We start from the raw sequence: 55,407 nt of genomic DNA on the forward strand, positions 1-55,407 counted from the left end.
AATATTCGAGCGTGCGCAGCTCGTCGACGACGCTGGGGGAGACGTGGCTGTCGGTGCCGATGCCGAACCGCCCGCTCTGGGCGCGATAGGCGACCGCGTCGAAGATGCCGTCGCCGAGATTGGCTTCCGTCGCCGGGCAGAGGCCCGCAATGGCGCCGCTCGCCGCCATGCGCTGGAGCTCGGATGGGTCGGCATGGGTGGCGTGGATCAGGCACCAGCGTTCGTCGACAGGCATATGGTCGAACAGCCATTGCATCGGGCGCTTGCCACTCCAGGCCAGGCTGTCGTCGACTTCCTTCTGCTGCTCGGCAATGTGGATGTGCAGCGGCCCTGTCTTGAGCAGGCTCGCCATCAGCGTGTTCATCTCCTCCGGCGTCGCCGCGCGCAGCGAATGGAAGGCGTAGCCGAGCGTTGCACCCTGTGCGGCACAGGCCGGGGCGAGCTCCGCCATCAGGCGCTGGAAGCCGTCGATATCGTGGATGAAGCGGCGCTGGCCTTCATGGGGAGCAACGCCGCCGAAATTGGCATGGGCGTAGAAGACGGGCAGCAGCGTCATGCCGATGCCGCTGGTCCTGGCCGCGGCCAGGATGCGCTTGGCCATCTCGGCGCGGTCGGCGAAGAGGGCGCCGTCCTTGTCGTGATGCAGATAGTGGAATTCGGCGATCGAGCCGAAGCCGGCCTTGAGCAGATCGACATAGAGCCGGGTGGCGATCGCCTCGGCGTCCTCGGGCGTGATCTGGCCGACGGTGCGGTACATTTCCTCGCGCCAGGTCCAGAAGCTGTCGCTGCCCGCGCCGGACACTTCCGCAAGGCCGGACATGGCACGCTGGAAGGCGTGGGAATGCAGGTTGGGCATGGCAGGTAGCACCGGGCCGGCGGCGATCTCGGCGCCATCTGGGGCGACATCGGGGGTTACGGCGCCGATCCGGCCTGAAGCATCGATCTCGATGCGCACATTCCGGGCCCAGCCATCGGGCAGCAGGGCCTGGCTGGCGTACAGGCTGTGGTTGCTCTGGAGTTGTGGGCGGAAATCGGGCATGTTTGTGTACCGACGAGTTCGCAACTTGTATGTATAAGTTTTATACATAATTTTGCGATCGTGGCAAGTGCCGTATGAAGCGGTGAGTCGATTTTTGAGGAATGACGTCGTCATGAGCATGCCGCCGGACAGGAAGCCGGAGCCCGCCATACCCGCCACGCCGCTCTATGCCGAGGTAAAGCAGCACATCCTCGCGCGGGTGCGCAGCGGCGAGTGGCCGCCGGATCATCGCATCCCTTCCGAAAGCGAATTGGTCGAGCAACTCGGGGTCAGTCGCATGACGGTGAACCGGGCCTTGCGCGAGCTCAGCCTCGAAGGCGTGCTGGTGCGCATGCAGGGCAGGGGCTCCTTCGTCGCGGGCGGCAACAGCCATTCGGACGTGTTCGCCGTCACCAATATCGCCGAGGAGATCCGCGGTCGCGGCCACGACTACAGCGCGCAGGTGCTGCTGCTCGATACGTTGAAGGCGACGCCGGATATCGCCGATTTGCTCGAATTGCCGATCGGAAGCCCGGTTTTTCACTCGATTATCGTGCATTGCGACAATGAAGTGCCGATCCAGCTCGAGGATCGTTTCGTCAATCCCACGGTGGCGCCGGATTATCTCGATCACGATTTCTCCAAGGTGACGCCCAATGAAGTGCTCAGTGCGGTGGTGCCGTGGAGCGAGGCGGAGCATCGCATCGAGGCGGTGCTGCCGCAGGCCTGGGAATGCAAGCTGCTGGCGATCTCGCGGGCCGATCCCTGCCTACTGATCCGTCGCCGCACCTTCGCGACCGGATGGGTGGGGGCGCCTGCCCCGGAGGCGGGCGGTGACGGGGAGGCCGTGCAGCATGTCGTCACCGCGGTGCGCCTGCTGTTGCCGGGCGGGCGCTATCGCATCGAGAACAGGCGGCATTCCAACCGCGTGGGGTAAATGTTCTGAACGGCTCAGCGGTCCTTGACAGTGGGGCCAATTTGCTGCTAACTTGTATATACAAGCAACAAGAGGTCATGTACATGCTCAGCAATGCCCGTTTCCGCGATGTCGAGATCCGCGCCCCGCGTGGCACCCAGCTCAATGCCAAGAGCTGGTTGACCGAAGCGCCGCTGCGCATGCTCATGAACAATCTCGATCCCGACGTCGCCGAGAACCCCAAGGAACTGGTGGTCTATGGCGGCATCGGCCGCGCCGCGCGCGACTGGGAGTGCTTCGACACCATCGTGCGCGAGTTGAAGAACCTCAACAATGACGAGACGCTGCTGGTGCAGTCCGGCAAGCCGGTCGGCGTGTTCAAGACCCATGCCGACGCCCCGCGCGTCCTCATCGCCAACTCCAACCTGGTGCCGCATTGGGCGACCTGGGAGAAGTTCAACCAGCTCGATGCCGAAGGCCTGATGATGTATGGCCAGATGACGGCCGGCTCCTGGATCTATATCGGCTCGCAGGGCATCGTGCAGGGCACCTATGAGACCTTCGTCGAAGCCGGCCGCCAGCATTATGGCGGCGACCTCGCCGGTCGCTGGGTGCTCACCGCCGGTCTCGGCGGCATGGGCGGCGCCCAGCCGCTGGCCGCGACCCTCGCCGGCGCCGTCTCGCTCAACATCGAATGCCAGCAGCAGAGCATCGATTTCCGCCTGCGCACCCGCTATGTCGACAAGCAGGCCAAGGATCTCGACGACGCGCTTGCGCTGATCAAGCATCATTGCGACCGCAAGGAAGCCGTCTCGATCGCCCTGCTCGGCAATGCCGCCGAGATCCTGCCCGAACTGGTGCGCCGCGGCGTCCGCCCGGACATGGTCACCGACCAGACCTCCGCCCATGACCCGCTGAACGGCTATCTGCCGATCGGCTGGACCTGGGAAGAATACAAGGAGCGCGCCCGCACCGAGCCGGCCCATGTCGTCGCCGAGGCCAAGAAGTCGATGGCGGTGCATGTGCGGGCCATGCTCGACTTCCAGAAGATGGGCGTGCCCACCTTCGACTACGGCAACAATATCCGCCAGATGGCCAAGGAAGTCGGCGTCGACAACGCCTTCGACTTCCCGGGCTTTGTGCCGGCCTATATCCGCCCGCTGTTCTGCCGCGGCATCGGCCCCTTCCGCTGGGCGGCCCTGTCGGGTGATCCGGCCGACATCGCCAAGACCGACGCCAAGGTCAAGGAACTGATCCCGGACGACAAGCACCTGCACAACTGGCTCGACATGGCCGCCGAGCGCATCGCCTTCCAGGGGCTGCCCGCCCGCATCTGCTGGGTCGGCCTCGGCCAGCGCCACCGCCTCGGCCTCGCCTTCAACGAGATGGTGCGCACCGGCGAACTCTCCGCTCCCGTCGTCATCGGCCGCGACCATCTCGATAGCGGCTCGGTCGCCTCGCCCAACCGCGAGACGGAATCCATGCGCGACGGCTCGGACGCCGTGTCCGACTGGCCACTGCTCAACGCCCTGCTCAACTGCGCCTCGGGCGCGACCTGGGTGTCGCTGCATCATGGCGGCGGCGTCGGCATGGGCTATTCGCAGCATTCGGGCATGGTCATCGTCTGCGACGGCAGCGAAGACGCCGACCGCCGCCTGGCCCGCGTGCTGGTCAACGATCCCGGCACCGGCGTGATGCGCCATGCCGACGCCGGCTACGACATTGCCATCGACTGGGCCAAGCAGCAGGGCATGAACCTGCCGATGCTGAACAAGTAAGGCAGCGTGCCGGCATCGTGCCGGAAAAGCGACCATGGCCAGCCGGTATCGGTTGGCTGCAAGGCGGGTCCTCGGGCCCGCCTTTTTCGTGCCCGGAAGGGTGTCTTCCTTCGTTGCGCGGAGACTTCGGTTTACCGTCTGGTGCAAGGCGAGGTTGCATCATGCCGCTGCTGCATTGTGACTTTTCAGTAACAAGGAGGCTAAAAAGAGGCATATTTCGGACGCGTGGCAAGAATTTCTATTGTCGATCTGGCCTGGTTGGTTCAGATTCGAACCGTAAATTTTTTAATTTCGTACTTTTGCTTCTGTTGCCGATACGATTTTAATCCGAAGACCTTCTGTCTTTTGTCGAGCGGCAGATGTTTTCTTGGAGGAAATCATGGTGAAAAAATCATTTATTTTAGGGACTGTGGCCGCTCTTACCAGTTTTGCGGCCGCCCACGCGGCGGATCTTCCCATGACCAAGGGCGAGGCCGTCGAATATGTGAAGGTCTGCACGGCCTTTGGACCTGGCTTCTTCTATATTCCCGGCAGCGACACCTGCCTGCGCATCGGCAGCGAGTTCCGCATAGACTATCGCGTCTATGGTGGCGGCAAGTTCAATCGCGACGACAACCGCACCGCCTTCAATGCCCAGGCCCGTGTCTGGTTCGATGCCCGCACCGAGACCGAATATGGCTTGCTGCGCTCCTATTTCCAGATCAACGCGGACAGCAACACCGCCACGCGGGTCAACGGCACGGAGCAGCGCAACCGCTTCACCATCGACAAGGCCTTCATCCAGTTCGGCGGCCTGACGGCCGGTTATGCGCATTCCTTCTTCGGCTTCTACGACAACGACTATGGCAACACCATCTTCGGCCCCTATTACGCCCAGTCGAACACGGTGAACCTCATCGCCTACACGGCACAGTTCGGCGGCGGCTTCTCGGCCACCCTGTCGGTCGAAGATGGCCGCGATCACCGCCAGAACGACGTGTTCGCCTATCAGGGCGGCCAGCAGGTGCCGGATGTCGTCGGCGTCCTCAGGCTCGACCAGGAATGGGGTACGGTGGCGCTCCAGGCGGCGGCCCACCAGTTCCGCAGTGCCTCGCGCTACGACAATGGTACGCCGGACGATCCCACCGATGATGTCGCGCTGCGGCACCAGAACAAATGGGGCTATGCGATCGGCGGCGATGTGCTGATCAAGATCCCGCAGCTCCAGGATGGGCATCTGGTGATCGAAGGCCAATATGCCGATGGCGCGCTGGACTATCTCGGCGCCGACAACCTCTATGCCCTCCGCTCGCAGGACTTCTACTACCGCAATGGCTTTTCGAGGCTCGAAGCCGGCAAGGGCTGGTCTGTTACGGCCGAACTGGGCGGCAATTTCACGCCGCAATGGGGCTTCAACATCGTACCGAGCTATATCGACACACGCTATGACGGTGCCGGCAGCAATGGCCAGGACCTGAAGGCCAAGGAATATGCCATCACCGGCAACCTGACCTACATGATCGTCAAGGGCCTGTCGGTGACGGGCGAGGTCTCCTACATCCGCTCGGAGTTCGATCGCGAGCTCGGCAACGAGACCTTTGCCGACAACCGGCCGAAGGAGAAGCTCAACTCGGTGGTCGGCGGCATCCGTATCAAGCGAATGTTCTGAGGGCGCTGCTGCAAATCGACACCAGCTCGGTTCGGTATCTGAGAAAAGGGGGCTTTGCGGCCCCCCTTTCGTTGTTCGCAAGGTCATTTGTCGGTGTGAGGCTTCAGCCGTTCGCCGAGACGCAGACCGTCTCTGTCGTGACATCGTCGCGAGGCGTTTCTCGGCGCCCGAGGAAGACGAAGACCACGATGGCGGTGACCACGGTGATGGCGGCGAGCAGCAGGAGCAGCGTGGCGAACGCATCGCCATAGGCCTGGATCAGGGCGGGACGGGCAAGCTGCGGCAGCGCGCCGGCAGCGCCGGCTACGTCGCCCGTCACCAGCTTCTGGGCGCCCTCCCGGACATGCTCGCCGGCAAGATGGCCTGATATCAGGGCCGAGAGCAGGGCGCTGACGACGGCAAGCGCCACGCCTTCGCCAGCGACGCGGACCGTGGAGAAGATACCGGTCGCCATGCCGGCCCGTTCGCTCGGCACCACGGAGACGGCGAGGCCGTCCATCAGACCCCAGGGCAGGCTGATGCCGATGCCGATCACCGCCATGGGCGCGAGCATGGCGTTGACGTCGCCACCGACCGGCATGAAGCTCAGCCAGGCAAGCCCGGAAGCGCAGACCAGCAGGCCGAGGCTCGAGATCACGGCCGGTGCAATCCAGCGCGAGAGCCAGCCGGCCAGGAGCGGCAGAACCAGCAGCGGGGCGGACAGGGCCATCATCATCAGGCCCGCGGCCACCCCGCCGACGCCCTCGATACCGACAAAACGGATCGGCAGCAGGATCAGCAGCACCACGAAGGCATAGGCCGGCGCGGCCGCCAGCAATTGCACGCCGACGAAGCGACCATAGCGGAACAGGCTGAGGTCGAGCATCGGGCGGGGCGAATTGAGCTCGATGCGCACGAACAGCACTATCAGGGCGAGGGCGCCGACGAGCAGGGCGACGACGAGCGGGTCGCTCCAGCCGCTTTCGGGGGCCTGCAGCACGCCATAGGTGAACAGGGTCAAGGCGAGGGTGAAGCTGGTCGCGCCCGGCCAATCCAGTCCGCGGGCCTGAGGATCGCGGGATTCCCTCAGCACGACGACGCCGATGACGAAGGAGGCCGATGTCAGCGCGACGACGGCCAGAAAGATGCTGGGCCAGCCGAAGGTCTCGCTCATCAGGCCCGAACTGATCGGGCCGAAGGAAAGGCCGGCACCGAAGCTGGCACCGACCACGCTGAAGGCGCGCATGCGCGCGCTGCCGGAGAATTCCTGCGCCAGGGCGGCCATGCCGCCCGCAAAGGCAGCGGCAGCGGCAAGTCCCTGGAGCGCACGCAGGAGATCGAAGACCAGGATGGAGTGCGCTCCCACCAAAGCCAGCGAGGCCAGGGCGAAGCCGGCGACGCCGGTGAGGAAAACGCGCTTGCGGCCGAAGCTGTCCGACAGGGCGCCGGCGGCCATCAAGGTGCTGCCGAAGGTCAGCATGAAGGCATTGGTCACCCAGTTCAGGGCAACCGGGCTGCCGCCCAATGTCTCGGCGATGGCGGTCAGCGCCACCGCCGGTCCGGTGAAGGTGAGGGGCATGGCGATGGCGGCGAGGCAGACGGATAGCAGGATGAGCGCCTTGTGGGCCGCGCTCGGAGCCAAGGTTCGGTCTGTCATGAAATCGATGCTCAAAATATGGGTGGCAGGTCGCCGGCCAGAGCGGGATGCTCGGTAGGGCGGTTTGCCCTGGCGAAATGGCTTGACCTGTTGCGAGCAATCTATTCTTGCCGCATTATTAGAGAAATAGGGGCTTTGTTCCGAAGATAACGGAATAAAATTCCGTAATGGCGGAGAGCCTATGGACAGGAGCGGCAATCTCACCGCCTTCGTGCGCACGGCGGATCTCGGCAGTTTCGCCGCCGCCGGGCGGGTGCTCGGCCTTTCGGCCTCGGCCGTCGGCAAGGCTGTCGCCAAGCTGGAGCAGGATCTCGGCGTCCGCTTGTTCCAGCGCACCACCCGCACCATCCGCCTCACCGAGGAAGGGCGCCTGTTCCACGAACGCTGTCGCCGCATCCTCGACGATCTCGACGACGCCTGGGCCATCGTGGCGGGTTCGCGCGACGCTCCGCGGGGGCGGCTGCGGGTGTCGACGCCGGTCGTCACCTACCACATCCTCATGCCCCTGATGCCGGAGTTCACAGCGCTCTATCCGGAGATCGAGCTCGACTTCGATTTCAACGACCGGTTGGTCGACCTGGTGGAGGAAGGGGTCGATGTCGCCATCCGCAGCGGCGATCTGCCGGATTCACGGCTGATGTCGCGAGTGTTCTGCTCTTTCCGCCAGATGTTGTTCGCTTCGCCCGCTTATCTCGAGCGTCACGGCACGCCGCAGAAGCTGCGCGATCTCGATGGCCATCTCGCCATCCGCTACCGCTTCCTCAACAGCGGTCGGATGCTGGAATGGCCCTTGGTCCTGCCGCCGGACGAACCGGAGCCGCGTACGCGCATCATCTTCACCTGCAACAACATGGAAGCCATGCGCGGCGCCACGCTCGGCGGGCTCGGCATCGGCGTCATGCCGGACTTCCTGGTGCGCGATGCCGTCGAGGCCGGAACATTGCGGACCGTGCTGCCGGATCACGTCGGCGGGCCGCGAAACTTCAACATGATCTGGCCGTCCAACCGGCATCTCTCGCCGAAGGTTCGCGTCTTCGTGGACTTCATGCAGGCCCGGCTCAGCGGGGTGTGAGCAAAAGTTCGCGGTAAAAAATAACGGTCTTGTCGGATCGGCAGGTCTTCCTTCGTCCTTGGGGCATCAGGCCGCGAAGAGGCCTCGGAGGAGAACGTCATGTCCAAGATTTCGCCGTGCCTGTGGTTTGCGGGAGAGGCCGAGGAGGCCGCCAATTTCTATGTGTCGCTCTTGCCGGATTCGCGCATCGACCATGTGCAGCGCAACGTCGCCGATGGTCCGGGCGGCAAGGCCGGCACGGTGCTGATGGTCCGCTTCACCTTGGCGGGCGAGAGCTATCTCGCCCTCAATGGCGGCGAAAAATGCGACTATAATCACGCCGTCTCCTTCCACATCGACTGCGCCGACCAGGCCGAGATCGACCGGCTGTGGGCGACGCTGGGCGAGAAGGGCGAACTGATCCATTGCGGCTGGCTCAAGGACCGCTATGGCGTGCACTGGCAGATCGTGCCCTCGATCCTGCCCACGCTGCTGGCCGATCCCGACCAGGCCAAGGCGCAGCGCGTCATGGCCGCCGTGCTCGGGGCGATCAAGTTCGACATCGCGGCGCTGCAGAAGGCCTATGAAGGGGTGTGAGACCGGGTGCATAACCCAGGTTGCATGACGGTAACGTTTCCTGGGACCGCCAGCATCTTGCTGGCTCTTGGAGGGGCGGCCTGTGCAGGCGAAAAAGCCAGCAGGATGCTGGCGGTCCCAGGGGTAGTCCTGAACTCGCCGTGCCGGTCAGCGCCTTGGAGATCTGGTGTTAGCGGGCGGCGATTGCGGTTCCCCGCATGGGCTGGTGCGAAGGTGTTCGGCACGCGGCCGCCTTGCCTGGATTGGAGGCTGCAACACCCGCAACATGGCTGGGTGCTGGTGGCGGTTCCAGCGGCAAATCGGCCAGTTCCCGTAGGGACATGGCCTGCAGGCTGGGATGGTCGAGCGGCTCCAGGCTGCGGGCTGGCGTCAGCGGTTTGTGTGTCCAGTGCTGCTTAAGGGTCTTGAGTATCCTGGCGGTCAGCATGTTGACGATATCCTTGAATTCCTGCTGCCGAATCTCCGATAAAGGGGGCGGAAAAGAAATGGAGTTTTGCGCGGGCATGCTATAGAAAAACTATATGGATAGTCTGCTGCGATATCAGCTCGGCGCTCTCAGGGCGGTCGAGGCTGCCGGACGCCTGGGCTCGATGGCGAAGGCCGCCGAAGAGCTTGGCGTCACCGTGGGCGCCGTCAGCCAGCAGGTGCTCAAGGCCGAGCAGCGATTGGGCCGGCCGATCTTCACGCGCGGGCCGAAGGGGCTCGTGCCGACACCGCTCGGTCAATCCTTGCTCGCGGGCCTCACCCGCGGTTTCCGGGAGATCTCGCAGGCATTGACCACGGCCGAGGCGCGGGCCGAGCATGTGCTGACGGTGACGGTCGCGCCGGTTCTCGCCGCCAAATGGCTGGTGCCGCGCCTGCATCGCTTCCATGAGGCGCATCCGGGCCTGCAGCTGCGCATCGATGCCTCGGTCGAGCGGGTGGATTTCGATACCTCGGACGTCGATGTCGGCGTGCGCGTCGGCGCCGGGCCCTGGCCGGGCGTGCGGGCCGATTACCTCATGGATCAGAGCCTGTTCCCGCTCTGCTCGCCCGCACTTGCGGCTGGTATTCGGGACATCGAGGACCTGGTCAGGTTGCCGGCCATCATCGACTACAATTCGCCCGAGAGCTGGCCGATCTGGTTGGCCGCCTATGGCAAGTCGGACCTGTCGCTCGCGGCCGGTCCGGCCTTTTCGGATGCGGCGCTCTGCCTGGATGCAGCGATCGCCGGCCAGGGCGTCTCGATCGGTTGGCAGACCCTGGCCCAGGATGCGCTGCGCGACGGGCGCCTGGTCGCGCCTTTCCCGCGCCCGGTTCAAACCGGCTTGGCCTATTGGCTGGTGAGTTCGGCGCGGCGCAAGCCTTCAGCCAAGGTAAAGGCTTTCGAGACCTGGCTGCGAGCGGAGCTGGCCGATGTCGGGGCCGGGCCTCCTGGAGCAAAGCGTGTTCAGGACTGAACGCTTTTTTGCTCTTGCCCTTTGTTTCGACGCGTCTTTGCGATTCCAGACGACTCCGTCAAATCGCAAAACGCTATAGCGAGGCGGCGAGATAGGCCAGCGTCGCCGCTGCGCCGAGAGCGGTGCGGACGGCGTGCAGCCAGCCCCAGCGCAGGATGAGTCGGCGCGTCTGCGCGCCCGCCTCATCGTTCGGCGTTGCCTCCAGGAGCCGGTTGGTCGGCATGATGCCCAAGAGCGTATAGGGCCAGTTCGCCAGCATCAGCACCGCCCCTACCAGCCAGAGCCAACTGCCGGAGAGCCAGGCGGCGGCGATGCCGGCAAGACCGGAGGCAACGGCGAGGCTGGCCTGCATGGCAAGGCCGCGCGCATAGCTCGGCTTCCATTGCGCCAGCAGGGAGGCGTCGTCGAGGGCGAGCCGAGCCGGCTGCTCGGCGATGTTGATATAGAAGGCTGCGCCGGCGAAGAGGGCTGCGAGGATGAGGGCAATCTGATCGATCAGCATGGATCTGCTCCAATTTGACAATATGTTGTCGAATTGGATATATATTGTCAATGAATGAATCGGATCCCGCCCTGGTCGGCGAAGGCGTCACGGCCCTCATCCTCGAAGTCTTCCGCCTGAACGGACGCCTGCTCGCGGCCGGCGACCGGCTGGTGGCCGGGCTGGGCCTGAGCAGTGCGCGCTGGCAGGTGCTAGGCGCCATTGCGCTGGCCGGTACCCCGCAGCCCGTGGCCCATCTTGCCCGTTCCATGGGGCTCAACCGACAGGGCGTGCAGCGTATCGTCAACGAACTGGCGGACGAGGACATTCTCGCCTTCCGCGACAATCCCCATCATCGCCGGGCCAAATTGGTGGTGATGACGGCAAAGGGGAGGGCTGCCTATGAAGCCGCAAACCAACTGCAGAAGCCCTGGGTGGACGCCCTTTCGCGGGGATTGGCAGTTGAAGACGTGATGGCTTGCCTGCGCCTGATCGAAACCCTGCGTGTTCGGTTGGAAGCAGAGGCCGATCCGGAGTAGCGGAGGGGCCACGGGATGGCGACGAGAAGTGGCAGGCATCCGATGTCCGTTTCCGGACGATCCCCGACTTTTCAGGCCGGTGGCTCGCGCCTAATCATGATGAAAGCCCTGCCGGCATTCGCCGGAATGAAAACTGGAACGCTGCGGCGACAAGGATGACGAAACATATGCTCTACCATTGAGCTACGGGCCCAAAGGGCGTGTCGTCGGTTATGGTTTCGGGTTTGACGGGAGCGATTTTGACCGAGGAGAAGGAGGGTGAGGACGCAAGCCTTTCGGCTTGCTACGATACCCGACGTGCTCATCGGTCAAAAGCGCCCCGCCGCTGAAGGCGGTGAGGTGAAAAATGGCCATCTGCAGCGTCGCTTCGCTTGCCAAGACGCAAGTCTTGGCAGCGCTAGCTCCTCCCATCTAGCCATTTTTGACCTCATCAGACTCCAAACCATAACCGACGACACGCCCTTTTGGTGGACCCGACGGGACTCGAACCCGCATCACGTGGGGAATAGCCATGTAGTTCCGCCGGCATTCGCCGCAACGTTCCAAATCAGGCCGGGCAGGCGCGGCGACGAAAGGTGATGAAACTTCTACACCCGCGCGGGACCTTTCGGCCTGGCGCAAGGCTCTGGGTTCGAACCAGGAGGACCATGTAGTTCCATCGGCATTCGCCGCTCTGCTCGGTGTCGTCAAAGGGCCACGGCGACGAGGGTGATGAGAACGGGCTCCCGATAACGGTGAGTCGGGTGCAGTTCGCCGCTGCAGCGCCCCGGTGTTGCTGTATTCCCTTCGGCATTCGCCGTGACGTGTCGAAATTCCTTTCAGTGGAGTGCGGCGACGAGGTTCGAGGGGGACGATTGCTGAGCTACCGCTTGCGCGGGGCGCCATCGAAAACGCCGACCTCCCCTTCGGATGAAAGGGCGCTCTAACCTGTAGTCCCGCCGGCATTCGCCGCTGATTGCAAAGAGCCATGATCGAGCCACGGCGACGAGAGTGATGAAACATCCTGCTCTATCCACTGAGCTACAGGCCTTGCGGCCTGGCGGGAATTGAACCCGCGACCTGGAGCGTGAAGGCTGTAGTTCCATCGGCATTCGCCGTGTCCGTATGAAATCTCCTGATGATAAGCGCCACGGCAACAAGAATGACGAAACGTTACCGCCTTGCGGCGGTCCGTGCTCTAACCATCTGAGCTATGCAGCTTGCGCCGCAGCGGGATTTGAACCCGCAACCCCGGGATTCGCAGTCTGTAGTTCCGTCGGCATTTGCCGTGGCGTCTGAAAAACCTTCAATGAATAGGCCGCAGCGACAAGGCTGTGGGAAATGACGGCCGCCTTGCCCGCCTAAGCGGTCGAGACGGCATCGCGCCTGTTCCGGTCACCTCTGGTCTTGCGGCGAGAGGGCCGGGGGCCAACGATCACCTGAAGCTGTAATTCCCCAGGCATTCGCTGCGGCTTTGGTTCCGGCCGGCAGCATGAAGCCGCCGGCTGGAAATCGTGTCGTATCAGAGCTCGATCTTCTCGATCTCGTCGACCCAATGCTCGGCGCCCATCTCGCCCTTGGTGAAGGCCGCGATGGTGTCGAACACCGCATCCGAGAAGCCGCCGATGTTCATCACATCGGCACGCTCCTGCGCCTGGGTGGTCGTGTAGGGCTGGATGTCCAGGCAGACGAGCTTGGCACCGGGATTGCTGGTCTTCACCCGCTCCCACTGCTTCATCATCTGCGTGGCCTCGCCGCCCCGGCGCGCATCGATCCAGGACTGGTTGTCCGAGACGAAGATCACCAGATCCACCTTGGCCTTCTCGTTCGCCAGCTTCTCCAGCGGCGCCGAGCAGTTGGTGCCGCCACCACCGATGGAGGCGAGCTTGCGGGCATTGGTCATCACCGTGTCGCGCGGCTCGAGGTCGACGCGGACCACGGTCTGCTCGAACGGGATCACCCGGGCCGACGGATTGGCCCGGAGCACCGAAGCCGCCACCAGGCCGGCCACGTCGATGCAGCGCACCTGCGTGGTCGCGCCCTTGCGATAGCCGGTGACCGGCGAGGACATCGAACCCGACACGTCCGGGCAGACGACCACGCGGCCCTCGATCGCGGGCACGTTGGCGACCGCGGTTTCCATCGCGTCATGCAGCGCCTCGCGCACGACGGGCGGGATGTCCTGCCCGGCCTGCGCATAGGCCATCATCAGCTGATACGGGAACACCCGTGCCCGCTTGATGGCCTCGCGGTCGGCAAGCCGGGCGGCAAGCTTCTCGGCGAAACCCTCCACCTCGAACACGCCGTGGCGCGCGAAGGTGGCGAGATTCATCCGCAGCATCTGCCAGCCGGCCTTGTCGGCGATGGCTGCCCAGTGCTGCCGGGTGAGCGGCAGCGCCGTCAGCATCTGGAACGGCACCGCCGGTACCGGCAGCGTCGGATCCTGCTTGAAGGCCTCGAACGCCCGGGCGATGTCAGGCAGCGCCTCCACATCGTAGGGTCGCCCGATCAACCAGGCATAGAGCGCCTCGCGCGCCTTGTCGGCGGGCTTGGGGTGGACCATCTTGATCACATCCGCGAGCGAGGGCGCGTTGCCGACGCTGGCGCGCATGATTTCGATGTCCGAGGCGGTCTCGAGCCAGGCCTGGACCAGCTTCTTCGGCCGGGTCCCCAGGGACTTACGGCCGACAGCGCCCGAACGCATGACCTGCACGAAATTGCGCAGCATCTTGCCATTATCGACCACGCGCGGGAACGCCTTGGCGAAATCGCCCGTCTGCAGCATGGAGAGATAGGCGAGCAGCAAGGCCGGCATATCCTTCATGTGGCCGCGCTGGCGGGCATAGATCGCCGCCTTGGCGATGAACGCGCTCTCCACCTCGCAGACCACCTTGAGCGTCTCGTCGAGCTGCGCCGTGGCGCTCGCATAGAAGGTGCGGTTCAGCGTGCCGGTGACGGCGAGCTGGGCCAGCGCGTGGCGCGGGGTGAACTCATAGGCCGGGGCACCGTGCTTGTTGGCGGTATTGGTCTTCGGCAGCATCTTCCCCACAAAGGAGGCAAACAGCGACTTATTTGCCATGGCAATCATCCTCGTTTGTTACGGGGATCTGATTGCAGGGAGCGTGCCAGGTTGAGGGTGTGTGTGAAATTATTTTATAAGGTATTGATTTTGAACGACAAAAAAACTCCAACGAGCCTGGTGGGAATTTCTTGAACGGAAGGCTTGAGTTCAAAATTTATATTTTTCGATAATAAAATATCCCATGATATAGGTTACGGGGCGATGGGTCGTTCCTGGGATCGCAGGCTTCCAGCCTGCTCTTTCCTGAAAACACTGCGTTTCCAAGAGCAGGCTGGAAGCCTGCAATCCCAGGGGAGTCTCTATGAAAAAGCGTGTTGCCATCGGGTTTCTCGGCGTCAGCCTCGACAGCGGCAAGCGCGACAAGCGTTGGGAGCGCTGGCGGCCGACCGTGGCGCTCTGCCAGCAGGGCGATCTGCCGATCGACCGCCTCGAACTGATCCACGACATCAGGGCGACGTCGCTGGCCGAGCGGATCGTGGGCGACATCGCGGTGATCTCGCCGGGCACGCAAGTGGTCAGGCACATCATGAATCTCGCCGATGCCTGGGATTTCCAGGAGGTCTATGGCGCCCTCTACGATTTCGCCAGGGCCTATCCCTTCGATGTCGAGGAAGAGGATTATCTCGTCAACATCACGACCGGCACCCATGTCGCCCAGATCTGCTGGTTCCTCTTGACCGAGGCCCATTACGTGCCCGGCAAACTGATTCAGCTTTCGCCGCCTAAGCGCCAGGGCGAAGGCGTTGCCGGTTCCTATTCGATCGTGGATCTCGATCTCTCGCGCTACGATGCCATCGCCAGCCGTTTCAGGGCGGAGACGCATGAGGCGACCTCCTTCCTCAAATCCGGCATTCCGACCCGCAACACCGCCTTCAATGCCATGATCGACCAGATCGAGCGAGTGGCGATGCGCTCCCGCGCGCCGGTGCTGCTGACCGGGCCGACCGGGGCCGGCAAGTCGCTGCTGGCCCGCCGCATTTTCGAGCTCAAGCAGGCGCGGCGCCAGCTCACGGGCGATTTCGTCGAGGTCAACTGCGCGACCTTGCGCGGCGACCATACGATGTCGGCCCTGTTCGGCCATGTCCGCGGTGCCTTCACCGGCGCTCAGACCGACAGGGCCGGGCTCCTGCGGGCAGCCGATGGCGGATTGCTGTTCATGGACGAGATCGGCGAGCTCGGCCTCGACGAGCAGGCCATGATCCTCCGGGCCATCGAGGAGAAGCGCTTTCTGCCGGTCGGCGCCGACAAGGAGGCGGCCAGCGATTTCCAGCTGATCGCCGGCACCAATCGCGACCTGTCGGTGGATGTGCGTTCGGGCAAGTTCCGCGAGGACCTGCTGGCGCGCCTCAACCTGTGGACCTTCGAATTGCCGGGCCTGGCCGCGCGCCGCGAGGACATCGAGCCCAATCTCGACTTCGAGCTCACCCGCTATGCCGAGCGCGAGGGGGAAAACATCGCCTTCAACCGCGAAGCCCGCACCCGCTACCTCAGTTTCGCCACTGCGCCGGAAGCGCGCTGGACCGCCAACTTCCGCGATCTCTCCGCTTCAGTCACCCGCATGGCGACCCTGGCACCCGGCGGGCGCATCACCGAGGATGGGGTTGCCGAGGAAATCGCCCGCCTCGTCAGGCACTGGCGAGCCGGCGACGTCGAGGGCGCGGACCGGCTGCTGGCCGATTTCCTCGGCGAGGAGCGTGTTGCCGGCATCGACCGTTTCGACCAGGTGCAGCTGGCCGAGGTGATCCGTGTTTGCCGCGCCAGTTCGTCCCTCAGTGCGGCCGGACGGGTGCTGTTCGCGGCATCGCGCCAAGCCAAGGCCAGCTCGAACGATGCCGATCGCCTGCGCAAATATCTGGCGCGCTTCGAGCTGGATTGGGAGGCGGTGAGGCAGGGCTGAGTGCCGCTGCCATCCACCAAGCAATGTACTTATTTGCTGGCTATTTAAATCCAGGGCAAATGCCCAGGTGTGAACGCTTATTTGCTCCAACTCTTTGGCGGGACGCGTCTTTGCGATTCTTGGTGATTCCGGGAAATACCAAAACGCCATGGGACTGCAGTTGCATAGAGGAACGCTGGATAGGCTGACACTCCAAATCCCTTCGTGCGAAAAACGCGACTGTCGTGCTAGGCCGCTGGGCGCGCGCGCCGGGTTCTGCTTGCGAGAGCGGCGGTGATCAGCGTGGCGGCCGCCTTGCCGGCAGCCTCCATATAGTCGGGGTCGCGATGCAGCAGGACGACGGCAAAGCTGCCGTCGAGCAGCAGCACGACCTGCCGAGCCAGCAGGGCCGCGTCGCCGAGCCCTCCATTTTCCAGTTCGAGCCGCAGCCAGGCTTCGAAGCTCTTCTTATGGGCAGCTCCGATCTTGATGGCGGGGTGCCCCGGCAGGTCGGCAAGTTCGGCGGCGGTGCGCAGGAAGCCACAACCCTTCCAGCGCGGATGACGGGCTGCCACGGCGAGGTTGCGGAAGATCGCCTCGATCTTGGCCGCGATATCCCCCTGCGCCTCCCCGAACCAGCGCCGGAACAGGGCGAGGTTGGGCTGGTCGCGGGCCGCCAGATAGGCGGCGATCAGGTCGTCCTTGCTGGTGAAATGATAATAGAGCGTACGCTTGGTGACACCGGCCTTGGCGGCAACCGCGTCGACGCCGACATTGCGGATGCCCTTGTCGTAGAACAGGCGCGCTGCCGCCGAAACGATACGCTCGCGCGTGGTGGTCGCAGGCTCGGACATGGCTTGCCCTCAATGTATACTGACAAGTGAGTATAGTTGTTGCCGCGGGGCATGCTATCCCTTCATGCGGAGTGAGGACTGTCGATGGCGATGGACATGACACCGGCCGCGCCGGTCGAGATCACCTGCGGGGATGGAGTCGTTCTCGCCGGCCATCTCTGGCCGGCGGAAGGCGGAGGGGGAGCGGGCACGGTCGTCATCAATGCTGCGACAGGTGTGCTTGCCCGCTATTATCACCGCTATGCCCGTTTCCTCGCCGAGCAGGGCTTCGATGCCATTACCTATGACTATCGCGGCATCGGCCTGTCGCGCCCCGCGGATCTGAGGCGCTGCGGCTATCGCTGGAGCGAGTGGGGAACGCGCGATTTCGAGGCCGTGCTGGGCTTTGCCCGGCAGCGCCGGCCCGACGGGCCCCTCTTCGTGGTCGGTCATAGCATCGGCGGTTTCCTGCCGGGACTTGCCGGCAACGCCCGCTGGATCGACCGCATGCTGACCATCGGCGCCCAATATGCCTACTGGCCCGATTATGCGCGCAGTCGTCGCCTCGGGCTGGTCTGGCGCTGGCATGTGCTCATGCCCCTGTTTACGGCGATATTCGGCTATTTTCCGGGCCGGCGGCTGGGCTGGCTGGAGGACCTGCCGGCCGGTGTCGCCCTGGAATGGAGTTTCCGCGGCAGGCATGCCGAGAGCAGCCATCCGCGCCGGGAGCGGGCGGAGATCCTCGCGCGTTTTGCCGCCGTCTCCGCACCGATCCTGGCGGTGACCATGTCCGACGACGAGTTCGGCACGGTGCCAGCCATCCGGCGTGCGCTGGCCTATTACCGGTCGAGCTCGGCGACCGCGGTGCGCCTGAAGCCGCAGGACTACGACTTGGCCGAGATCGGTCATTTCAGCCTGTTCCATGACCGGCACCGGGCCGGTTTCTGGCAGGATACGCTCGCCTGGCTGAGGGACGGGGTGAACCCCTGGCCGCACCGCCGTTTCGAGACGGCGGAATGAGTCGGGATCTGTCAGTGTCGCCCCAGCGGCAGAAACCGGCGCCTATTGCGGCGAGGCGGCGCCCTCGCAGGCCAGGCCGATCTGGTCCTTCAGCTCCTGGGCCTCGCGCGGGTCCTCCTTGGCCAGCAGGACGCAGGTGGTGAAATTGCCCTGCAGCTTGCCGTCGCGATAATAGCCCCAGTCCCGGATCCGGCTCCTGAGGAAGGTGAGCTGCTGGCCGAACGTCACATTGCCCACCAGTTCCGGGCGGTTGTTGACCTTGCCGGTAAAGCGGTCACCCCGATGGCTGACCTCGTTGAGCCAGAAATATTCGGTTTGTGTGCCCTGTACGATCGGCACCTTTACGACAAAGCCGCTGGCGCCGCTGACCTTGCCGTCCAGGGCGTCGATGAAATCGGGCAGACTGTCCTGGGCCTTGGCGAAGGCGGCCTTCATGGCAGGATCGTCGTCCCTGGCCTTGAAGGTCGCGTCGCGGCCGGCCTTCTGGGTCACGGTTTCGGCACTGGCCGCGGACAGGCCCAGAAAGGCCAGGCTCGTCAGGGCGAGGAGGAGGGCTCTCGTCATCGGCGGCTCCGATTGCTAGAGCAAAACGCGTTCAGGCATGAACGCCTATTTTCTCTAGCTCTTCGTTCCGACGCGTCTTTGCGATTCGAGGCGATTCCGTCAAATCGCAAAACGCTTTAGCGCCATCGTAGCGGCAGGACTGGCCGGATCGCAACGGGGGTGAACTTCCCGGGATCGCAGGCGTCCTCGCCTGCATCTTGAGCCGCGTCGTTTCCAACAGCAGGCGAGGACACCTGCGATCCCGGGAAACCAGGCCTTAGTGACGCAGTATCTTTGAAACTTGGCCTCAGAAGGCCGCCAGCATTGCTGTGAAACGGCCCAAGGCCGGGGCATCGAAATTGCCCACGCCGGTGAGTTGGAGATCGATGGCGTGGGGCCGCAGCGCGGCGGCGGCCGGCAGGAGCGCCGGCTCCGTCAGCCCGAGAAAGCAGGGCAGGCCAGCCAGTTCGATCAGGCGCCGGCAGGCGCTCAGATCATCCCCGCTGCCGACATGCAGATGCAGGGCATCGGCGAGGGAGGCATAGGCCTCCACCAGGACCTCGGCATCCGTGCCTCCAGGATCGATGGACTGGATGATCTTGCGGCCACGGATGATGCGCTTGAGGCCGGGATATTCGCCGGCGGCGATGGGCCTGGCCAGGCGAACGGCGAGCGCCGCCGAGGCGTCGACCTGCTGTGCCACGGTGCCGGCCGTCAGCGCGGGCGTGATCAGGACCGGCGTGACCGCCGGCGGCAGGCCGAGCGCGATCGCCGCCAGCATTTCGCTGCCTTCCGGGCCCGCCTGCGGAAAGGCGGTGGGGTCGAGCCCGATGGCATCGACACCCGCCTCGACCGCCATGCCGGCTTGCTCGCGGGAGGCGATCCCGCTGATCATCAGGCGAAGGCGGGGCACAGGCTCCGTCTCAGTCGATCGCTTCGCCGGGATAGGCGCCCCACAGATTGCTTTCCTGGATCCAGCCGTCGAAGCCCTCGCCCTGGATACGGCACCAGTTCGAGGCGCAATTCTTGATCGAGGCTTGCACGCCGGGCTGCAGCATGGCGACAGCCGTCGCCTTGGCGTCGGCGGTGGCATGGAGCGGCAGCGTCTGCTGCTTGGACCAGGGCGCGATCAGCGCCGTGCGCTTGCCCGAGAGCAGGTTCTGCAGCACCCAGCCTTCGGAGCCGTCGGCGTCGCGGATGCGCCGCCAGTTCTCGAATTCGGCGATCACTTCCACAGGCAGGTTGGACTTCTGGTAGATGAAGGACACGGTCTGGTCGCGCGAGGGGCCCTGGCGCACATTCACCCTGTCGGGCTTCAGGCTGACGAAGCGAGGCATCGGCAGGCCGGAGACCGGGCCGAGCTGGTCCTTGCCGGCCTTGGGGTCCGGCAGCGAACCGGTGACGTCATCGGCAGGCTTGTCCGGGATGGCGGCCTTGCCTGCGCCGGCGATGAAGGCGGCCACGGTGGGATCGGCCAGCGTATCGGCGCTGATGCCATCGCTCGCCGCACCCGTCGGCTGCTTCAGCCGCTTGTGGTGAAGATAGTAGACCCCGCCGGCGACGATGAGGGCGCAGAAGGCACCGGCAAAACCGATCTTGGCAATGGGACTCAAACGGGGCGCTTCTTCTTCGTAATGGGACATGCCGGACCTCGACGCACACACTCGCCCGCAACCTCTCTCTGTTGCTGCGCCTGCCTGTCTGTTAGAGGAAGGACAGTGATGGGCTGCGGGCTTATCGGCGCAGTTTGTCTGAGGGCGGTGAACGCCGTCTTAAAGTTTGCGGGAGGTCGGCATGTCGTTACGAAAAAAACCGCGGGTCGTGGTCACGCGCCGCCTGCCGGACAGCGTGGAAACCCGCATGCGCGAACTGTTCGACGCGCAACTGAACCTGACCGACGAGAAGATGTCGCAGGAGGCCCTGATCGAAGCGGTGAAGACGGCCGACGTGCTGGTGCCCACCATCAATGATCGCGTCGACAAGGCCTTGATCGAGGCGGCCGGCAGCAACCTCAAGCTGATCGCCAATTTCGGCAATGGCGTCGACAATATCGACGTCGAGGCGGCGGTCGCCCGCAAGATCACCGTGACCAACACGCCCCGTGTCCTCACCGAGGACACCGCCGACATGACCATGGCGCTGATTCTCGCCGTGGCCCGGCGCGTGACCGAGGGGGCCAGGGTGATTCCCGAAGGTGACAATGCCTGGCCCGGCTGGTCGCCGACCTGGATGCTCGGGCGCCGCATCACCGGCAAGCGCCTCGGCATCATCGGCATGGGCCGCATCGGCCAGGCCCTGGCGCGCCGGGCCAAGGCCTTCGGCCTGCAGGTGCATTACCACAATCGCCATCATGTCGACCCCGCCGTCGAGGCCGAGCTGGAGGCGACCTATTGGGATTCACTCGACCAGATGCTGGCCCGCATGGACATCATCTCGGTCAATTGTCCGCACACGCCGGCGACCTATCACCTGCTCTCGGCCCGGCGGCTGAAGCTGCTCAAGCGCGAGGCCCTGGTGATCAACACGGCGCGCGGCGAGGTGATCGACGAAACCACGCTTGCCAAGATGCTCGATGCCGGCGAGATCGCCGGCGCCGGGCTCGATGTGTTCGAGCATGAACCGGCGGTCAATCCCCGCCTGGTCAAGCTCGCCAAGAGCGGGCGCGTGGTGCTGCTGCCGCATATGGGCTCGGCCACCATCGAAGGCCGAACCGACATGGGCGAGAAGGTCATCGTCAATATCCGTGCCTTCATGGATGGCCATAGTCCGCCGGACAAGGTCCTGCCGGAGATGCTGTGAAACCAGGTGGGTCGATCTCCAGATCGACCCATGCATGCGAGTTGGGGCGCTGTCATTCCCGGCGCTGCCGAAGGCAGCGGGAAGGGAATCCAGGGGCACGAATGCGTCCCGCCGCTCCTGGATTCCCTTCCCCTCGCTGCGCTCGGCCGGGAATGACAGGTCGGACTTATGTAGATCGGTAAAAAGGGCACCCCCCAATGCGCGTTTATCTGGCCGGCCCCGAAGTCTTCCTGCCCAACGCCCGCGAGGTGCTCGACGCCAAGATCGAGCTCACCCGGCGCCATGGCTTTATCCCGGTCTCTCCGGGTGACCTGGAAATCCCGGCGCAGCCGACCAAGCGCGATTTCGGCCTCGCCATCAGCGCCGTCAATGAAAGGCTGATGCTGAGTGCCGATGCGATCATCGCCAATCTCACGCCCTTCCGCGGCATCGCCGCCGATACCGGCACGGTCTATGAGCTTGGCTTCATGTGCGCCCGCGGCTGTCCTGCCTTCGCCTTCTCCAATGTGGCCCAATCGCATTTCGAGCGGCTGCAGATCTATTACGACGGCCGGATCGCCGATGATGCGCAGGGCCGGCCGCGCGGCTCGGATGGCCTGGCGGTCGAGGATTTCGACATGGCCGAGAACCTGATGCTCGACGGTGGCATCGAGGCACGCGGCGGGGTTTTCGTCACGCGCGCGGCGGCGGCGGGCAAGCTCTTCGAAGACCTCGGCGCCTTCGAGGAATGCCTGCGGATCGCGACTGGACGGCTGTTGAGCATTTGAAAGGGCCCATACGATGCCGTCGCGTTACGAACTCGTTCTTTGCGATGTTTCGGGGAAGCACAAGCCGGTGGCGATCTTCGCCTCGTCCAGCCCCTTCATGCCGCTGAGCGTGGGGAACGCTTCGATGATCAGGGTTGGGATCGGCTTAATGGGGTAGGCAGCTGAGAACTCGGTAATTCCTTCCCTTTGCGGAGAAGGTGACTGCAGGCGGATGAACGGGCAGCGCGCCCAGTTTGGATCAAAGTGTAATGGTCTTCTAACTATACGTATACTTCAAAGCTATCGATGCACATGAAAACTTCCGAAATGTCGATCGAGTCGTTTCTATTTCTAAGATATTTCAATTCTGGCAAAACATATGCGCTGAATCCGTACGCCGTATGATCGCGGCTCTGCCTTGGATGTCTATCCCAGGAGCGGCAAATCAAATATTCATCCTTCTCGATCCACGGATCATAAGCGCAATCTTTTCCAAGCGGCGAATTGTTTCTAAGTATATCTTTCACGATCCTGCCAGCCAAGGAGGGAAGGTGCAGAGAAATGGCAGTTTCGCCATCGCCTCTATAGCTAAGGCCTCGAAAAACATAGATATAAGAATTGGGGCATTCAGAATGGAAGTAAGTCATTGATTCTTTTGAATTTATCTCTCCATGTGCTCGCTTCCAATTTTTAGGTGCTGCATCTTCATGGCGTTTTCGTTCTTCGATCTCGCGGCGAATCGTACGAGGATCGAGATTCAGCCACTGTGTGTCTTCGGTTCCTCGTGAATTGAATGCCATGTGATTCATATATTTCATAAAATGGAAATCGTTCTTTATTCTCTCGGGAAATGGTTTCGTTAGAGGCGTCCAGTTATTTTTGTATAGAACGGCTTCATAGCCGTTCCTGAGGTGCAGGGACGACAGTATTCTTCGAAGTATATCTATCTGAGTTTGCATGACGCGAATTCTGCCTTGAGGGTACCCATTCTACGCGAAACGCGAAAGCATTCCATCGACCTGTTTAGGCCGCGCCACCTCACGGTCATCCTCGGCAATGGCGCGCGTTTGCCTTGGCTTTCGCCGGCCTGGGATTGAAGCTGGCTTTCTCGCGGTTGTGATGTCGGAAATACGCCGGCGCCGACGTCCTTGTTGCAGAGGATGCGATGTGCCGGAGGACCTGCCGATGACCGATAAGACCCGAATTGAACTGCTGAACATCAATCACCCCGGCAAGGCCTGGGCGGCGGATGCGGCCATGTACGCGGCGATGAAGGCCGCCATTCTGGCCTTGCTGCCGGATGGCAAGCCGGGCCTGACCGTGGCGCAGATCCAGGCCCGGGTGCCGGCCCTACTGCCGGAGAATCTCTATCCCGGCGGTGCCAAGGCGGGCTGGTGGGTCAAGGCCGTGCAGCTCGACCTCGAGGCGCGGAGTATCATCCGGCGCGAGAAGGTCTCGCCGCTACGTCTTCACAAGGCCTGACTCGTTTGAGAAAGGCCTCCTGGCCCTTCTCAAAAAAATACTTCGGCTCTTGTCAGAGCAGTCCGTTTTCCTGGGCCAACACGCGCAGATTGGTCTGCGGGCGGGCTCCGACATGCTGGATCACCTCGGCGGCGGCCAGCGCGCCGAGCTTGAGCGAGGCCAGATGCGGCAGGCCGCGGGCAAGGCCGAACAGGAAGCCTGAGGCGAAGAGGTCGCCGGCGCCGGTGGTATCGACCAGCTTGTCGATCGGGAAGGCCGGCACGGAGACGCGCGTGCCGCCCTCGATCGCCAGCGCCCCGTCTTCCGAGCGGGTCACGATGGCGAGGCGGCAGTCCTTCTCGACCTGGGCGAGCGCCGTCTCGAAATCAGAGGTCTCGTAGAGCGACTTGATCTCCTGGGTGTTGGCGAACACGGTGTCGACCACGCCCGAGCGCATGAGGTGGAGGAACTCGCCGCGGAAACGGTCGACGCAGAAGGAGTCGGACAGGGTGATCGCCACGCGCCGTCCGGCCTTGTGGGCGATATCGGCGGCTTTCAGGAAGGCGTCCTTGGCATCCTGGGGATCCCACAGATAGCCTTCCATATAGGTGATGGCGGCGCCTCGCACGACATCCTCTTCGATGTCGGCCGGGCCGAGCAGATGGCAGGCGCCGAGATAGGTGTTCATCGTGCGCTCGCCATCGGGCGTGATGAAGATGAAGCTCTTGGCGGTGGAGGGACCCTCCGTCAGCGGCACCGTCTCGAAATGGGTGCCCTGGGCGCGCAGGTCGTGGGTGAAGACCTTGCCGGCTTCGTCCCGCTTTACCTTGCCGAAATAGGCGGTCTTTCCACCCAGAGAGGCGACGCCGACTGCCGTATTGGCGGCCGACCCGCCCGAGATCTCGATGCTCTGGCCCATGGCGGCGTAAAGGTGGTCGGCCCGTTCCTCGCTGGTGAGGATCATGGCGCCCTTGGCGAGGCCTTCGCGGACCAGGAAATCGTCTTCGGTCTGGGCAAAGACATCGACAATGGCGTTGCCGATGGTGAGAACGTCGAAACGAGGTTTCGCGCTGGAAGGGGATTTGGGCATGCAGTATCTCTGTTTTGCGCGCGCGGACTATAGCGATGTGCTGCGTTGCGGCAAGGAAGAGTTGCGACGCAACCAGTGCCGTCGCTGTCGTTCGGAGTTCTGATGGCCTTCCTGCGTAACGCTGCCTCGGTCGGATTCGCGACTCTCGCCTCCCGCATTCTCGGTTTCATCCGTGACACCATGGTGGCGGCGGCGCTGGGGGCCGGGCCTGTGGCCGATGCCTTCGTGGTCGCCTTCCGCCTGCCGAGCCTGATGCGCCGGCTGTTTGCCGAAGGTGCCGTCAACACGGCTTTCGTACCTCTTCATGCCGAGGCCGAACGACGCGGCGAGGGCGAGGCCTTTTCCGACCAGGTCTTCACGCAGGTCGCCCTGGCGTTCTTCCTGGCCTCGGCCCTGGCCCTCGTGGCGATGCCGCTGCTGATCGAGCTGATTGCACCCGGGTTCGGCAAAGGCGGCGGCCGTGTCGATCTTGCGGTTGCCCTGTCGCGTATCACTTTCACCTATTGCCTGGCGACGGCCGTGATGGTGGTGGCTTCGGCCGTGCTCAACGTGCATGGCCGTTTCACGGTGGCGGCCTATGCACCGGCGCTCGTCAATGTCGTTACCATCGCCGCCCTGCTCGGCGCCCCCTTGCTGGCCCGGCTCGACCAGGAGGCTTTGGCGCGCCTGCTGGCCTGGTCGATCTTCGTCGGAGGCCTCGCCCAGGGTGGACTGGTTTTCTGGGCCCTCCATCGGGCCCGCCTGCGGCTGCGGCTGGTCAAGCCGCGTTGGACACCTGCAGTCCGGCGTTTCTTCCTGCTCGCATTGCCGGGGGTGCTGACGGCGGGGGCGACGCAGGTCAACGCCTTCATCGGCCTGATCGTGGCCTCCGCCGATCCCGGTGCCGTGACTTGGCTCTATTATGCCGATCGCCTCTACCAGCTGCCGCTGGGCATCATCGCGGTGGCGCTCGGCAACGCCCTGCTGCCGGAACTCGCCCGGGCCAGCAGCCAGGAAGACCGGCAGGCCGAGAGTGGTACTCTCAGCCGCGCGGTCGAATTCGCGGCCTTTCTCAGCTTACCGGCAGCGCTGGCCCTGATCGTGCTGGCCGGGCCCATTGTCTCCGTCCTGTTTGAGCGTGGCGCCTTCTCCGCCAATGACAGCGCCGCCACGGCGCTGGCGCTGGCGGGGTTTGCCGCTGGCCTGCCGGCCTTTGCCGGGGCCAAGGTGCTGCAGCCTCTCTTTTTCGCGCGCGCCCGCATGCGGCTGCCCTTCATCATCGCGCTGATCGGCGCCGTGGCCGACGTGGCCCTGTCGCTCGCGCTCTTTCCGGTCTGGCGCCAGGTCGGCATTGCCGCCGCCGCGGCGGCCTCCGGCTGGATCAATCTCGTCGTGCTGGCCCTGTTGGCCTGGCAAAGCGGGCTGTTGCAACTCGACAGGCCCGCCTGCCGCCGACTGCCCCGGATCGCTGGCGCCGCCGTCCTGATGCTGGCTGCCCTTTATGGAGCGGTGGGGGCCGTGGAGAGCTGGCTGATCGCAGGGCAGCCCCTGGCGGTGCGCGTAGTGACCCTTGCACTCCTCTGCGGCGGGGGGCTGATTTTCTACCTGGGTGCTTGCCTGCTGCTGGGAGCCATCGATCGCAAGGCCGGACTGCGGGCGCTACTGGCAGGCCGTGCGCCGGAGGCCGGCGGATAACCATCGGCCTTCATTGCGAATTCGGCCGTCGAAGCGCCCCATCCTGTCACGGCTTGAAGCCGGTGCGGTCGGCCGCAGTGATGGTCCTGATGACCTGGGCTGGAACGCCGGCGGCAATCACGTTCGGCGGGATGTCGCGCGTGACCACGCTGCCCGATCCGACGATGGCATTGTCGCCGATACTCACGCCCGGATTGATATGGACGCCGGCACCAACCCAGACCCGATTGCCGATTCGTACCGGCCTGGCCTGGCAGGCGCCGGCAGCACGCTCGATCGGATCGATGGCATGGTTGGCGGTGTAGATGCCGACCCGCGGCCCGAGCAGCACGTAATCCCCGATCTCGACGCTGGCGCCATCCAGGATTACGCAGTCGAAATTGGCGTAGAAGGAGCGTCCGATGCTGATGTTGAAGCCGAACTCGCAGCGAAAGCTTGGCTCGAACAGGGCGCCGGGGCCGACCGATTTCAACAGGCTGCGCAGGATGGCCTCGCGCACTTCGGCCGTCTCGCCGATGCTGCGATGATAGGCGCTGGTGAATTCGACCGCCCTGGCACGTGCCGCGATCAGTTCGGAAGTGAGGTCGTTATAGACGGCGCCGCTGAGCATCAGGGCGCGCTGGGCTTCCAGATCCACCGGGACCTCCTGTCTTCGAGAAGTGCGGCTCAGCCGAACACCGGGCGCATGAAGCTGCGTTCATAGCGCACGATGCTGCGAACCTGCTTTTCCTCAGCCAGGATGGCCTGGCATTCCGGATCGACGGCCAGGCGCTGGCGATAATCCTCATAGGCGGCAAGGCTGGGGAAGCTGAACAGCGCATAAGCAAGGTCGCTGGCGCCCTCATGCGGCAGGAAATAGCCGTGATGCGTGCCGCCCATGCGGTTGACCACGGGAATCCAGGCCTTGGCATAGGCTTCGAAGGCATCGAGCTTCCAGGGATCGACGACATATTTCAGATAGCAGGTAATCACGGATGGCCTCGCAGCTATGGCGTTTCGCGATTTGACGGAGTCACCTCGAATCGCAAAGACGCGTCGAACCGAAGAGTTGGAGCAGCAAGCGTTCAGTCGTGAACGCACGTTGCTCTGGAGCATGGTGCCGGAAAGAGGGCGCCCGTTTCCTACAACATCGGATCCGATTCTGGATCAGGCCCGCCGCTGCCGCGCAGGCAGATCAATAGTCGACGCCGGTGAGGTAGAGCCCGTGCGGCGGCGCCAGCGCGGCGCAGCGGGTGCGGTCGCGGGCTTCCAGCACATCGACCAGATCCGCCTTGCTCCAGTCGCCGGAGCCGACCCGGCGCAGCGATCCCACCATGGAGCGGACCTGGTTGTGCAGGAAGGAGCGGGCCGTGGCGATGACATGGATCTCGTCGCCCACGCGCATCACGTCGAGGCGGTCGAGCGTCTTCATCGGGCTCTGGGCCTGGCAATCGGCCGAGCGGAAAGTGGTGAAGTCGTGGTGGCCGATGAGACCCTGCGCCGCATGATGCATGGCTTCGGCGTCTAGGGACTTGCGGATATGCCAGGCGCGATGGCGCTCCAGCGCCAAGGGCGGGCGGCGGTCGATCAGCCGATAGAGATAGCGCCGGCCCCTGGCGGAGAAGCGCGCGTCGAAACTGTCGGGCATCTTCTCGACGCCGAGGATGGTGACATAGTCGTCCTGCAGGGTCAGGTGAGCGTTGAGCGCGTCGCGTACCCTGTCGGTGGTCCAGTCCTTGGCCAGCATCACCGAGGCGACCTGCCCTGTAGCATGCACGCCGGCGTCGGTCCGGCCGGCACCCTGGATGCGCAGGGTCTGGCCGGTGAAGGCGAGGATGGCCTCCTCGATCGCCTGCTGCGCAGACCGACCATTGGCCTGCGCCTGCCAGCCGACATAGGGCGTGCCGTCATATTCGATCAGGAGCTTGTAACGCGGCATTCGGGTACTTCGTTGCTGAAGTCAGGCCTCTACGCCATCAGGGCGCGGGAGTCACGCAAGCCGCGCGCCCTGCACCAGCGGCGCGCCCTTGAGGAATTCGGCGGCACCCATCGGAGTCTTGCCGGCGCGCTGGACCTGGACGAGGCGGATGGCGCCACTGCCGCAGGCGACCGTCAATTCGTCGTCGAGCAACGTGCCTGCGACGCCATAGCCATCGGCAAGCTGTGCGTGCAACACCTTCACCCGCTGCGAGCCCTGGCCCCAATCGGCTTCGAACCAGGCACCCGGGAAGGGAGATAGACCACAAATGTGGTTATGGATTTCCTGGGCCGGGCGCGACCAGTCGATACGGGCCTCTGCCTTGTCGATCTTGCGGGCATAGGTCACGCCCTCTTCTCTCTGGGCCGTGAAGGTGAGTGTGCCGCGCGAAAGGGCGCCGAGCGCCCGGGCCATCAGGTCGGCGCCGAGGAGGGAAAGGCGGTCATGCAGCTCGCCCGCCGTCATGTCCGGCTCGATTTCGATGCTGTCGGCCAGCGCGACCGGGCCGGTATCGAGGCCTTCCTCCATGCGCATCACCATCACGCCGGTCTTGGTGTCGCCGGCCATGATGGCGCGCTGGATCGGGGCGGCGCCGCGCCAGCGCGGCAGCAGCGAGGCATGCAGATTGAGGCAGCCTTCCGCCGGGGCCTCCAGGGCCGCCTTGGGCAGGATCAGGCCATAGGCGACCACCACGGCGACATCGGCGCCGAGGCCGGCGAAGGTGGCGATGGTTTCCTCGTCGCGGAAGCTCTTGGGCGTGAACACGGGAATGCCGAAGCCTTCGGCCAGTTTGTGCACCGGTGAAGGCGCCAGAGCCATACCGCGGCCGGCCGGCGCCGGCGGCCTCGTATAGACGGCAACGACCTCATGACCCTGGTTGAGGATCTCGGCCAGCACCGGGCGAGCGAACTCCGGCGTACCCATGAAAACGACGCGCAACGCCTCAGCCTTCCGCCGGGCGCGGAGCTTCGCGCTCGCGTTTCTCGCGCTTGAACTGCGGCAGTTCGCCGGTCTTGACCGCCTTGGTGAACTTGCGGATCACCATGTCGCGCTTGAGCTTGGAGATGTGGTCGATGAACAATTCGCCGTTGAGGTGGTCGATCTCGTGCTGCAGGCAGGTCGCCATCAATCCATCGGCTTCGAGCTCGGCCTGCTTGCCCTCGCGATCGATATAGGCGACGCGCACCGTGGCCGGCCGCTCGACATCGGCATAATAGTCGGGGATGGAGAGGCACCCCTCTTCATAGACGCTGCGCTCGTCCGACGACCACACGATCTCCGGATTGATGAAGACATGCGGCTCCGGCGGCTCGTCTTCCTTGGCGAGGTCGATGACGACAAGGCGGCGCGGCACGGCGATCTGGATCGCCGCCAGGCCGATGCCGGGCGCGTCATACATGGTTTCCAGCATGTCGTCGGCGAGCTGGAGCAGCTCCGCATCGACGCGCTCGATCGGCGCGGAGACGAGGCGGAGCTTGGAGTCGGGCAGGATGATGATCGGTTTGATGGCCATGTCAGGCAGATAGGATGCCGCGCGCGAGGCGTCAATGCGAAAGCGGGTTGGAGACGCTCCTGGGACCGCCGGCATCCTGCCGGCCTTTGGAACCACCGCGCTTGCAGGAGAGGAAGAAGCCGGCAGGATGCCGGCGGTCCCAGGAGAAACGGTACGAAACGCCCTATTCGAGCACGGTCATCACCTGTCCGCGCCGTTCCGGGCTGAAACGGATGACGACGATGATGCAGATGGCGACGACGCCAGCAAAGAGGGCCAGCGCATAGCCATAGCTGCTGCCGGGCGCCTCGGCTATGCCGGCCTGGTAGGGGCCGCCATAGGACGCAGCGAGATTGCCGGCCTGATAGATGAAGCCGGGCAGCGTCGCCCGCACGGAGCCCGGGGAAAGTTCGTTGAGGTGCACTGGAATGACGCCCCAGGCGCCTTGCACCGAGATCTGCATGATGAAGGCGCCGATGGCGAGCATCGTGGGCGTCGTGCTGTAGGCCCATAGCGGCAGGGTGGGCAGGGCGATCAGGCAGGCGATGGTGATGGCGTTGACGCGTCCGATCCGCTCGGACAGGGACCCGAAGAGCAGGCCACCGGCGATCGCACCGAGATTGGCGACGATGGTGATCCAGCTCACCGTGTGGGCATCGAAGCCGTGCTGTTTCTTCAGGAAGGTCGGATAGAGATCCTGCGTGCCGTGGCTGAAGAAATTGAAGAACATCATCAGCACCACGGCATAGAGGGCGATGCCCCAATGGCGCTGCAGGGTTTCGCCGAGACTAGGCTTCGCCTGGTCCCGCGCCTCGGTGAAAGCCGGCGATTCCGGCACATGCGACCGGATGAAGAGCACGATCAGGGCGGGCAGGACGCTGAGCAGGAACATGGTGCGCCAGCCGACGACATGGCCGCCGATGGTCTGGCCATAGATCAATCCATAGACGATGGCCGCCAGCAGATAGCCGGCCGGATAGCCTGCCTGGAGCAGGCCCGACACCAGGCCGCGGGCCGATGGCGGGATCGATTCCATCGCAAGCGAGCTGCCAAGGCCCCATTCGCCGCCCATGGCGATGCCGAAGATGGCGCGCAGGATCAGGAATACCATGAGATTGGGCGAGAAGGCGGCCAGGGCGCCGATCACCGAATAGCTGACGATGTTGAGCATCAGGATCGGCTTGCGCCCGAAGCGGTCGGCCAGCCTGCCGAAGATGAAGGCACCGATGAAGCGGGTCGCCAGAGTGAAGAACAAGGCTTCGGAAACGGCGGGAACGCCGACCTGGAATTCGGCCGCGATATCCGTGAGCAGGAAGGTCAGGAGGAAGAAGTCGAAGGCGTCGAGTGTCCAGCCGAGAAAGGAGGCGAGGACGGTCTTCTTCTGTTGTGAACTGAGGGGCAAGCGATTTCTCCCTTATGGCCATCGGCCGGCCACAGGGAAGGGACAGTCATTTCCATTCCTGCAGCCGCTTTTGCTTGGATCGACGCAATGAACGTCGCCAAGGAAGCCCCCTGCCGGCCATAGAAGTCCTGAAATCGTCGAAGCGCCACAAAAATATGCTGATTCAACTGATGCGTGTATTTGGTTGGGCATGCCCGCCGTCGAAGTTGAAACGCTCGACGATCACGCCGTCGTCTTGTCCTCGAACAGGCAGATGTCACGGATCAGGCAGGTGGGGCAGGCAGGCTTGATCGCCTTGCAGACATAGCGCCCATGCAGGATGAGCCAGTGATGGGCGTGGCGGGCATAGGCCGCCGGCACCACTTTCTCCAGCCCCAGTTCCACTGCCAGCGGCGTCTTGCCAGGCGCGAGGCCGGTGCGGTTGGCGACCCGGAAGAGATGGGTGTCCACGGCGATGGTCGGCAGGCCGAAGGCGATGTTGAGCACGACATTGGCGGTCTTGCGGCCGACGCCCGGCAGCGTTTCGAGGATCTCGCGCGAGCGCGGCACCTCCCCGCCATGGTCTTCCACCAGCAGCCGCGAAAGGGCGATGACGTTCTTGGCCTTGGTGCGGAACAGGCCGATGGTCTTGATGTGACCGATCAGCGCTTCCTCGCCGAGATCGATCATCTTGGCCGGCGTGTCGGCGATGGCGAACAGCGCCTTGGTCGCCTTGTTGACCCCGACATCGGTGGCCTGGGCCGAGAGCACCACCGCCACCAGCAAGGTATAGGCATTGACGTAGTCGAGTTCACCCTTGGGTTCGGGCAGGGCTTGCGAAAAGCGGCGGAAGATCTCGGTGATTTCGGCCTGCGGCAGGGCGGCGCGCTGGGTGCCGGCCGAGGCCGCGGCTGCGTTGGCCTTCGCCTTGGTCCGGCCTGCCGATTTTGTCGCAGGGGAGGCAACGGACAGGGCGGGCTTTTGAGTCTGGCGGCGGGGCATGAAAGGCTTATAGTGGGCGGCCATGCAAAGCGCCAACCCGAAAACGCCTCAAGAAGCGGTCCAAGAAGCGGTCTTGGAGGAGCCGGTCTTCGATGCCGTGCTCTATCCCCATCGCTCGCTCGGGCCGCGGGGCTTTCGCAACCTCCTCGTCGTGGTCGGCTGTGCCTCGACGCTGCTTTCCATCCCTTTCTACATGATGGGGGCTTGGCCCGTGGTCGGCTTCTTCGGGCTCGATGTCGGCCTGCTCTATGTGATGTTCAAGCTCAATTATCGCGGGGCGAGGCTGCGCGAACATGTGTTGCTTACGCCCATCAGGCTCTTGTTCTCGCGCATCGATCCCAAGGGGCAGCGCCGGGAATGGGTCTTCAACCCGCGCTGGGTGCGGCTGCAGCGCGACGAGCATGAGGAGTTCGGCGTGATGCGCCTGGCCCTGGTCCAGCGCGGCCGCGAGGTTGAAATCGCCCGTTTCCTGGGGGCCTCCGAGAAGGGCGAATTTGCCGACGCCTTTACCCGGGCTCTCAACAAGGCGCGGCGTGTCTGACGGCCTTGTCGTAGCTTTCGGGTGGGAAGCCCGGTGAAGCAGGTCTATCCAGGGCACAAGTGATGATGCCTGGAGACATCCGATGTCGATAACCCTGCCTGATTTTGCCGAGGTGCCGCTCGCTTCGCCGCTCGCCAATTCCCCCGAGGACTATGATCGCATCCGCAAGGCGGTCGCCTATATCACCAGGAAGGCGCAGCACCAGCCTTCGCTCGAGGACATTGCCGGCCATGTCGGCCTGTCGGTCTCGCATTTCCACCATCTCTTCCGGCGCTGGGCCGGCATCACGCCCAAGGATTTCCTGGCGGCGGTGACGCTCGACCGGGCCCGCGACCTCCTGCGCGATTCCGCCTCGATCCTGGATGCCACCTACGAGCTCGGCCTGTCGGGTCCGGCGCGCTTGCACGATCTGTTCGTGACCCATGAGGCGATGACGCCAGGCTCGTTCAAGACGGGCGGGGCGGGCCTCACCATTTCATATGGCTTCCATCCCTCGCCCTTCGGCACGGCGCTGGTGATGGTGGCACCGCTGGGCCTGGCCGGAGTCGCCTTCGCCGATCCGGGCGAGGAGGCCGTTGCTTTGGCCGACATGCGCAAGCGCTGGCCCAATGCGGAACTGCGCGAGGATTCGATGGTGACGGCCCCCTATGCCGGCCGCATCTTCGATCCGAGCCGGTGGCAGGCCGACAGGCCGCTCAATGTGGTGATGATCGGCACCGATTTCGAAGTGCGGGTCTGGCGCACCTTGCTGAAGATCCCGATGGGGCGGGCCACCACCTATGGCGACATCGCCAGCCATATCGGCAATCCCAAGGCCTCGCGCGCTGTGGGCGCGGCGGTGGGCAAGAACCCGCTGTCCTTCGTGGTGCCCTGCCACCGTGTCATCGGCCGTTCCGGCGAATTGACCGGCTATCACTGGGGCCTCACCCGCAAGCAGGCCATGCTGGGCTGGGAAGGCGGACGGGTGCGCAGCGGGACGGCGTAAGATAAGGGGAGCGCGGACATCTCAGCGACTTGAAGACATGTCGCGATGTCCGCTCTTCCTTTCCGGAAACGTTGCGGTTCCAAGAGCGGACAGGATGTCCGCGCTCCAAGGCTTACGCCAGGCTGCTACGGCCGATCTGGTCGATGCGCTCCACGCCGGTGAGCGTCATCGCCACCCGCATCTCCTTGGCGATGATGTCGAGCAGGTTCTCGACGCCGGCCTGGCCGGCGCTCGCCAGAGCATAGGCGAAGGCACGGCCGAGCATGACGCCCTTGGCCCCCAGGGCCAGCATGCGCACCACGTCGAGGCCGGAGCGCACGCCGGAATCGGCGAGCACGGTCAGCTTGTCGCCGACGGCGTCGGTGATCGCCGGCAAGGCCCTCGCGCTGGAGAGCACGCCGTCGAGCTGGCGTCCGCCATGGTTGGAGACCACGATGCCGTCGGCGCCGAAGGCGACGGCATCACGCGCATCCTCGGGGTCGAGAATGCCCTTGATGATCATCGGTCCCTTCCAGAATTCGCGGATCCATTCGAGATCCGACCAACTGATCGAGGGATCGAAATTCTTGGCGAGCCAGCCGATATAGTCGGCCAGGCCTGTGGGCTTGCCGAGATAGCGCGAGACATTGCCGAGGTCGTGCGGCTTGCCCATCAGCCCGACATCGAGGGCCCATTGCGGCTTGAACATCGACTGCAGGATGCGGCGCTGCGGGCCGAACGGGCCCGACATGCCCGAATGCGGATCGCGATAGCGGGCGCCCGGGGTGGGCATGTCGACGGTGAAGACCAGCGTGGTGATGCCGGCGGCCTGGGCGCGCTCCAGGGCGTTCTTCATGAAGCCGCGGTCGCGCAGCACGTAGAGCTGGAACCAGATCGGGGCGGGGCTGGCCGGCACCACCTCCTCGATCGGGCAGATCGAGACGGTGGAGAGCGTCATGGCGATGCCCTTGGCAGCCGCGGCCTTGGCCACCTGCACCTCGCCGCGGCGGGCCAGCATGCCGGTGATGCCGACGGGCGCGAGGATCACCGGCATGGCGAATTTGCGCCCGAAGATCTCGGTCTCCAGGCTCAGCTTGTCGACATTCTTGAGAATGCGCTGCCTGAGGCTGATCCCTTCGAGATCGCTGACATTAGCCCGCAGCGTGTGCTCGGCATAGGCGCCGCCATCGACATAGTCGAACATGAAGCGCGGCAGCTTGCGCCTGGCGGCGGCGCGATAGTCGGAGGGGGAGGCAATGATCATGGGAACGCAGGAAGCCGTAAGGAGATCGTTTCTCTCCGTTTAAGCATTATTGGAGGGGATGGCTATGCCTTCCCCTTCATTTTGTAAGACAAGTGCGCCGGAGCGCGCTTGCTTGCTGGAACCTCAGCCCTTCAGTTCCTGCTTGCTGGCGATGGTGGTATCCGGATTCAGGCGGTAGACGATCGGCACGCCGGTATCGAGCTCGCGCTTGACGATCTCCTCGCCCGTCAGGCCTTCGAGCGCCATGATCAAGGCGCGCAGCGAATTGCCATGGGCGCCGACCAGCACAGTCTTGCCGGCCATCACCTGGGGTTGGATACGGTAGATGTAATAGGGCAGCACGCGCGCCGCCGTGTCCTTCAGGCTCTCGCCGCCGGGCGGCGGCACGTCGTAGGAACGGCGCCAGATATGCACCTGCTCCTCGCCGAACTTCACGCGGGCTTCGTCCTTGTTGAGGCCGGAGAGATCGCCATAATCGCGCTCGTTGAGGGCCTGGTCGCGGATGGTCTCGAGGTCTTCCTGGCCGAGTTCGCCGAGAATGATCTTGGTGGTATGCTGGGCGCGCGACAGCACGGAGGTGAAGGCGATATCGGCCTTGAGCCCGAGCGCCTTGAGGCGACGCCCCGCCTCATGCGCTTCGGCCACGCCCTTCTCCGTCAGGCCGGGATCGCGCCAGCCCGTGAACAGGTTCTTAAGGTTCCAGTCGCTTTGGCCGTGGCGGCAGAGCACGAGAGTGGCGGTCATCAAAGGGGTCCCGTTTCAGGTCGCAATAGGGCTGACATAACCGGGATTGCAATTAATTGCACTGGCCGAATGCGCCGATGACTGGCAAAACGGTCGATGTCGCCGCCGCTGCTTTCTCGTCGGACCGTGTTTCAGGCGGCAGTCCCATCGACGATGTTGTCCGGTTCTCCTCGTGCGTGATCAAACCTCTCCTCTTCGCTATGGCTGGACTACCGGCGCCTGTGCCGCGGCGGCTGCCAAGGCTGCCTTTGCGGCGCTGCTCGGCGGGGAGTTTCCCGATCCGGTCGTCATCACCTTGCCGCGTGGCGAGCAGCCGGCCTTCGCCCTGGCGCGGTACGAAAGGGGCGAGGGCTATGCCTGCGCCACCATCGTCAAGGATGCGGGCGATGATCCCGACGTCACCCACGGTGCCCTGGTCTCCTCGACGGTGCGCCCTGGCGAACCGGGCACCGGGGTTACCTTCCGGGCGGGGCAGGGCGTAGGAACCGTCACGCGGCCGGGGCTGCCTTTGCCGGTGGGCGAGCCCGCCATCAATCCGGGACCAAGGGGTATGATTGCTGCGGCCATTGCCGAAGTCGCGGCCGCGCATGGCGTCGCCGGGGACGTCGAGGTCACCGTCGCCATCGCCGATGGCGAGGCGATCGCACGCAAGACCCTGAACGGTCGGCTCGGCATCGTCGGCGGCCTCTCTGTGCTCGGCACGACCGGCATCGTCGTCCCCTTTTCCTGCTCGGCCTGGATCCATTCGATCCATCGCGGCATCGACGTGGCACGCGGGGCCGGGCTTGATCATGTCGCTGGCGCTACCGGTGCCGCTTCGGAAGAGGCCGTGGCCAGGCTCTATGGCCTTCCGGAGATCGCACTGATCGACATGGGGGATTTCGTCGGCGGCATGCTGAAATATCTCAGGGTGCATCCGGTGCCGCGCGTCACCGTGGCCGGCGGCTTTGCCAAGATCACCAAGTTGGGCCAGGGCCTCCTGGACCTCCATTCGCGCGCCGGCCCGGTGGACCTGCGCTGGCTGGCGGAGCGGGTGGAGGAACTGGGCGGCAATGGCGAGACGGCCTATCGCGTCTCGCAGGCCAATACCGCGATCGAGGCTCTGGAGATCGCCGGGGAGGCGGGGCTCGATCTGCCGCCCCTGGTGGCGCGGTATGCCTTGAAGACGGCGAAGGCGGTGATGCGCGATGCGGAGATCAGCCTCGACATCGCCATTTTCGATCGTGACGGCCGGCTGTTGGCGCGTGCGGATTGAAATCCGGGTGCACGGGCATCTTGCCCATGCTGTCTACCCACAAACGCTGCGCTTCCAAGAACGGGTAAGATGCCCGCGCACCCGGAAATATCGCCTTGCTCAGCCGTGCCCGGTATTGGTGATGATGCAGTTGAGGAATTTCACATAGGAGCCCAGGCCGGTGCGCGGAGCAGGCTGGTGGCGGGCAAAACAGCGGTCCTGCACCTCGGCGGCGGGCGGCGCGCGCCAGATCCGGCGCAACTGGTTGTAGGACATGATTTCCTGCGTCTCGCAGTTCTGGATCATCACGGGATTTCCCTTGCCGAGCTGCTGGCAGAACAGCTTGTACTGGTAGACCGGCAAGGTGGTGGCCTGGGCGGGCAGGGCGCCTGCGCAGAAGGCGGACAGGCAGAGCAAGAGAGCGGCGAAACCGGACGCCGGACGCTTCATGATGGTATTCCTCGACCGAAAGGGCGTTGCCAAAAGGGCATCGCTCGGCCTGCTTACCCTGCCCGTGTTAAAAAAACGTCGCCGAGCATCATGCCCGACGAACTCGGATTGGGCAGCCCTTGCCTATTTTTGCCTTCTCAATAGGCTTGCCTAGTTCGAGGGCAAACCGATACGCTGCGGACGTTCCATGGTCGGGGGGTTCTCTTTTGTCGATCGTTGCCGCCCTCTATCACCGCACGACCTATGATTATGATCGTCCGGTGATCCTGTCTCCCCAGATCATCCGGCTCCGGCCCGCTCCTCATTCCCGAACGCGTATCGTCAGCTATGCGCTGAAGGTCGAGCCTGCTCAACATTTCATCAACTGGCAGCAGGATCCGCACGGCAATTGGCTCGCCCGCTTCGTGTTTCCGGAACCGGCGACCCGTTTCCAGATCGAGGTCGACCTCGTTGCCGATTTTTCGGTGATCAATCCCTTCGATTTCTTCGTGGAGGACTACGCCACCCATCTGCCCTTCGCCTATCCGGCCGAGCTGGCGCATGAGCTCGCGCCCTATCTGGAGATCGAGCCGGCAGGAGAGGGGCTGGCTGCCTTCATGGCCTCGATCGACATGGGTGGCCAGCAGGTCGTCGATTTCCTCGTCGGGCTCAACCAGCGCCTGCAGAGCGAAATCGCCTATACGATCCGTATGGAGCCGGGCGTGCAAAGCCCGGAGGAGACGCTGGCGTTGCGCTCGGGCTCCTGCCGCGACAGCGCCTGGCTGCTGGTGCAGGTCCTGCGCCGGCTCGGCCTCGCCGCGCGTTTCGTCTCCGGCTATTCGATCCAGCTCACCCATGATCTCAAGGCGCTCGACGGCCCGCGCGGCGTCGATGCCGATTTCGCCGACCTGCATGCCTGGGCCGAGGTCTATCTGCCGGGTGCGGGCTGGATCGGCATGGATGCCACCTCCGGGCTGCTCACCGGCGAAGGTCACATCCCGCTGGCGGCGACACCTCATTATGCCTCGGCGGCCCCGATCAGCGGCTCGCTGAGCGCGGCCGGGCCCGTCAAGACCGAATTCTCCTTCGAGATGCCAGTGCGGCGCATCGCCGAATCCCCGCGCGTGACCTTCCCCTTCTCCGATGAGAGCTGGCGCGAGCTCGATGCGCTGGGCCAGGAGGTCGAGGCCGATCTCGTCAGCCAGGACGTGCGCCTGACGCTGGGCGGTGAGCCCACTTTCGTCTCCATCGACGACTATCAGGGTGAGGAGTGGAACACCGGTGCGGTCGGCCCGACCAAGCGCGGCCTTGCCGACAGTTTGATCCGCCGCCTGCGCACGGCCTTCGCGCCCGGCGGGTTCCTGCATTACGGCCAGGGCAAATGGTATCCCGGCGAATCCCTGCCGCGCTGGGCCTTCGCGCTCTACTGGCGCAAGGACGGCCAGCCGATCTGGCGCAACGCCGAGCTGATCGCCCGCGAACCGAAGCCGGCGGGCGGGCCGAACGGCAAGCATCCGATCCGCAAGGTCTTCGATCCCGAGCCGATGCGCATCCTGGCCGGGGGCGTGGCGGAGCGCCTGGGCATCGAGCCCGACTTTGCCGTGCCGGCCTATGAGGATGCTGCCCACTGGATTCTGCAGGAGGGCCAGCTACCCGACAATGTCGATCCGATGGAGTCGAAGCTCACCAATCCCGAGGACCGCGCCCGCATCGCCCGTGTCTTCGATCGCGGGCTCGACCAGCCGGCTGCCTATGTCCTGCCCGTGCAGCGCTGGAACGCGGAGCGGCGCGATGGCTGGGTCAGCGAACTCTGGCGCATGCGCAGGGGGCACCTGTTCCTGGTACCTGGCGATTCGCCGGCCGGCTACCGGCTGCCGCTGTCGAGCCTGCCCCACGTCCCGCCCGCCGCCTTTCCGCATGTGCATGCAGCCGATCCGATCGTGCCGCGCGGCCAGTTGCCGGACCGATCGGAGCTGTCGCGCCAGTTCCGGCGCATCGACGCCAACAAGGAGGGCAGCCTCAAGCAGCAGACGCAGGTCGGCCAGGAGTTCGGCACCGGCGTGGTGCGCACGGCGATGACCTTCGAAATCCGCGACGGCGTTTTATGCGTGTTCATGCCGCCGGTGGCCGGCGTCCAGGATTATCTCGAATTGCTCGCCGCCGTCGAGGAGACGGCCGAGGCCAGCGGCCTGACCGTGCATATCGAAGGCTACCCCCCGCCTTATGATCCACGCATCCAGGTGATCAAGGTCACGCCCGATCCCGGCGTGATCGAGGTCAATATCCAGCCTGGCGCCTCCTGGGCCGAGACGGTGGCGATCACCTCCACCATCTATGAGGAGGCCAGGCTCAGCCGGCTCGGCGCGGACAAGTTCATGATCGACGGTCGCCATGTCGGCACCGGCGGCGGCAACCATGTCGTGCTCGGCGGCGTTACGCCCGCCGACAGCCCCTTCCTCCGGCGGCCGGACCTGCTCAAGAGCATCGTGCTCTACTGGCAGCGCCATCCTTCGCTGTCCTATCTATTCTCGGGATTGTTCATCGGGCCGACCAGCCAGGCGCCGCGCATCGACGAGGCCCGGCATGACAGCCTCTACGAACTCGAGATCGCCATGGAGCGAATCAGGGGGCCGCATATCGGCAGGCCCGCCGACAACCCGCCGCCCTGGCTGGTCGATCGCCTCTTCCGCAACCTCCTGGTCGACGTCTCCGGCAACACCCATCGTGCCGAGATCTGCATCGACAAGCTCTATTCGCCGGATTCGGCCACGGGCCGTCTCGGCCTGATCGAGTTCCGCTCCTTCGAGATGCCGCCGGACTATCGCATGTCGCTGGCCCAGCAGCTTCTGCTGCGGGCCCTGATCGCCTGGTTCTGGCGCGAGCCGCAGGAGGGCTCCTTCGTGCGCTGGGGCAGCCAGCTGCATGACCGCTTCATGCTGCCCTATTTCGTCTGGGCCGATTTCCAGGACGTGCTCGCCGATCTCGCCCGCGCCGGCTATGCCTTCGATCCGGTGTGGTACCAGGCTCAGCTCGAATTCCGCTTCCCGTTCTACGGCAAGGTCGATTATGAAGGGGTGAGCCTGGAAGTGCGCCAGGCCCTCGAGCCTTGGCATGTGCTGGGCGAGGAGGGCTTTGCCGGGGGAACGGTGCGATACGTGGATAGTTCAACCGAGCGGCTGCAGGTCAAGGTCGAGGGCTTCAATCCGGCCCGCCATGTCATCGCCTGCAATGGCCGGCGCCTGCCGATGAACGCCACCGGCCGGGCCGGGGAGGCCGTTGCCGGCGTACGCTTCAAGGCCTGGCAGCCTGCCTCCGGCCTGCACCCGACCATCCCGGTGCATGCACCGTTGACCTTCGATGTCATCGACACCTGGTCGAACCGCTCGCTCGGTGGCTGCACCTATCATGTCGCCCATCCGGGCGGGCGCAATTACGAGACCTTCCCGGTCAACGCCTATGAGGCACAGGCCCGGCGCCTCGCCCGCTTCCAGCCCATCGGCCACACGCCGGGCTGGCCGGCGGTTCCGTCCGAGGAAAGCAATGGGGAGTTTCCCTTCACCCTCGACCTGCGCAGGGCGGCTCGATGAGGGGGAGAAAGACAGCGGATGTTTTTCTTGGCGGATTGGATGCATTCACCCTTCTTCCCTTGTGGGAGAAGGGATCTTGTTCTGACAGGCTGGTCTTCCTGAGCCGCATTCACTGTGCTGGGCTGCCCTGATGCTCGCCCGGTCCCGCAATCCCGGTCTGCGTTCCCTGCTCGCGGACTATCGGCCCTTGCCCGGTGTTGCCGACGAGTTGATGACCGCGGCGGGGGAGGTGCGTCCGCACTGGCTGCCGGTGCTCAACGAAATGGCACGCTACCGGCCCGCCGTCGTCTCGCAGCGCTTTGCGGTTGCCGATCGCCAGATCAAGAATTCCGGCGTCTATTACCGCGTCTACGACACGCCGGACGGGCGCGACCGGCCCTGGCCCCTCGCCCATGTGCCGCTGGTGATCCCCGATGCCGAATGGCGCGGCATCGAGGCGGGCATCGCGCAGCGGGCCCAGCTGCTCGAAACCGTGCTGTCGGACCTCTACGGGCCGGCCACGCTGGTGCGGGATGGTGCGCTGCCGGCTGCGGTGATCGCCGGCAATCCCGATTTCCAGCGTGCCGTGGCCGGCAGCACGCCGCTCGGCGGCGAGCACCTGGTCATCTATGCCGCCGATCTCGGGCGGGGACCCGATGGTCGCTGGTGGGTGCTCAAGGACCGCGCCCAGGCTCCTTCCGGCATGGGGTACGCGCTGGAGAACCGACTCGCCATCTCGGCCGCATTGCCGGCTCTCTACCGCGACATGCAGGTCGAGCGGCTGGCAGGCTTCTTCCAGGCCATGCGCTCCACTCTCGCCGCCAAGGCCGGGCGGGAGGGATCGCGCATCGGCTTGCTGACGCCGGGGCCCGCCAACGAGACCTATTTCGAACACGCCTATCTCGCCCGCTATCTCGGTCTGCTGCTGGTGGAGGGCGCCGATCTCACCGTGCAGGACGGCACGGTCTATGTCCGCACCATCGAGGGACTGAAACGCATCGATGCCCTGGTGCGGCGCCTCGACGCCGACTTTGCCGATCCGCTCGAACTCAATGCCGGTTCGCGGCTCGGCGTGCCTGGCCTGGTCCAGGCCGTCCGGCAGGGTTCGGTTGCCCTGGCCAACAGCCTGGGGGCCGGCCTGGTCGAGGCGCCGGCCATGCTGGCTTTCATGCCGGCTCTGGCGCGCCGGCTCACCGGCAGCGATCTCATCCTCCCGAATGTCGCCACCTGGTGGTGCGGCGAGGCCGGGGCACGCGAGGAGGTCCTGCGCGATTTCGAACGGTTGGCAGTCCTGCCGGCTTTCACGCGCGAGGTCGCCGGCCTGACGCGCGGCGGCGCGAGCGCCGTGGCCGACCTGGATAAAAAGGGCCAGGCACGCCTGCGCGATGTCGTGAAGGCCCATCCCCTCGAGGTGGTGGCCCAGGAAGTCGTCAGGCTCTCGACCATGCCGGTCTGGAACGGCAAGCGCCTGGAACCGCACCCCTTCACGCTGCGGGTCTACGCCGTCGCGACGCCGGAGGGCTGGAAGGTGATGCGCGGCGGCTTCTGCCGTGTCGGCGACAGCAATGACCCGCGTGCCCTGTCGATGCAGTTTGGCGGGCGTTCCGCCGATGCCTGGGTGACGTCGGAACGGCCTGTCGATCATGTCAGCCTGTTGCCGGCGCCCGGCAAGGTGGCAATCAAGCGCAGCCTCGGCCATCTGCCGAGCCGGGCGGCCGACAATCTGTTCTGGCTCGGGCGCTATCTCGAGCGCGCCGAGGCGACCCTGCGCGTCGTGCGGGCCGTGGGCGAGATCGCGGCGGAAGCCGACGAGGAGGTCGTCGCCGCCACGCAGCGCCTCACCGACCTGCTGGTCGCCTGGGGAGCGGCCAAGAATTGGGGAGCTGCCAAGAGCGAGAAGGCGGAGCCTGCCGCCTCCCGCAGAGCCGCCAAGGCACCGGTCGAGCCGGTTGCGATCGCCGAAGGCATCCTGCGCGATGTGCTCGACGGTGAGGAATATGGCGGCATGCCCGCTTTGATCGGCGCGGCGGCGCGCACCGCTTCCGCCATTCGCGAAAGGCTGTCGCGTGATGCGACACAGGCCATCGCCGATCTCGGCGCCATGGTGGTTGGCGATCGCAACCTGCCGTCGGCCGACAGGGCGGATCGCTATCTGCACACGCTGGCGGCGCTGTCAGGCCTTGCCCATGAGAACATGAACCAGCTCTCGGGCTGGCGTTTCCTGCGCATCGGGCATCATATCGAACGCTCCATCCAGACCTGCCGCCTTGCCCGCCGCCTGGCCGACGAGAGCTCCAGCGCCGACATGCTCGACGCCCTGCTGCGCGTGACGGACAGCCGCATCACCTATCGGGCCCGCTATCTGATGGGAACGCTGCGCCTGCCGGTGCTCGATCTCGTCTTGCTCGACGACGGCAATCCCCGCTCGGTCGCCTATCAGATCATTCACGCTGCCGAGCATCTTGCGGCCCTGCCTCGTACGTCTAGGGACGGCGAAGTGGACGCGCTCACCCGCGCCATTCGGCTGATGCGGGCGGAGATCGAGACGACGCAGGCCGCCGATGTCGACGACCGCCTGATTCTTGGTTTGGAAAACCGGCTGCTCGCTTTGTCGTCGGAGTTGTCGGCCCGCTATTTCAACCAGGACGAAGCCATGGCCGAGATCGCCGAGGGGCTGGGGTGATGGTAGGGCAAACATCACCCCGGACAAAAGGCTAACGGATAGGGCGCTACGCCGGGTGTCCCCCTCGCCCCGTTCTTACGGGGAGAGGGCAGGGGTGAGGGGCAGCGCAAAGGATTCTTATCGTGCGTAGTGCTGATCCACCGATCCATGGCCATGCTCAACGACTGCGCCGGCAGGCGCCGAAGGCCGAACGACTCTTATGGGCGAAGCTGAGAAATCGCGGACTCGCCGGACACAAATTCGTTCGCCAATTGCCGCTGGGATCTTATTTTGTGGATTTTGCCTGCCGCGAATCGCGGCTGATCATCGAGATCGACGGAGCAACGCATTCGACGGACGAAGAGAGAGTGCGTGATCAGGGGCGCGAGCGATATCTGAAAGCACAAGGTTATCGCATTTTGCGTGTGCAAAATGCTGATATTTACGAGAGTGTCGATGGTGTGTGCGAACTCATTTTGGCGACGATTTGACATGAATTTTCGGATCGGCCACGCCGCCCCTCACCCTTACCCTCTCCCCGTAAGAACGGGGCGAGGGGGCTCAGATGTCGCGTTTGAAATTGGAGGTGGTTCGTCTCGCCCGACGGTTGGGCAAGATGGTATCTCTCAGAGCATGGCAGCGCATTGGAAGTCCCCTCGCCCCGTTCTTACGGGGAGAGGGTAAGGGCGAGGGGCGTCGTCGCCCATAGATGAATTCTGCCTGCATTTTCCGATGAGTTCCGCCGTGCTCTATCTCATCCGCCACACCACGACCTATCTCTACCGCACCGAAGTCGCGGCGGCTCGCTGCACGTTGCACCTCCAGCCTGAGACTGGTGGCAATCAGCGGGTGTTCTCGGCCCAGCTCACCATCGCCCCCAAGCCGCTGGAGCAGACCGAGGCGGTCGACTTCTTCGGCAACCGCACCACCCATGTCCGCTTTGCCGGCACGGCTACCCGGCATCGCTTCGAGTCGCGCGTGCGCATCGAGGTCCAGCCTCGCGAGACGCCCCATGCCCTGCTGACCCCATCCTGGGGCGAGGTCACCCAGAGCGCGCTGCTGGTGCCCGACCTCTGCGGTTCGGCGCCGGCACATTATCTGTTCGCCAGCCGTTTCGTACCGCTGCTCGCCGAGGCGCGCGACTATGCGCTTGCCTCCTTCGAGCCGGGACGCCCGGTGCTCGATGGAGCGATCGAGATGATGAAGCGCATCCATCGCGATTTCGTCTATGATCCCAACGCCACCGATATTTCGACCCCGCTCGACGTGGTGGCCCGCACGCGCCACGGTGTCTGCCAGGACTTCGCGCATTGGATGTTGGCGGGACTGCGTGCGATCGGTATTCCCGCCGCCTATGTTTCGGGTTATCTGCGAACCCATCCGCCGCCCGGCCAGGAACGGCTGGTGGGAGCGGATGCCAGCCATGCCTGGGTTTCGGTATGGTGCGGCGCCGGGCTCGGCTGGGTCGATCTCGATCCGACCAATGCGGTGCCCGCGAATGAGGACCATGTGCGCGTCGCAGTCGGGCGCGATTATGCCGATGTCGCCCCGGTGGACGGCGTCGTCGTCGCTTCGGCCGGGCACAGCCTACGCGTCTCCGTGGATGTCGCGCCGTTAGGATGATCGAAATGACTGCCAGGATCGGAATTCTGACCATCTCGGATCGCGCCAGCGCCGGGATCTACGAAGACAAGAGCGGCCCGGCCATCGCCGGCTTCATGCAACGTGTGCTGACCTCGCCCTGGGAGCCGGTGGTGCGGGTCATCGCCGACGAGCAGGACCTGATCGAGCGGACGCTGATCGAACTCGCCGACGAGGCGGGTTGTTGCCTCGTCTGCACCACCGGCGGCACGGGCCCGGCCCGGCGCGACGTTACGCCGGAAGCCACCGAGGCGGTGTGTGCCAAGATGATGCCGGGCTTCGGCGAACTGATGCGCCAGGAAAGCCTGAAATATGTGCCGACCGCCATCCTGTCGCGCCAGACGGCGGGCATTCGCGGCCGGAGCCTGATCGTCAACCTGCCGGGCAAGCCGGCCTCGATCGAGCAATGCCTGATGGCGGTCTTCCCCGCCATCCCCTATTGCATCGACCTGATCGAAGGTCCGCGGCTGGAGACGGATCCGGCTCTCTGCAAGGCGTTCAGGCCCGGTGGCTGATCGGCAGGCCGGACCCAGCAAGGAGCAAGGCCATGTTCAGCCATGTCACGGTCGGCGTCGGCGACCTCAAGCGCGCTGCTCGCTTCTACGATGCCCTGCTGGCACCGCTCGGGCTAAGTCAGCGCCCGGTCACGCCGGATGACGGCCCGGACGCCCGCTGCTGGGTCGACCCCACCAGGCCGTTACCGCGCTTTTATGCCTACAATCCCTTCAACCGGCATCCCGCCACGGTCGGCAATGGCAGCATGGTCGCCTTCCAGGCCGCTTCGCCCGAGGCGGTCGACGCCGCCTATGCCGGTGGCATGGCGGCCGGTGGCGCCGACGAGGGGCAGCCAGGCGAAAGGCCGCATTACGGCAAGGGCTATTACGGTGCCTATCTGCGCGATCCCGATGGCAACAAGATCCATATTGTCTATCGTGGCGACTTGATTGCGCCATAGAGAAAATTGCGATTCGAAGAGATCGAGATTTTCTCTAATCCTTTGTTTTGACGCATTTTCTTAATCGAAAAGTCGATCGACTTTTCTCGAAAATGCTTTGACCGCCCGGAGCCAATAGTCGTGTTCAAGCCGCATGCGGGGCCGGGGCCTATCCGGATCGATTTCCTGCTGGTGCCGCAATTCTCGATGATGGCGTTCTCGGCTGCCGTCGAGCCTTTGCGCGTCGCCAACCGCATGGCCAGGCGGCAGGTCTTCGACTGGCGGGCCTGGTCGATGGACGGCGAGCCGGTCAAGGCTTCCAATGGCTGGCCGATCCCAGTGGGAGGCGCTCTGCCCTCCAGCGGCGACATTCCTACTTTGATCGTCTGCTCCAGCTTCGAGCCGGAGCACTATGCCAGCAAGGCGATGCTGGCGCGCCTGCGCCATCTCGCGCGCCGCGGTACCGAGATCGGTGCACTCGATACCGGGGCTTGGATCCTCGCTGCAGCCGGTCTGCTCAGCGGCGGCAAGGTCACCATGCATTGGGAGGCGGCGCCCGGCTTCGCCGAAGCCTTTCCGGACATCGAGATCAGCGAGGCCCTGTTCGAGGTGTCGGCCAAGCATTTCACCTGTGCCGGCGGCACGGCGGCGCTCGACCTGATGCTCGACATGATCGCCCGCCAATATGGGCAGGCCCTGGCGGTGGCCGTGTCCGAGCAGTTCATCCACGACAGGCTGCGCCCGCGCCACGACCGCCAGCGCATGAGCCTGCCCAAGCGGCTGGGGATCGCCAATGGCAAGCTGATCCGCGTGGTGGCGGCGATGGAGGCCAATCTGGAGACGCCGCTCGACGCCAAGGCCCTTGCGGCCCTGTCCGGTGTCTCCGCCCGGCAGCTCGAACGCCTGTTCCGGGCCGAGCTCAAGGATTCACCGGCCAATTACTATCTGCAGCTCAGGCTGCAGCGCGCCCGCCTGCTTTTGCGCCAGACCGACATGAGCGTGATGGAGATCGCCATGGCCTGCGGCTATTCCTCCGCATCATGTCTTTCGCGATCCTATCGCGCGCATTTTGCGATAACGCCGCGCGAAGATCGGCGGGAAGGCGAAAATCCCGGCGTTCAAAAGCGCTGACCATGCCGGGACGGGCATGTTGCCGGCCGCCCCCTGGTCTGCCGAGTCAGGGCTTGAGCAGCTTCCCGATGACCTTGGCGGTATAGTCGACCATCGGCACCACGCGGGCATAGTTCAGCCGAGTCGGCCCGATCACGCCGAGCACGCCCACGATCTTCTGGTTGGCATCCCGGAAGGGCGCGGCGATCATCGAGGAGCCCGAGAGCGAGAACAGCTTGTTCTCCGAGCCGATGAAGATGCGCACGCCGTCGCCGCCCTCGGCACGGCCGAGCAGGTCGATCAGGTCCTTCTTGGCCTCGATGTCGGCAAAGAGCAGGCGGATGCGCTCCAGGTCTTCGCCGGCATGCAGGTCTTCCAGGAGATTGGCCTGGCCGCGCACGATGAGCTGCTGCGGCATGTCGGAAGGGCCGCCACTCCAGCTTGCCAAGCCGGTATTGATCAGCTTGGTGGTGAGATCGTCGAGTTCCGCGCGCCCGGCGTCGAGGGCGCTGCTCATCTCGCGCTTGAGGTCCTCGATCGTCTTGCCGCGAGCGCGGGCGTTGAGATAGTTGGAGGCCTCCACCAGCGCCGATGTCGGCAGCCCGACCGGCACGGTGATGACCCGGTTTTCCACCGCGCCTTCCTCGGAGACCAGGATGACCAGGGCCTGGGTGGGTTCGAGGCGCACGAATTCGATATGCTTCAGCCGCTGGTCGCGCTTGCCGGTGACGACCACGCCGGCACCGCGCGACAGGCCGGACAGGGTGGCCGAGGCCTCGATCAGCACGTCCTCGAGGGAGCGCGAGGATGTCCTTGCCCGGATCTGCGCGTCGATCTGGGCGCGGTCCTGCGCGGCGAGGTCGCCGAATTCCAGCATGGCGTCGACGAAGAAGCGCAAGCCGAGTTCGGTCGGCAGCCGCCCGGCGCTGGTATGCGGCGCCTGGATCAGTCCGAGCACCTCCAGGTCCTGCATGACGTTGCGCACCGACGCGGGCGACAGCGAGGTGGGCAGCAGGCGCGAAATGTTGCGGGAGCCGACGGGCTCCCCGGTCGCAAGATAGGAATCGACGATCTGACGGAATATCTCGCGCGAGCGTTCGTTCAGCTGGGCAAGTTCACTCGAAGGAATGGTCGGCGTCACAGCGGACAAGGTCTGTCTCCTCGACGCTAATGTGACGAGCATTCGGCGATTGTTCAATGGTGGAATTGTAGTTTCCGCAGCGCTATGCAGATTCCTCCCTCGTTCAAGTTTCGCCTCTAGTCTCGTCAGCGCAAGGAGAACATGGTCATGGTCGATTCGGTTCCACCTTCCGCGAGCGCCGTCGTCGATTTCTGGGTCGCGGCGGGTCCCGAACGCTGGTTCGAGAAGGATGAAGGGTTCGATCGCGATTTTCGCACGCGCTTCCTCACCCTGCATCAGGCTGCCATGCGTGGCGAACTCGCGGACTGGGAGGCGAGGGCGCCCGGTGCGCTCGCGCTGGTGCTGCTGCTCGACCAGTTTCCGCGCAATGCCTTTCGCGATACGCCGGCGATGTATGCCGGCGATCCCCAGGCACGACAGGTTGCAGCCGCGGCTCTGGCTCATGGTCATGACCGCCGCATCGCGCCGGAGCTGCGTATCTTCTTCTATCTGCCCTTCATGCATTCGGAGGAGCTTGCCGACCAGGAGCGCTGCCTCGCTCTGTGCCGGACGCTGGAAGGCGACTATCTGAAGTATGCCGAGGAGCATCGCGACATCATCGCCCGCTTCGGCCGCTTTCCCCATCGCAATGATATTCTTGGCCGCATCTGCACGCCGGAAGAGCGCCGTTTTCTCGACGAGGGCGGCTTTGCGGGCTGAGGCCCTCCGTCATTGCGAGCGCAGCGAAGCAATCCAGTCCTGGTAAAACACATGGCTCCCGGATTGCTTCGCTGCGCTCGCAATGACGCAAGCCCGGCGTCTCCGCCAAATTGCACCTGTAGTGTTAGGCCCTGTCGATCACGTGGAAGAACGAGCCGGTGACCCGGCCGCGATGGCTGCCGAGGGCACCCAGCGAGGTGCCGTTGGCGTCGCTGACCTCGAAGAGGGGCGGATCGGCCGAGCGCAGGGTGGTCGAGTAATGAAACTCATGGCCGCGGACGAAGCTGCCTTTCCGGCCGAGCGGGCAATCCTGCTTCAGTTCGGCGAGGCGATAGCCCAGATTCATCTTGCGCTTGGCGAAGCTGGTTTCGAGGTCGAGCAGGCCGGTCATGCGGTGGGCCGTGCCCTCCGCATCCGTCAGGACCTGGCCGAGCACCATGTAGCCCCCGCATTCGCCATGCACGGGATGGGTCTGCGCGAACTGGCGCAAGGCTTTCTGGAAACGCGTAGCGGTGGCGAGACGCGCGCCATGGAGTTCGGGATAGCCGCCGGGCAGCCAGGCGATATCGGCATCCCCAGCCGGCCCCTCATCGGCCAGCGGCGAGAAGGGGATGATCTCGGCGCCCTGGCGGCGCCAGCCAGCGATGAGATGCGGATAGACGAAGGAGAAGGCGGCGTCGCGGGCCAGGGCGATGCGCTGGCCGGGCGGGCGTAAGCCCGCATCCTTGATATCGGCCGGCGGAAGACCTGCCTGGTCCAGCCCCGTCGGCAGTTTGGTCGGCCCGGCGAGGGACCGGATGGCCTCGATGCTGCAATGGGCCTCGACGAAATCCGCCAAAGCTTCCAGCCGCTGGTCGAGTTCGGCGGTCTCGTCGGCCTGGACCAGGCCGAGATGGCGTTCAGGCAGCACGAGGTCGGCATTGCGGGGCAGGACGCCGACCACGGGCAGGCCGGCCTCCTCGATGCCCTTGCGTGCCAAAGCCTCGTGCCGGGAGCTGGCGACCTTGTTGAGCACCACGCCGGCAATGCGCACATCGGGGCGGAAACTGGCAAAGCCCTTGGCGACGGCACCGGCAGACTGGGACTGGCCGGAAATGTCGAGAACCAGCAGCACCGGCCAGCCTTGCCGCGCCGCGAGACCGGAGGAGGAGCCGTCCCCGCTGGCACCGTCGCTGACAACGCCGTCGAACAGCCCCATCAGCGCCTCGCCGATGAAGAGCTCGGCATCGCTGCCGGCCTGGTGGATCAGGCTGTCGAGGAGGGCCGGGCGCATCGCCCAGCTGTCGAGATTGTAGCTCACCCGCGCGGCGGCCGCGGCATGAAAGCCGGGATCGATATAGTCGGGGCCGCATTTCATCGGCTGTACGGCAATGCCGCTGCGGGCGAGGGCGCGCAGCAGGCCGAGCACCAGAGTGGTCTTGCCGGAGCCGGAGCGGGGCGCGGCAATGAGAAGGCCGGGAGGGATCATATGCCGTTCCTGCCTCGCCCGGGAGCGGCGCGCAAGAGCGTTTCCACCAAAACACGTTTGCCCTGGAGGGCTTGGCCCGGAAATCCTCACTGCATTCCCGAGCCCCTCTTGAAACCCCCTTGCGCTTGCCCATATTGAGATTGTTCCGGAGTTGCCGGAACGGGGATGCCGTCAGGGTCCCACTCCAAAGTCGCTTCCTGCGAGGGCTTTGCAATGTCGCGCGTACCAACCTTGAACTCGCCCTTCCTGCTCGGTTTCGATGAGATCGAACGAGCACTGGACAGGGTCGCCAAAGCCGCCAATGACGGCTATCCGCCCTATAATATCGAGCGGGTCGGTTCCTGTGATCGACCACCCGAGCGGTTGAGAATCACCCTCGCCGTCGCTGGCTTCAGCCGCGAGGAGCTTGACGTCTCGATCGAGGAAAACCAGCTCGTCATCCGCGGGCGCCAGGTGGACGACAAATCTCGCGTCTTCCTGCATCGCGGCATCGCAGCCCGCCAGTTCCAGCGCACTTTCCTCCTCGCCGATGGCATGGAGGTGATGGGTGCGGATTTGAAGAACGGGCTGCTTTCCGTCGATCTGATCCGCCCGGAGCCCGAGCGCGTCGCCAAGCGCATCGACATCGCGGTGCGGGACTGACGAACCGCTTGCTTTTTTCCATTGTATTCAACGTTCAGGAGGGTCCCATGATCCGGAACGATAAGACTGCTGTGCCTACTCCCGAGATGCTGGCCGCCCTGGGCGCCGGGCATGTCGCCTATGTCAAGCCGATCATGTCGGAGGATGCCATGCGGCTCTATCCGCAGCTCGGCGAAATCCGTCCCGGCTTGAAGCTGTTCACCCTCAATGCCGCCGATGGCACGCCGATCATGATCGCCGACTCGGCCGAGGGCGCGGTGGCCAATGCCTGGGAACAGGAACTGGTGCCGGTTTCCCTGCACTGAGCAGCTCACGAGAAGTGCATCCGCCAGGAGCGGATCCAGGGCGGCGAAGCGCAAGCTTCGTCGCCTTTTTTACGCCGAGGCCAACCGGCGAAGCGCGGGCTTCGTCGCCTTCTCTATCGCGATATGCCCCGGCTTCGTCGCTTTTCAGGCGAGCGGGGGTGATGCGGCGGGCATCTCGATCTGGCCGGTGGTGGCCGGTGCGCTCGCCTGAGGGCGCTTGTAGAGGAAGTACCAAGCGAGGGCGCCGACGACCAGGATGGCGATGATGAGATAGAGCCAGGTCATGCTGCCGCTCGATTGCGGTGGCGGCGGGGGAGCGGCCTGGTGCTGGACCTGAGGGCTGGGAGACGGCTTGGTGTCGAGAGTCGAGCGGCTGGCTGGTGCTGCCGTTTCGCCGGATCCGAGGGTCGACGTGCCCGCCTGAGGTCCCGGTGCGGCCGAACCCAGCGTGGATTGCGGCGGCGTGGTCCGGAAGGCGCCGCTGACCGCCGTGTCCAGGCCTTGCAGAAAGCCGCTATCGGCAAGTCCCGCCGCGAGGCTGGCCGGGAGTGCCGCCGTGATCGCCTGTTTCTCGCCCGCAAAGAGCGTGGCCACCGCATTGCCGTTCGCCCAATTCTCCGGCGATTGGTTGCCGAGGGCGCCGACGACGGCCGGGCCGACAAGACCGAGCACGGAAGCGGCGGCCTGCGGTGGGGCGCCGGTGGCCTGGCCGAGGACATTGGCCAGCTGGTTGACGCCTTCGGCGCCGAGCAGGGAGGTCAGCACGTTGCCGCCGCTGGCCAGGGCATTGGCATCGCTGCTGGTCACGCCGGCAGACAGCGTGTCGAACAGGCCCGGATCCTGGCTGGAGATCAGGTCGGAAATGCCCTTGGCCCCGTCGGGAGAAGAGGCCTCGCTGGCGAAGGCCCCGAGCACGGAGGGAATCGCGGCGCCGACCAGTTTTCCGGCCAGGGCCGGGTCGATGCCGATGATTGCAGCGGCGCGCTCGATGAGATCAGGGGTGATCAATTGGGAGACGAGGCTGGGAAGATTGATGGCCATTTCATTCCTCGTGTCAGAAAATTTATGGATACCTTAGTACCCAATCGTCTCCGTTGCAAAATTCAATGGCGTGGGGCCGGCTGTTCTTGCCGTCCGCCAAGTGGCCGGCAGAATGACGTTTCACGAAGATTCAAATTCCTTTACGGAATAGGAAAGATTTGAATTTCGTATGTCGCGCCGAACCTCGTTTCGAGGATTGCCGCTTGGCTGATCGCCCGGCCAGGCGGTGCGCCATCATGGCCGAGCGAAGATTATCCTGCTCTTCGAGCGGTCAGGCCGAGCGGCTGGCACCTACCGGCAGCACGATCACCTTGGTGCCGACGGGAACGCGCTTGTAGAGATCGATGATGTCCTGGTTGGTCAGCCGGATGCAGCCGGACGAGACCTTGGTACCGATGGCGGATGGGTTGGTGGTCCCATGCAGGCGATACAGCGTGTCGCGGCCGCCGCTATAGAGATAGAGCGCGCGGGCGCCCAGCGGGTTGCTGGGGCCGCCGGCCATGCCGGACCGATGGCGGCCATATTGCTTGGGATTGCGGGCGATCATGGTGGGGGTCGGGGTCCAGCGCGGCCAGGTGGCCTTGCGCGCGATGATCGCCTCGCCCTGGAAATTGTACTCCGCGACCTTGCCGACGCCGACCCCGTAGCGCAGCGCCTTGCCGTTGCCCTGGATCAGATAGAGGAAACGCTTGTTGGGGTCGACGACGATGGTGCCGGTCTTTTCCGATGATTGATAGGAAACCTCGCGGCGCCAGAAACGGGGTGCCACGCTGGCCAGATCCACGGCCTTGATCGGGTAGGCGCCATCCCTGGAGCCGGCATAGAGGGCGGCATAATGGGGGTCGAGCGCCTCGGCCGTTTCCGGTGTGGCGGCGGGGGCGTTCCGGGCCTCCTCGGGCTTGACGATGGGCAGGGCGGCGAGCTGTGCGCTCGCGCCCGCCTGCGGGGCAACGGCCGGGGTTGCCAGAGAGGTGTCGATCTTCGCGCTCGTCGTGACGCAGCTTGCAAGCATCAGCGGCAAGGCCAGAAGGATAATGCTTCGTGCCAGTATCATTTTAGTCCAGGTATGTGCTGTTTTTATTCGTCCGCGCCTGCCGGAGCTCGGAAGCTGCGGCGGCGTCTCGGTGAGACTGGGGCGTAGGCAGCCATTGCGGCAGGATTGTGCGCCCGTGGCGAGCTTGTCGGCGGCGGATGCAAAAGCGCCCGAGGGTGTGTTCTTCCGGCAACAAGATTGTCGTACCGCTTGCTCTAGCTGGTTCGGCCTTCCCCGAGGGGCCAGGTCACGCTGAAGCTGAAAGGCGCGAAGCGGGCATGGGGCAGGCCGGCGGCTGCGAGGGCCTCGGCCACCCATTGGTTGCAGGTGTTGAACGGTCCGTAGCGCCCCCTGGCGAGATAGAAGGCTTCGAGCCCCGTGCCGCCGGGGCGCTGCTGGGCCTTGCCGGCGGTGTCCGGCTGCAGGCTCGCGCGAATATGGGTGATCAGGGCCTGCCGGCCTTCCCTGTCAACCGCAAGCGGCAGGCAGTCGGGATTGGCAACCGGCGGATTGAGGGCGACCACCCTGAGGGCGGTGTCGTGCCGGCCGGCAAGGGCCGCCAGGGCCGTCGATATCCTGGTGTCGGCCCAAGTCGGCGTGTCCTGGAAAAAGACGAGGTCGCCCCAACCGAAGGCCAGATAGGCCTCGCTGGGCAGGTCGGGGGGCGTGACGGCCGGAAACAGTCCCGCCCAATCGACCAGCGCGTCCCGGCTCGGCATCACGATGTCGGTATGGGCGAGGGAGGCGCACAGATAGAGGGGCGGCTCGCTGTCGGCCTGCTGGGCTCGCCCAGGCGCGGGCAGGAGTGCGAAGCCGATGGCGACAAGCAAGAAGCCGAGAAGGGCGAGGAACGGCAGGGCGGCGAGTGCGAACAGGAGGCGCAGGCTCTGCGAGAGCCGCGTGCGCCTCATCGTTCCGGCCACAACCCCGCTGGCGGGATCAGGCATGCTGCGAAGACGCCTGCAGGGCTCCCCCCATGATGGTCGAACGCTTTTTCGCGATTCGAGATGATTCCGCCGAATCGCAAAACGCTTCGTGCGCGCAAACCAACTGAACCGGTTCGATCATAAGGCTCGGATGGGAGAAAGACGAGGGTCGTCGCGAGACGGAGGTGTTCTCAGGCCTTGTCGGTCAGGCCGCGGTAGACCTTGGCTGGCCAGGTCAGGGCATCGGGAAGCGCTCGGGCGATGCTGCTGGCAAAATCGGAGGCCGAGCCGCTGCTCCACTGCCCTTGGACCACAGGGGCCAGTTGGACGCCCACCCCGATCAGATAGACGATGATCAACAAGGATAGAATGGCACGCATGGTGAGCTCTCCCCAGACGGCCACACCCGACATGGCCCTGCATTCGGCCGGAGTGTCGCGGAACTTCGTGGCGGCAGCGTGATCGCCGGCACAATCCCGTAACGCAGCGGTTTGCGGGGACGGACCTTGTCGAGGCCGTCGTTCAATCGGGCCCTCGGCCGTTGCGCTCGGCCTCAATTGCCTTCAGGCGATCATGCACGCGCACCATGGCCTTGCGGACGGCGAGCTTGGCCTTCAGGGCAGCGACACCGCTCGTCGCGCAATTCGGAGAAGCAAAGTCGAGACAGGGAATGCCACGCTCCAGCCGCTCGGCGGAGAGAACACCGCAATCCTCGAACAACAGGCACGGCTCCTGGCCGCTGCTCGGACCGGTCAGATGCATTCCCATCGTTACTCTCCCCTGGTTCTGTTTGTAAGCTAACAATCTCCCAGGGGCGTGATAGGGGCGTGACCGGGCTTTTCGGGACGTGCCGTCGCAGGCCTTGCGCAAAGCCGTCTGTCCCGGAGATAATCGCGAGCCTTGTAACGTGGCGGTCACACGCGATAAGCCAGTGCTCTCCAGAGCAAAACGCGTTTAGACGGAAACGCTTGTTTGCTCTCACTCTTTGGTTCGATGCGTTTTGCGATTCTTGGCGTCACCGCTAA

General features: G+C 64.6%; 54 protein-coding genes (1 of these 54 running past the window's edge). 26 read left to right on the forward strand and 28 right to left on the reverse strand.

The window, feature by feature from the left end:
- Positions 1 to 1,039, reverse strand: the 5' portion of a protein-coding gene (locus tag QM672_RS13865; RefSeq protein WP_367625510.1) for a formimidoylglutamate deiminase. The gene continues 356 nt to the left of window position 1, outside the view; 1,039 of the gene's 1,395 nt are visible here — the first part of the coding sequence; the start codon lies at positions 1,037 to 1,039; its stop codon lies off the left edge, out of view.
- 112 nt (positions 1,040 to 1,151) lie between these two features.
- Here QM672_RS13865 and hutC point away from each other — a divergent pair, with 112 nt between their 5' ends.
- The 3 genes from hutC (at position 1,152) to QM672_RS13880 (ending at position 5,360) form a co-directional block, all read left to right on the forward strand.
- On the forward strand, positions 1,152 to 1,955 hold the full coding sequence (gene hutC, locus QM672_RS13870; RefSeq protein WP_415083217.1) for a histidine utilization repressor: 804 nt from the start codon (positions 1,152 to 1,154) through the stop codon (positions 1,953 to 1,955).
- Between the two features lie 83 nt (positions 1,956 to 2,038).
- Positions 2,039 to 3,712: a urocanate hydratase gene (gene hutU, locus QM672_RS13875; protein ID WP_311938558.1), complete on the forward strand. Its 1,674-nt coding sequence runs from the start codon at positions 2,039 to 2,041 to the stop codon at positions 3,710 to 3,712.
- Between the two features lie 457 nt (positions 3,713 to 4,169).
- Positions 4,170 to 5,360, forward strand: coding sequence for a porin (locus QM672_RS13880; RefSeq protein WP_311938560.1), 1,191 nt, complete (start codon positions 4,170 to 4,172; stop codon positions 5,358 to 5,360).
- Between the two features lie 103 nt (positions 5,361 to 5,463).
- Here QM672_RS13880 and QM672_RS13885 read toward each other — a convergent pair whose 3' ends face one another.
- Positions 5,464 to 6,996, reverse strand: a complete 1,533-nt coding sequence (locus QM672_RS13885) for an MFS transporter (RefSeq protein ID WP_311938562.1) — start codon at positions 6,994 to 6,996, stop codon at positions 5,464 to 5,466.
- A gap of 181 nt (positions 6,997 to 7,177) precedes the next feature.
- Between QM672_RS13885 and QM672_RS13890 the strand changes: the two genes are divergently transcribed.
- Together QM672_RS13890 and QM672_RS13895 are read left to right on the forward strand one after the other, a co-directional pair.
- Positions 7,178 to 8,068, forward strand: a complete 891-nt coding sequence (locus tag QM672_RS13890) for a LysR family transcriptional regulator (RefSeq protein ID WP_311938563.1) — start codon at positions 7,178 to 7,180, stop codon at positions 8,066 to 8,068.
- 99 nt (positions 8,069 to 8,167) lie between these two features.
- A complete protein-coding gene (locus QM672_RS13895; RefSeq protein WP_311938565.1) occupies positions 8,168 to 8,644 on the forward strand; it encodes a VOC family protein in 477 nt (158 codons plus the stop codon).
- Between the two features lie 169 nt (positions 8,645 to 8,813).
- Here the strand turns inward: QM672_RS13895 and QM672_RS13900 are convergent, their stop codons facing one another.
- Positions 8,814 to 9,071: a hypothetical protein gene (locus QM672_RS13900; protein WP_311938567.1), complete on the reverse strand. Its 258-nt coding sequence runs from the start codon at positions 9,069 to 9,071 to the stop codon at positions 8,814 to 8,816.
- 94 nt (positions 9,072 to 9,165) lie between these two features.
- Here QM672_RS13900 and QM672_RS13905 point away from each other — a divergent pair, with 94 nt between their 5' ends.
- Positions 9,166 to 10,083, forward strand: coding sequence for a LysR substrate-binding domain-containing protein (locus QM672_RS13905; protein WP_415083221.1), 918 nt, complete (start codon positions 9,166 to 9,168; stop codon positions 10,081 to 10,083).
- 73 nt (positions 10,084 to 10,156) lie between these two features.
- Here the strand turns inward: QM672_RS13905 and QM672_RS13910 are convergent, their stop codons facing one another.
- Positions 10,157 to 10,582: a DUF1772 domain-containing protein gene (locus tag QM672_RS13910; RefSeq protein WP_415083303.1), complete on the reverse strand. Its 426-nt coding sequence runs from the start codon at positions 10,580 to 10,582 to the stop codon at positions 10,157 to 10,159.
- Between the two features lie 53 nt (positions 10,583 to 10,635).
- Here QM672_RS13910 and QM672_RS13915 point away from each other — a divergent pair, with 53 nt between their 5' ends.
- Entirely contained in the window at positions 10,636 to 11,103 is a 468-nt protein-coding gene (locus tag QM672_RS13915; RefSeq protein ID WP_415083223.1) for a MarR family winged helix-turn-helix transcriptional regulator, read from the forward strand.
- Positions 11,104 to 12,604: 1,501 nt separating this feature from the next.
- Here the strand turns inward: QM672_RS13915 and QM672_RS13920 are convergent.
- Positions 12,605 to 14,161, reverse strand: a complete 1,557-nt coding sequence (locus QM672_RS13920; protein ID WP_415083225.1) for a vWA domain-containing protein — start codon at positions 14,159 to 14,161, stop codon at positions 12,605 to 12,607.
- Positions 14,162 to 14,465: 304 nt separating this feature from the next.
- Here QM672_RS13920 and rtcR point away from each other — a divergent pair, with 304 nt between their 5' ends.
- Positions 14,466 to 16,061, forward strand: coding sequence for an RNA repair transcriptional activator RtcR (gene rtcR / locus QM672_RS13925; protein ID WP_415083227.1), 1,596 nt, complete (start codon positions 14,466 to 14,468; stop codon positions 16,059 to 16,061).
- Between the two features lie 227 nt (positions 16,062 to 16,288).
- On the opposite strand, the gene QM672_RS13930 is transcribed toward rtcR, so the two are convergent.
- On the reverse strand, positions 16,289 to 16,894 hold the full coding sequence (locus QM672_RS13930; protein WP_311938575.1) for a helix-turn-helix domain-containing protein: 606 nt from the start codon (positions 16,892 to 16,894) through the stop codon (positions 16,289 to 16,291).
- An 84-nt stretch (positions 16,895 to 16,978) separates the two neighbouring features.
- Here QM672_RS13930 and QM672_RS13935 point away from each other — a divergent pair, with 84 nt between their 5' ends.
- Positions 16,979 to 17,893 carry an alpha/beta fold hydrolase gene (locus QM672_RS13935; RefSeq protein ID WP_367625521.1) on the forward strand — a complete coding sequence of 305 codons (915 nt, stop codon included), beginning with the start codon at positions 16,979 to 16,981 and terminating at the stop codon, positions 17,891 to 17,893.
- 42 nt (positions 17,894 to 17,935) lie between these two features.
- Here the strand turns inward: QM672_RS13935 and QM672_RS13940 are convergent, their stop codons facing one another.
- The 3 genes from QM672_RS13940 to QM672_RS13950 form a co-directional block, all read right to left on the reverse strand.
- Positions 17,936 to 18,457: a YegJ family protein gene (locus tag QM672_RS13940; RefSeq protein WP_311938579.1), complete on the reverse strand. Its 522-nt coding sequence runs from the start codon at positions 18,455 to 18,457 to the stop codon at positions 17,936 to 17,938.
- 286 nt (positions 18,458 to 18,743) lie between these two features.
- On the reverse strand, positions 18,744 to 19,349 hold the full coding sequence (locus tag QM672_RS13945; protein WP_415083230.1) for a hypothetical protein: 606 nt from the start codon (positions 19,347 to 19,349) through the stop codon (positions 18,744 to 18,746).
- A 10-nt stretch (positions 19,350 to 19,359) separates the two neighbouring features.
- The gene (locus QM672_RS13950) at positions 19,360 to 20,079 is read right to left on the reverse strand and encodes an SH3 domain-containing protein (RefSeq protein WP_311938582.1); all 720 of its coding nucleotides are present in this window, start codon (positions 20,077 to 20,079) and stop codon (positions 19,360 to 19,362) included.
- 151 nt (positions 20,080 to 20,230) lie between these two features.
- Here QM672_RS13950 and QM672_RS13955 point away from each other — a divergent pair, with 151 nt between their 5' ends.
- Together QM672_RS13955 and QM672_RS13960 are read left to right on the forward strand one after the other, a co-directional pair.
- A complete protein-coding gene (locus tag QM672_RS13955; protein ID WP_311938584.1) occupies positions 20,231 to 21,235 on the forward strand; it encodes a 2-hydroxyacid dehydrogenase in 1,005 nt (334 codons plus the stop codon).
- A 197-nt stretch (positions 21,236 to 21,432) separates the two neighbouring features.
- Positions 21,433 to 22,002 carry a nucleoside 2-deoxyribosyltransferase gene (locus tag QM672_RS13960; protein WP_415083233.1) on the forward strand — a complete coding sequence of 190 codons (570 nt, stop codon included), beginning with the start codon at positions 21,433 to 21,435 and terminating at the stop codon, positions 22,000 to 22,002.
- A 260-nt stretch (positions 22,003 to 22,262) separates the two neighbouring features.
- Here the strand turns inward: QM672_RS13960 and QM672_RS13965 are convergent, their stop codons facing one another.
- Positions 22,263 to 22,799: a hypothetical protein gene (locus tag QM672_RS13965; protein ID WP_415083235.1), complete on the reverse strand. Its 537-nt coding sequence runs from the start codon at positions 22,797 to 22,799 to the stop codon at positions 22,263 to 22,265.
- A 367-nt stretch (positions 22,800 to 23,166) separates the two neighbouring features.
- On the opposite strand from QM672_RS13965, the gene QM672_RS13970 reads away from it, so the two are divergent.
- Positions 23,167 to 23,463: a DUF6958 family protein gene (locus tag QM672_RS13970; RefSeq protein WP_367625525.1), complete on the forward strand. Its 297-nt coding sequence runs from the start codon at positions 23,167 to 23,169 to the stop codon at positions 23,461 to 23,463.
- A 52-nt stretch (positions 23,464 to 23,515) separates the two neighbouring features.
- Here the strand turns inward: QM672_RS13970 and QM672_RS13975 are convergent, their stop codons facing one another.
- A complete protein-coding gene (locus QM672_RS13975; protein WP_367625526.1) occupies positions 23,516 to 24,532 on the reverse strand; it encodes an adenosine kinase in 1,017 nt (338 codons plus the stop codon).
- Positions 24,533 to 24,634: 102 nt separating this feature from the next.
- On the opposite strand from QM672_RS13975, the gene murJ reads away from it, so the two are divergent.
- Complete coding sequence (gene murJ, locus QM672_RS13980) at positions 24,635 to 26,206, forward strand: murein biosynthesis integral membrane protein MurJ (RefSeq protein WP_311938596.1); 1,572 nt, start codon at positions 24,635 to 24,637, stop codon at positions 26,204 to 26,206.
- A 46-nt stretch (positions 26,207 to 26,252) separates the two neighbouring features.
- Here the strand turns inward: murJ and QM672_RS13985 are convergent, their stop codons facing one another.
- The 7 genes from QM672_RS13985 to nth form a co-directional block, all read right to left on the reverse strand.
- The gene (locus tag QM672_RS13985) at positions 26,253 to 26,843 is read right to left on the reverse strand and encodes a sugar O-acetyltransferase (RefSeq protein ID WP_415083237.1); all 591 of its coding nucleotides are present in this window, start codon (positions 26,841 to 26,843) and stop codon (positions 26,253 to 26,255) included.
- Between the two features lie 29 nt (positions 26,844 to 26,872).
- A complete protein-coding gene (locus tag QM672_RS13990) occupies positions 26,873 to 27,178 on the reverse strand; it encodes an NIPSNAP family protein (protein WP_367625528.1) in 306 nt (101 codons plus the stop codon).
- Between the two features lie 202 nt (positions 27,179 to 27,380).
- Positions 27,381 to 28,124 carry a tRNA pseudouridine(38-40) synthase TruA gene (gene truA, locus QM672_RS13995; protein ID WP_415083239.1) on the reverse strand — a complete coding sequence of 248 codons (744 nt, stop codon included), beginning with the start codon at positions 28,122 to 28,124 and terminating at the stop codon, positions 27,381 to 27,383.
- Positions 28,125 to 28,175: 51 nt separating this feature from the next.
- Entirely contained in the window at positions 28,176 to 29,102 is a 927-nt protein-coding gene (gene fmt / locus QM672_RS14000) for a methionyl-tRNA formyltransferase (protein ID WP_415083241.1), read from the reverse strand.
- 4 nt (positions 29,103 to 29,106) lie between these two features.
- On the reverse strand, positions 29,107 to 29,676 hold the full coding sequence (gene def / locus QM672_RS14005) for a peptide deformylase (protein WP_311938604.1): 570 nt from the start codon (positions 29,674 to 29,676) through the stop codon (positions 29,107 to 29,109).
- A gap of 163 nt (positions 29,677 to 29,839) precedes the next feature.
- Positions 29,840 to 31,057: an MFS transporter gene (locus QM672_RS14010; RefSeq protein ID WP_367625531.1), complete on the reverse strand. Its 1,218-nt coding sequence runs from the start codon at positions 31,055 to 31,057 to the stop codon at positions 29,840 to 29,842.
- 222 nt (positions 31,058 to 31,279) lie between these two features.
- The gene (nth, locus tag QM672_RS14015) at positions 31,280 to 32,062 is read right to left on the reverse strand and encodes an endonuclease III (RefSeq protein WP_311938608.1); all 783 of its coding nucleotides are present in this window, start codon (positions 32,060 to 32,062) and stop codon (positions 31,280 to 31,282) included.
- A 49-nt stretch (positions 32,063 to 32,111) separates the two neighbouring features.
- Between nth and QM672_RS14020 the strand changes: the two genes are divergently transcribed.
- Positions 32,112 to 32,579 (forward strand): DUF2244 domain-containing protein, encoded by a 468-nt coding sequence (locus QM672_RS14020; RefSeq protein WP_311938610.1) that lies wholly within the window; start codon positions 32,112 to 32,114, stop codon positions 32,577 to 32,579.
- Positions 32,580 to 32,661: 82 nt separating this feature from the next.
- Entirely contained in the window at positions 32,662 to 33,564 is a 903-nt protein-coding gene (locus QM672_RS14025) for a methylated-DNA--[protein]-cysteine S-methyltransferase (RefSeq protein WP_415083245.1), read from the forward strand.
- Between the two features lie 112 nt (positions 33,565 to 33,676).
- Here the strand turns inward: QM672_RS14025 and lldD are convergent, their stop codons facing one another.
- Together lldD and QM672_RS14035 are read right to left on the reverse strand one after the other, a co-directional pair.
- On the reverse strand, positions 33,677 to 34,807 hold the full coding sequence (gene lldD, locus QM672_RS14030) for an FMN-dependent L-lactate dehydrogenase LldD (RefSeq protein WP_415083247.1): 1,131 nt from the start codon (positions 34,805 to 34,807) through the stop codon (positions 33,677 to 33,679).
- Positions 34,808 to 34,930: 123 nt separating this feature from the next.
- Complete coding sequence (locus QM672_RS14035; protein ID WP_311943636.1) at positions 34,931 to 35,551, reverse strand: 2,3-bisphosphoglycerate-dependent phosphoglycerate mutase; 621 nt, start codon at positions 35,549 to 35,551, stop codon at positions 34,931 to 34,933.
- Positions 35,552 to 35,723: 172 nt separating this feature from the next.
- Here QM672_RS14035 and QM672_RS14040 point away from each other — a divergent pair, with 172 nt between their 5' ends.
- Positions 35,724 to 36,806 (forward strand): cobalt-precorrin-5B (C(1))-methyltransferase, encoded by a 1,083-nt coding sequence (locus QM672_RS14040; RefSeq protein WP_415083249.1) that lies wholly within the window; start codon positions 35,724 to 35,726, stop codon positions 36,804 to 36,806.
- A 99-nt stretch (positions 36,807 to 36,905) separates the two neighbouring features.
- On the opposite strand, the gene QM672_RS14045 is transcribed toward QM672_RS14040, so the two are convergent.
- On the reverse strand, positions 36,906 to 37,235 hold the full coding sequence (locus tag QM672_RS14045) for a hypothetical protein (RefSeq protein ID WP_068293780.1): 330 nt from the start codon (positions 37,233 to 37,235) through the stop codon (positions 36,906 to 36,908).
- Between the two features lie 206 nt (positions 37,236 to 37,441).
- Between QM672_RS14045 and QM672_RS14050 the strand changes: the two genes are divergently transcribed.
- From QM672_RS14050 to QM672_RS14080, 7 genes are all read left to right on the forward strand, one after another.
- Positions 37,442 to 40,801 carry a DUF2126 domain-containing protein gene (locus tag QM672_RS14050; protein WP_415083251.1) on the forward strand — a complete coding sequence of 1,120 codons (3,360 nt, stop codon included), beginning with the start codon at positions 37,442 to 37,444 and terminating at the stop codon, positions 40,799 to 40,801.
- 130 nt (positions 40,802 to 40,931) lie between these two features.
- Entirely contained in the window at positions 40,932 to 43,463 is a 2,532-nt protein-coding gene (locus QM672_RS14055; protein ID WP_415083253.1) for a circularly permuted type 2 ATP-grasp protein, read from the forward strand.
- 122 nt (positions 43,464 to 43,585) lie between these two features.
- A complete protein-coding gene (locus QM672_RS14060; RefSeq protein ID WP_415083255.1) occupies positions 43,586 to 43,933 on the forward strand; it encodes an endonuclease domain-containing protein in 348 nt (115 codons plus the stop codon).
- A 241-nt stretch (positions 43,934 to 44,174) separates the two neighbouring features.
- A complete protein-coding gene (locus QM672_RS14065) occupies positions 44,175 to 45,065 on the forward strand; it encodes a transglutaminase family protein (RefSeq protein WP_311943649.1) in 891 nt (296 codons plus the stop codon).
- Positions 45,066 to 45,070: 5 nt separating this feature from the next.
- Positions 45,071 to 45,598, forward strand: coding sequence for a molybdopterin adenylyltransferase (mog, locus tag QM672_RS14070; protein WP_311943651.1), 528 nt, complete (start codon positions 45,071 to 45,073; stop codon positions 45,596 to 45,598).
- 32 nt (positions 45,599 to 45,630) lie between these two features.
- Entirely contained in the window at positions 45,631 to 46,038 is a 408-nt protein-coding gene (locus QM672_RS14075; protein ID WP_415083258.1) for a VOC family protein, read from the forward strand.
- A gap of 120 nt (positions 46,039 to 46,158) precedes the next feature.
- The gene (locus QM672_RS14080; RefSeq protein WP_415083260.1) at positions 46,159 to 47,148 is read left to right on the forward strand and encodes a GlxA family transcriptional regulator; all 990 of its coding nucleotides are present in this window, start codon (positions 46,159 to 46,161) and stop codon (positions 47,146 to 47,148) included.
- Between the two features lie 46 nt (positions 47,149 to 47,194).
- On the opposite strand, the gene hrcA is transcribed toward QM672_RS14080, so the two are convergent.
- Positions 47,195 to 48,268, reverse strand: a complete 1,074-nt coding sequence (gene hrcA, locus QM672_RS14085; protein WP_394314208.1) for a heat-inducible transcriptional repressor HrcA — start codon at positions 48,266 to 48,268, stop codon at positions 47,195 to 47,197.
- A gap of 141 nt (positions 48,269 to 48,409) precedes the next feature.
- Here hrcA and QM672_RS14090 point away from each other — a divergent pair, with 141 nt between their 5' ends.
- A complete protein-coding gene (locus tag QM672_RS14090; protein ID WP_415083262.1) occupies positions 48,410 to 48,967 on the forward strand; it encodes a DUF924 family protein in 558 nt (185 codons plus the stop codon).
- Positions 48,968 to 49,091: 124 nt separating this feature from the next.
- On the opposite strand, the gene QM672_RS14095 is transcribed toward QM672_RS14090, so the two are convergent.
- A complete protein-coding gene (locus QM672_RS14095; RefSeq protein WP_415083263.1) occupies positions 49,092 to 50,435 on the reverse strand; it encodes a cobyrinate a,c-diamide synthase in 1,344 nt (447 codons plus the stop codon).
- A 213-nt stretch (positions 50,436 to 50,648) separates the two neighbouring features.
- Here QM672_RS14095 and QM672_RS14100 point away from each other — a divergent pair, with 213 nt between their 5' ends.
- Together QM672_RS14100 and QM672_RS14105 are read left to right on the forward strand one after the other, a co-directional pair.
- Positions 50,649 to 51,077, forward strand: coding sequence for an Hsp20 family protein (locus QM672_RS14100; protein WP_068293755.1), 429 nt, complete (start codon positions 50,649 to 50,651; stop codon positions 51,075 to 51,077).
- 47 nt (positions 51,078 to 51,124) lie between these two features.
- The gene (locus tag QM672_RS14105; protein WP_311943662.1) at positions 51,125 to 51,382 is read left to right on the forward strand and encodes a DUF1150 domain-containing protein; all 258 of its coding nucleotides are present in this window, start codon (positions 51,125 to 51,127) and stop codon (positions 51,380 to 51,382) included.
- 144 nt (positions 51,383 to 51,526) lie between these two features.
- On the opposite strand, the gene QM672_RS14110 is transcribed toward QM672_RS14105, so the two are convergent.
- The 5 genes from QM672_RS14110 to QM672_RS14130 all read right to left on the reverse strand — a co-directional run bounded on the left by QM672_RS14110 (position 51,527) and on the right by QM672_RS14130 (position 55,150).
- Entirely contained in the window at positions 51,527 to 52,423 is an 897-nt protein-coding gene (locus QM672_RS14110) for a DUF937 domain-containing protein (protein ID WP_415083264.1), read from the reverse strand.
- Between the two features lie 271 nt (positions 52,424 to 52,694).
- Positions 52,695 to 53,435 (reverse strand): L,D-transpeptidase, encoded by a 741-nt coding sequence (locus QM672_RS14115; RefSeq protein ID WP_415083265.1) that lies wholly within the window; start codon positions 53,433 to 53,435, stop codon positions 52,695 to 52,697.
- Between the two features lie 236 nt (positions 53,436 to 53,671).
- Positions 53,672 to 54,403: a DUF2459 domain-containing protein gene (locus tag QM672_RS14120; RefSeq protein ID WP_415083266.1), complete on the reverse strand. Its 732-nt coding sequence runs from the start codon at positions 54,401 to 54,403 to the stop codon at positions 53,672 to 53,674.
- 170 nt (positions 54,404 to 54,573) lie between these two features.
- Positions 54,574 to 54,795: a hypothetical protein gene (locus tag QM672_RS14125; protein ID WP_311943670.1), complete on the reverse strand. Its 222-nt coding sequence runs from the start codon at positions 54,793 to 54,795 to the stop codon at positions 54,574 to 54,576.
- 109 nt (positions 54,796 to 54,904) lie between these two features.
- Positions 54,905 to 55,150 carry a hypothetical protein gene (locus tag QM672_RS14130; RefSeq protein ID WP_415083267.1) on the reverse strand — a complete coding sequence of 82 codons (246 nt, stop codon included), beginning with the start codon at positions 55,148 to 55,150 and terminating at the stop codon, positions 54,905 to 54,907.
- Positions 55,151 to 55,407 lie beyond the last annotated feature (257 nt).

Origin of the sequence: Labrys sp. (in: a-proteobacteria) (assembly GCF_047605565.1) — a bacterium.
Classification (GTDB): Bacteria; Pseudomonadota; Alphaproteobacteria; order Rhizobiales; family Labraceae; genus Labrys; species Labrys neptuniae.

Excerpts from the sequence above, each read along its gene's own strand:
- hutC (WP_415083217.1), top strand. The coding sequence starts at position 1,152 with ATGAGCATGCCGCCGGACAGGAAGCCGGAGCCCGCCATACCCGCCACG.
- hutU (WP_311938558.1), top strand. The coding sequence starts at position 2,039 with ATGCTCAGCAATGCCCGTTTCCGCGATGTCGAGATCCGCGCCCCGCGT.
- QM672_RS13880 (WP_311938560.1), top strand. The coding sequence starts at position 4,170 with ATGACCAAGGGCGAGGCCGTCGAATATGTGAAGGTCTGCACGGCCTTT.
- QM672_RS13885 (WP_311938562.1), bottom strand. The coding sequence starts at position 6,996 with ATGACAGACCGAACCTTGGCTCCGAGCGCGGCCCACAAGGCGCTCATC.
- QM672_RS13890 (WP_311938563.1), top strand. The coding sequence starts at position 7,178 with ATGGACAGGAGCGGCAATCTCACCGCCTTCGTGCGCACGGCGGATCTC.
- QM672_RS13895 (WP_311938565.1), top strand. The coding sequence starts at position 8,168 with ATGTCCAAGATTTCGCCGTGCCTGTGGTTTGCGGGAGAGGCCGAGGAG.
- QM672_RS13900 (WP_311938567.1), bottom strand. The coding sequence starts at position 9,071 with ATGCTGACCGCCAGGATACTCAAGACCCTTAAGCAGCACTGGACACAC.
- QM672_RS13905 (WP_415083221.1), top strand. The coding sequence starts at position 9,166 with ATGGATAGTCTGCTGCGATATCAGCTCGGCGCTCTCAGGGCGGTCGAG.
- QM672_RS13915 (WP_415083223.1), top strand. The coding sequence starts at position 10,636 with ATGAATGAATCGGATCCCGCCCTGGTCGGCGAAGGCGTCACGGCCCTC.
- QM672_RS13920 (WP_415083225.1), bottom strand. The coding sequence starts at position 14,161 with ATGGCAAATAAGTCGCTGTTTGCCTCCTTTGTGGGGAAGATGCTGCCG.
- rtcR (WP_415083227.1), top strand. The coding sequence starts at position 14,466 with ATGAAAAAGCGTGTTGCCATCGGGTTTCTCGGCGTCAGCCTCGACAGC.
- QM672_RS13930 (WP_311938575.1), bottom strand. The coding sequence starts at position 16,894 with ATGTCCGAGCCTGCGACCACCACGCGCGAGCGTATCGTTTCGGCGGCA.
- QM672_RS13935 (WP_367625521.1), top strand. The coding sequence starts at position 16,979 with ATGGCGATGGACATGACACCGGCCGCGCCGGTCGAGATCACCTGCGGG.
- QM672_RS13940 (WP_311938579.1), bottom strand. The coding sequence starts at position 18,457 with ATGACGAGAGCCCTCCTCCTCGCCCTGACGAGCCTGGCCTTTCTGGGC.
- QM672_RS13950 (WP_311938582.1), bottom strand. The coding sequence starts at position 20,079 with ATGTCCCATTACGAAGAAGAAGCGCCCCGTTTGAGTCCCATTGCCAAG.
- QM672_RS13955 (WP_311938584.1), top strand. The coding sequence starts at position 20,231 with ATGTCGTTACGAAAAAAACCGCGGGTCGTGGTCACGCGCCGCCTGCCG.
- QM672_RS13960 (WP_415083233.1), top strand. The coding sequence starts at position 21,433 with ATGCGCGTTTATCTGGCCGGCCCCGAAGTCTTCCTGCCCAACGCCCGC.
- QM672_RS13965 (WP_415083235.1), bottom strand. The coding sequence starts at position 22,799 with ATGAAATATATGAATCACATGGCATTCAATTCACGAGGAACCGAAGAC.
- QM672_RS13970 (WP_367625525.1), top strand. The coding sequence starts at position 23,167 with ATGACCGATAAGACCCGAATTGAACTGCTGAACATCAATCACCCCGGC.
- QM672_RS13975 (WP_367625526.1), bottom strand. The coding sequence starts at position 24,532 with ATGCCCAAATCCCCTTCCAGCGCGAAACCTCGTTTCGACGTTCTCACC.
- murJ (WP_311938596.1), top strand. The coding sequence starts at position 24,635 with ATGGCCTTCCTGCGTAACGCTGCCTCGGTCGGATTCGCGACTCTCGCC.
- truA (WP_415083239.1), bottom strand. The coding sequence starts at position 28,124 with ATGCCGCGTTACAAGCTCCTGATCGAATATGACGGCACGCCCTATGTC.
- def (WP_311938604.1), bottom strand. The coding sequence starts at position 29,676 with ATGGCCATCAAACCGATCATCATCCTGCCCGACTCCAAGCTCCGCCTC.
- nth (WP_311938608.1), bottom strand. The coding sequence starts at position 32,062 with ATGGCCGCCCACTATAAGCCTTTCATGCCCCGCCGCCAGACTCAAAAG.
- QM672_RS14025 (WP_415083245.1), top strand. The coding sequence starts at position 32,662 with ATGTCGATAACCCTGCCTGATTTTGCCGAGGTGCCGCTCGCTTCGCCG.
- lldD (WP_415083247.1), bottom strand. The coding sequence starts at position 34,807 with ATGATCATTGCCTCCCCCTCCGACTATCGCGCCGCCGCCAGGCGCAAG.
- QM672_RS14035 (WP_311943636.1), bottom strand. The coding sequence starts at position 35,551 with ATGACCGCCACTCTCGTGCTCTGCCGCCACGGCCAAAGCGACTGGAAC.
- QM672_RS14045 (WP_068293780.1), bottom strand. The coding sequence starts at position 37,235 with ATGAAGCGTCCGGCGTCCGGTTTCGCCGCTCTCTTGCTCTGCCTGTCC.
- QM672_RS14055 (WP_415083253.1), top strand. The coding sequence starts at position 40,932 with ATGCTCGCCCGGTCCCGCAATCCCGGTCTGCGTTCCCTGCTCGCGGAC.
- QM672_RS14065 (WP_311943649.1), top strand. The coding sequence starts at position 44,175 with ATGAGTTCCGCCGTGCTCTATCTCATCCGCCACACCACGACCTATCTC.
- mog (WP_311943651.1), top strand. The coding sequence starts at position 45,071 with ATGACTGCCAGGATCGGAATTCTGACCATCTCGGATCGCGCCAGCGCC.
- QM672_RS14075 (WP_415083258.1), top strand. The coding sequence starts at position 45,631 with ATGTTCAGCCATGTCACGGTCGGCGTCGGCGACCTCAAGCGCGCTGCT.
- QM672_RS14090 (WP_415083262.1), top strand. The coding sequence starts at position 48,410 with ATGGTCATGGTCGATTCGGTTCCACCTTCCGCGAGCGCCGTCGTCGAT.
- QM672_RS14095 (WP_415083263.1), bottom strand. The coding sequence starts at position 50,435 with ATGATCCCTCCCGGCCTTCTCATTGCCGCGCCCCGCTCCGGCTCCGGC.
- QM672_RS14100 (WP_068293755.1), top strand. The coding sequence starts at position 50,649 with ATGTCGCGCGTACCAACCTTGAACTCGCCCTTCCTGCTCGGTTTCGAT.
- QM672_RS14105 (WP_311943662.1), top strand. The coding sequence starts at position 51,125 with ATGATCCGGAACGATAAGACTGCTGTGCCTACTCCCGAGATGCTGGCC.
- QM672_RS14110 (WP_415083264.1), bottom strand. The coding sequence starts at position 52,423 with ATGGCCATCAATCTTCCCAGCCTCGTCTCCCAATTGATCACCCCTGAT.
- QM672_RS14115 (WP_415083265.1), bottom strand. The coding sequence starts at position 53,435 with ATGCTTGCAAGCTGCGTCACGACGAGCGCGAAGATCGACACCTCTCTG.
- QM672_RS14120 (WP_415083266.1), bottom strand. The coding sequence starts at position 54,403 with ATGCCTGATCCCGCCAGCGGGGTTGTGGCCGGAACGATGAGGCGCACG.
- QM672_RS14125 (WP_311943670.1), bottom strand. The coding sequence starts at position 54,795 with ATGTCGGGTGTGGCCGTCTGGGGAGAGCTCACCATGCGTGCCATTCTA.
- QM672_RS14130 (WP_415083267.1), bottom strand. The coding sequence starts at position 55,150 with ATGGGAATGCATCTGACCGGTCCGAGCAGCGGCCAGGAGCCGTGCCTG.